We start from the raw sequence: 57,671 nt of genomic DNA on the forward strand, positions 1-57,671 counted from the left end.
CCTGCCCCCACCGCCAACGCCACCGCCCGCACCCCCTCCATCGCCGAGGCGCAGGCGGAGATCGGCGCACGCCTCGAACGCCTGCCGATCACCCGCAAGGTGTGGTGGGCGCGCAACATCGTCGGCGCCGCCACGTTCTTCGACGGCTACACGGTGATCGCCATCGCCTACGCGATGCCAGTGCTGACCAAGGAATGGCAGCTGTCGCCGGCGCAGATCGGCACGATCCTGTCGGCCGGCTACCTGGGCCAACTGCTGGGCTCGGTGTTCTTCGGCTGGCTGGCCGAGCGCATCGGCCGCCTGCACGTGCTGCTGTTCACCATCCTGCTGTTCGTGTCGATGGACGTGGCCTGCCTGTTCGCCGGCAGCGCCGCGGCGATGATCGCGTTCCGCTTCGTCCAGGGCATCGGCACCGGCGGCGAGGTGCCGGTGGCCAGCGCCTACATCAACGAACTGATCGGCTCGAAGAAGCGCGGCCGCTTCTTCCTGCTGTATGAGGTGATGTTCCTGCTCGGCCTGGTCGCCGCCGGCGGCATCGGCTACTTCCTGGTGCCGGCCTACGGCTGGAAGGCGATGTTCATGGTCGGGCTGATCCCGGCGGCGATCATGATTCCGCTGCGCTTCTTCATGTTCGAATCGCCGCGCTGGCTGGCCGCCAAGGGCCGCTACGCCCAGGCCGACACCATCGTCGCCGAACTTGAACGCAGCGCCGAGCGCCGCCATGGCCCGTTGCCGGCGCCGGTGTTCGACCGCAGCGCGCTGCCCAAGGCGCAGCGCTCGGACTGGCGCGAGCTGTTCGGCAGCGTCTATCGCAAGCGCACCCTGGTGATCTGGAGCCTGTGGTTCTGCTCCTACCTGGTGGCCAACGGCATCATCACCTGGCTGCCGACGCTGTACCGCACGCACTTCGGGCTGTCGCTGCAGCAGAGCATCGCCTATGGCTTCTTCACCTCGCTGGCCGGCGTCGCCGCCGCAGTGGCCTGCGCGCTGTCGATCGACAAGGTCGGGCGCAAGCGCTGGTACGGGCTGGCGTTCGCCGCCGGCGGGCTGCCGCTGCTGGCGCTGGCGGCGCTCGGCGGCACCTCGGCGCCGCAGGTGCTGGTGTTCGCGGCGCTCGGCTACGCCGCGGTGCAGACCATCACCTTCTCGCTGTACCTGTATTCGGCCGAGCTCTACCCCACCCGCATCCGCGCCATCGGCACCGGACTGGGCAGCGCCTGGCTGCGCCTGGGCTCGGCCTGCGGGCCGCTGCTGGTCGGCGCGGTGATCGCCGGACTCGGCATCCGCTACGTGTTCGCCGCCTTCGCCGCCGTGCTGCTGGCCGGCGCCGTCGTGACCTGGCGCTTCGCCCTGGAAACCAAGGGCAAATCGCTGGAGCAGCTGTCGCCCTGAACGCAGCGCCGGCACTGCCGCCGGCGCATCGCGCCACACCTCCGCACCACCCCCGTCGGACCCCGCGTTCGATTCCATCCCCCGTTGATCCAAAGAAGAGGAAATGAGCATGAGCACCATCGACCTGAAAGGCCTGGTCCCCGCCCCGGTCACCCCGTTCACCCGCGACGGCGCCGTCGACTATCCCGCGATCAAGCGCATCGGCGCGTGGCTCGGCGGCATCGACGGGGTCAAGGGCCTGACCGTACTCGGCCACGCCGGCGAAGGCACGTTCCTGGAGCGCGACGAACAGGCCAAGGTGATCACCGCCTTCCGCGACGCCGTCGACGGCCGCATCCCGATCATCGCCGGCATCACCCTGGAAGGCACCCGCGTCGCCGCCGACGAAGCCAAGCGCGCGGTCGCCGCCGGCGCCTCCGCCGGCCTGATCTATCCGTCGCACGGCTGGCTGCGCTTCGGCTACCAGAAGGGCGCGCCGCAGGACCGCTACAAGGCCATCCACGAGGCCAGCGGGCTGCCGATGATCCTGTTCCAGTACCCGGACGCGACCAAGGCCACCTACGACCTGGAAACGTTGCTGGAGATCGCCGCGCTGCCGGGCGTGGTCGCGATGAAGAACGGCGTGCGCAACATGAAGCGCTGGGACACCGAGATCCCGGTGTTCCGCAAGGAGCGCCCGCACGTGCCGGTGCTGACCTGCCACGACGAGTATCTGCTGCACACCATGTTCGACGTGGATGGCGCGCTGGTGGGCTACGGCTGCATCGCCCCGGAGCCGCTGCTGGAGATGATCGCCGCGGGCAAGGCCAAGGACTATGCCAAGGCGCGCGCACTGCACGACCGCCTGCTACCGGTGACCAAGAGCGTCTATCACCGCGGCTCGCACATGGAAGGCTCGGTGGCGCTGAAGTGGGCGCTGGTCGCGCGCGGCCTGCTCGATCACGCCACGGTGCGTTCGCCGCTGCTGCCGCTGGCCGAGGGCGCCGACAAGGAGATCGCTGCGGCGATGGCCGCCGCCGGCCTCGGCAAGGTGGGCTGACCCGCACGGGTTGTCTCCAGCTCGATGGGCCGCGCAGTTGCGCGGCCCATCCGCTGCGGCGATGGCGTGCGCCTCGGCGCCGCGCAACGCGTTCCGGTCTGCCCTCGCGTGTCTTTGCCGGTCCCCCCACAGGTCTGCACACAGGCGTGTCCGTCGCCGACGGACGCGACGCCGTGCTGCGGCTCCACGACCGGAAGGTGTCTTCCCTTCGCGCACTGCCGCGTCGCCGCGCACCCACCGCGCACGTCCGGCGAGTGCTTCGTCTCGTCCGTGGAGCGTCCCATGTCCCGTTCTCTCTCCTGCGTCTCGTTGCTGGCGGCGACCGCCGCCCTGCCGGCCACCGCCATTGCCGCCGACACCGCGCAATGGCTCGACGACCACGGCATCGCGCCGCGCCTGGTCTGGTCCAACGACTATGCGCGCAACGTCGACGGCGGCCTGTCGCGCGGCGATCGCAACGCCGGCGGCGTGGTCGCCGGCGCCGACCTGGATCTGCAACGCCTGTTCGGCATTTCCGGCGCCACGCTACACGCCACCGGCGCCCGGTACTACGGCGACAGCCTGTCGCAGCGGCAGATCGGCAACGGCGTCAAGGTGCAGGGCTATTGGTACCCGCAGCAGCAGGCGCAACTGGCGCAACTGACCTGGGAACAGACCTTCGCCGACGGGCGCTGGCAACTGGTCGCCGGGCGCATGAACACCACCTGGCAATTCGCGCGCAGCCGCTACGGCTGCCGCTTCGTCAGCGCCTCGGACTGCCCGTTCCAGCTGAGCCAGGCCGATGGCGGCTTCGTCGGCTTTCCCTACGTGAACTGGGGCGCGAAGCTGCGCTACAAGCCCGAGGCCACCTATGTCTCGGTGGGCGCATTCGAACTGAACCCGCAGCGCAAGAACAACCACGGCCTGGACTGGAGCACCGCCGACAGCACCGGCGTGCTGGGCACGCTCGAGGTCGGCTACGAACCCGATCCCGCACGGGGCAAGGGCGCACCGCGCTACCTCGCCGGCCTCTGGTACAACTCCGCCGACTACAGCGACCTGCGCTACAACCAGGCCGGGGGCTTGCGCGGGCTGGTCGGCGGCCCCGCGCGCCTGTACGACGGCGGGCGCTGGGGCGCCTACGCGCTCGGCGAACGCGCGCTGTACCGGCCGCAGGGCATGGCAAGCAAGCGCATGCTGGTCGCCTTCGGCAACATCGCCGCACCGTTCGACAAGCACCAGGTCTACGACCTGCAGGTCACCGCCGGCCTGTACTACAGCGGCCCGTTCGCGGCGCGGCCCGGCGACGGCATGGGCGCGATCGCGCACTACTACCGCTTCAGTGCGGACCAGCAGGGCTACATGAACGACCTGCTGCGCAAGCGCGGCGCAGCCGCGGACATCGCGCGCAACGAACTCATGTTCGAACTCAACTACAGCTACCGCATCGCGCAGACGCCACTGTTCCTGGTGCCGAACGTGCAGTACATCGTCCATCCCGACATCCTGGGCAATCCCGCGGCGCGCCGTGCGCCCGACGATGCGTTGGTGATCGGCTTGCGGGTGATGCTCAACATGGGTGGGCTGGGCACGCCGAAGTGAGGCCGCACTTGGCACCGGCCGGGGACAGATATCGCGGCAGCCGAGGCAGGCGCGCACGCACGCTTGCGCCGCTGGCGGGTAACCTTCCCTCCCCTTGCGTCATCCGGATCGCGCCTCAATGGCCAACCCCTACTACCGCGGCCCCGTCAGCGACCATTTCGACGGTGTGCGTTTCTTCAACCCCGGCCAGCCCACCATCGACAACGCGCTGGGCAAGGTCCTACGCTGGAAAGCCGCCATGGGCGCGGTGCGCTGGCCCGCGCAGGTCGCGGTGACGCCGGCCATGCCTGCACCGCGGCACGACGGCCTGCGCATCACCATGGTCGGCCACGCCACGCTGTTGATCCAGGCCGCCGGCCTCAACCTGCTCACCGACCCGGTGTGGTCGCAGCGCGCCAGCCCTTCGCAGATCGCAGGGCCCAAGCGGGTAACGGCACCGGGCATCCGCTTCGCGGACCTGCCGCCCATCGATGCGGTGCTGCTGAGCCACAACCACTACGACCACTTCGACCTGGCGACCTTGCGCACGCTGCACGACGCGCACCAGCCGCTGTTCGTGATGCCGCTGGGCAACGACGTCCTGCTGCGCAAGCGCGTGCCCGATGCGCGCATCGCCACCGGCGACTGGCACGACCGGCTGCCGATCGGCGACACCGCGACGGCGACGCTGACCCGCGCCAACCATTGGTCCAGCCGCGGCATCGCCGACCGCAGGATGGCGCTGTGGTCCGGCTTCTTCGTCGAGACCGCGCGGGGATCGGTCTGGTTCGCGGGAGACACCGGCTACGGCGATGGCGCCATCTTCCGCGAGATCCGCGACCGGCACGGCGCGCCCGACGTGGCGTTGATCCCGATCGGCGCCTACGCGCCGCGCTGGTTCATGGCGCCACAGCACATCGACCCCACCGAAGCGGTGCGGATCTTCCGCGACACCGGCGCGCGGCGCGCGCTCGGCATCCACTGGGGCACCTTCCAGCTCACCGACGAAGGGCGTGATGAGCCGCGCGAAGCGCTGGCCGCGGCACTGCACCTGGCCGGCATCGCCGCGGCGGACTTCGTCGCCGCCGAGCCGGGGCAGGCGTTCGACTTCGCCGATTTGGCGCCTTGACGTGCGCAGAAGTGAAGCGTGCGGGCGACGATGGACGGCGCTTCTCAAGGCCGGTTGCCTGAGATCCCCCCGCAGGAGCGCTCCGTCGTCACGACGCGGCGAACCGCCTCGGTCGCGCAATTCGCCCTCGCGACGCAGAGAGAGCGCAAGTGCAGACGGCTACACTCGCGCTCCCGCCCACTAGGACACCGTCATGCGCGACCTCAGCCCGCTGCCTTCCATCGCCCTCGGCCGCTACCGCCACTTCAAGGGCGGCGAATACGAGGTGCTGGGCGTGGTCCGCAGCAGCGAGACGCTGGAACCGCTGGTGCTGTACCGGCCGCTGTACGGCGAAGGCACGCTGTGGGTGCGGCCGTATCCGATGTTCGTCGAGCAGGTGGAGATCGACGGCGTACGCCGCCCGCGCTTCGCGCCGATCGACGCGGACGCCTGAGCACGGCGCGGGCGACCGCGCCGCGCCCGACGCGAGACGCTAGCGCTTGGCGGCGCTGTCCACGTCGCTCTTGGTCGCGGCGTGATCCTGTGCCGGGCGGTTGCGGTTCTTCTTGGCGCGCGTGACCAGATACAGCATCGCGGCGATGAGCAGGACGAACAGTCCGGCGACCCAGGGCATCAGCGTGGTGTCCATTCGACACTCCAATTCGGTTGCACAGCGGTCACCAGACCACACCCGCAGTGAAGGCCTTGGCTAGTGCGACGGTGCGTCGGCGTCATGCCGGTGCATCGCATGCGCACGATGGGCGGTTCCGTCGCGCAGTCCTGAGCCGCCGCGACGGCGCCCTTTACGACGGCCTTCGCGACAGGCACCAGCATCATTTGGGTTTGCGACCAGGCGCATCCCACACGCCGCCGCGATCGCGCTGTCGATGCCTGAGAGGCGCTGGCCGAGACGTTCGCAGGACGGGCAAGCCACTCGAATCTCAGGCCTTCGGAGCGCACCGGCTGCCGTGCCGGCCAAGCCGCCCAGCGCACGCCGAATCGACCGTGACACATTGACATACGCCCTGTACGCAAATAACGTACGCCACGTATGTGAATGAAGGCCCGCCCATGCGCCAGCGCCGCAGCCGCCGCGAGATGATCGAGACCACCCGCGCCAGCCTGCTGGCTGTGGCGCGGCAGGCGTTCGCCACGCACGGCTTCGCGCACACCTCGATGGACGTGTTGACCGCCGAGGCCGGTCTTACCCGCGGCGCGCTGTATCACCACTTCGGCAGCAAGGACGGCCTGCTGATCGCGGTCATCGAGCAGATCGAGGCCGAGGTGGGCCTGCGCCTGCAGGCGGTGTCCGACGCCGCGCCCACGCCGTGGGACGGTTTCCGCCGCCGCTGCCGCACCTACCTGGAACTGGCGCTGGAACCGGAGATCCGCCGGATCATCCTGCAGGACGCGCGCGCCGTGTTCGGCGACGTGCCGCCGGCGGCGCAGTCGGTGGGCATCGCCGCGCTACAGGCGGCGCTGGAAGCCCTGATCGCCGCCGGCACGGTGGCGCCGCTGCATGCCGGGGTGATGGCACGCATGCTCTACGGCGCGATCACCGAGGCGGCGTTCTGGATCGCCGAGCCGGACGCCGACCTGCACGCACGGCTGGCCGACGCGCTGGACGCCCTGGACCGGCTGCTCGACAGCCTGCGCACGCCCTGATTCCGCAGCACTCCCCGCCTCGCCACTCGACCAGGATCACGCACATGCACTGGCGCAATACCGAACAGCGCTTCGGCGCCCTCGCCAAGCTGTTCCACTGGACCACCGCCGCCGCCTTCATCGGCGCCTATGCGGTGGTGTACTACGTCATCTGGTTCATGGACGACACGTCGGACGCCTCGCTGCCGGTGCTCAACCTGCACTGGGTGCTGGGCCTGCTGGTCGGGTTCCTGGTGCTGCCGCGGCTGTTGTGGCGCTGGCTGGACGTGCAACCGGACGATCCGCCGGGCTCGGCGCTGGAACACCGGCTCGCGCAGCTGGCGCATTGGGGCCTGTACGCGCTGCTGATCGTGATGCCGCTGACCGGCTACATCGGCACCGGCGCGCCGACCGACCTCGGCCTGTTCCGCATTCCCGGCTTCAACGAGACCGCGCTGTTCGCCTGGATCAGCCGCACCTGGCACCTGAGCTGGGAGGCGTTCGAAGCGCCGATCGACGTGGTGCACCACTTCATCGGCAAATGGATCGCATGGGTCGTCGTACTGCTGCACGTGGCCGCCGCGCTGTTCCATCACTGGGTCCGGCGCGACGAGGTGCTGACCCGCATGCTGCCGGGGCGTACACCGCGCGGGCGCAGCGACGCGACCTCCGCCTGAGCCAACGCGCGTCTAGCGCGACGCCGGCACCTGCGCTGTGCGCGTCGCGGCCTCCGCTGGCGCCAGCGGCCAGCGCACCTCGAACCGCGTGCCGCTGCCGGCCGGCAGGCACAGCGCATCGCCGCCATGCGCCACAGCGATGGCCTTGACCACCGCCAGGCCCAGGCCGCTGCCGCCGCTCTTGCGCGAACGCGACGGATCGCCGCGGCGGAACGCATCGAACACCCGCGCGGCGATCTCGGGCGCGATGCCGGGGCCGGTGTCTTCCACGAACAGCACGCACTGGCCCGCGTCCGCCTGCACGCCCACCCGCAGCGGGCCCGGCTCGGCATAGTGCTGCGCGTTTTCGAGCAAGGCCATCAGCGCCTGGCGGATGCGCACCGCATCGCACAGCACCGGCGTGCGCAGCGCCAGCACGGGTTCCAGCACCAGCCCGCGCGCGTCCAGGCTGGCGCCGAAGGCATGCAGTACGGCCTCCACTTCCCGCGCCAGGTCGGCCGGCGCCGGCTGCAACTCCAGGTGCCCGCTGTCGGTGAGGCTGAGCACGCGCAGGTCCTCGATCAGCCGGTTCAGGCCTTCCACCTGCCGCAACAGGCTCTCGAACGCCGCCACGTCCGGCGCGAACACGCCCTCGGCCAGGCCCTGCAGGCGCCCGCGCAGGATCGTCACCGGCGTGCGCAGTTCGTGGGCGACGGCGGCATTCCAGAATGCGCGCTCGCGGGTCATCGCCTGCAGGCGGTCGGCCATGGCGTTGAAGTCGCGCACCAGCTGCGCGGTCTCGCCCAGCGCATGCGCATCCATGCTCGCGCGTGCGTGCAAGTTGCCCTGGGCGACTTCGCGCAGGCTGTGCGCCACCGAGTTCAACGGGGTGAGGATGCGCCGCGACAGCCGCACCGCCACCGCCACCGCGATCGCCACGGCCAGTGCGGCGGTGGCGCCGATCCACATCATCTCCACCCGCGACGGCACCCAGGTGTCGGAGATGCTGCTGGGCTGGTAGGCCGCCGCCAGCGCGTAGAACACGTAGGAGCCGACCACCGACAGCAGGATGATCCACAGCGCCAGCGCGCCCAGCGACAGGATGACCTGGCGGCGCAGCCCGGGGGCGCGGCTCATGCGCCGGATCCGAACCGGTAGCCGACGCCGCGCACGCTGGCCGGCGTGCCCTGCACGCCCAGCGCCTCCAGCTTCTTGCGCAGCTTGCTGATGTGGCTGTCGATGGTGCGCTCCTGGGTGTCGCCTTCCGGCAGGCAGGCGTCGAGCAGCTCGGCGCGGCTGAACACCCGCTTCGGCGCGCGCATCAGCCGCACCAGCAGCTTGAACTCGGTGAGCGTGAGGTCCAGCGTGTGCCGCTGCTCGCCCACCCGCACGCTGGCCTCGTGCTGGTCCAGATCGACATGGAAGGCGCCCACGCGCAGGCTGCGCGCCTCCTCGGCGCCGTTGCCGCGGATGCGCCGCAGCACCGCCTGCACCCGCGCCACCACCTCGGCCGGGTTGAACGGCTTGACCACGTAGTCGTCGGCGCCCAGGCGCAGGCCCATCAGCTTGTCGATGTCCTGGTCCAGCGCGGTGAGCATGATCACCGGGGTCTCGCCCCGGTGGCGCAGTTCGGCAAGCACCTTCCAGCCATCCGCCGCCGGCAGTTGCACATCCAGCAGGATCAGATCCGGATCCAGCGCCAGGTGCAGGTCCAGCGCGGCGCGGCCATCGGCGGCGTGGGCGCTGCGCAGCCCGCTGCGCGCCAGGTAGGCGCTGAGGATCTCGGCGATCTCGCTCTCGTCTTCGGCGATCAGGACCAGCGGCGCGGACGCGGGCACGGCGGCGCCCGGAGAGGAAACGGACATGGAGGCAGCGAAGGCGCATCGGCCCGGACGGGCGGATCTCCATCATATCTCCACATCGCATCGAACGCCGCGCAACCCGCGGCCGCGACCATGCGCGGCTTTGGCGTCCGCCGCATCCGCGGCGGCAGCGACGAGGCACGAGGCATGGGCATGCGGCAACAGGTACGGACTCTGGGACTCGGCGGCGCGCTGGCGTTGGCCCTGGCGGGCTGCGGCGGCGGCGCGCAGCCGCAAGCGGTGGCCGCGCCGGTACAGGTCACCGCGGTGACCCTGCACCCTGCGCCGATGACGGTGAGCGTGGACCTGCCCGGGCGCGTGGCCGCGCTGCGCAGCGCACAGATCCGCCCACAGGTCGGCGGCATCGTGCAGCGTCGCTTCTTCGAGCAGGGCGCCGATGTGCGGCGCGGCGACGCGCTGTTCCAGATCAACCCGGCACCGTTCAAGGCCGACATGGACACCGCCGCGGCCGCACTGCACCGTGCCGAGGCCGCGCAGGTGCTGGCCGACGTGCAGCATGCCCGGCTACAGCGGCTGGTCGAATCCGGCATGGTCAGCCGGCAGATGTACGACGACGCCGCCTCGCAGCGCAGCCAGGCCGCCGCGGCGGTCGCCGAGGCCAAGGCGACGCTGTCGCGGCGGCGCCTGGACCTGGCCTTCGCCACCGTCGACGCGCCGATCGACGGCCGCATCGACCAGGCACTGCTCACCGAGGGTGCGCTGGTCTCGCCCAGCGACAGCGCGCCGATGGCGGTGATCCAGCAGATCGACCAGGTCTACGTCGACGTGCGCCAGTCCGCCAGCGACCTGGATCCGCTGGATCCGGCCGCGCGCGCGCAGGCCACCGGCGACGACGGCCTGCCGGCGCAGATCCTCGACCGCAGCGGCACGCCCTCGGGACTGAGCGGGCGCGTGCTGTTCTCCGGCATCAACGTCGATGCCGGCACCGGCGATGTGCTGCTGCGCATCCTCGTCGACAACCCGCAGCGGCGCCTGTTGCCCGGCATGTACGTGCGGGCGCGGGTGCCGCGCGCCCACTACGCGCAGGCGCTGCGCGTGCCGCAGCAGGCGGTCACCCATGTCGGCAAGCGCGCGCAGGTGTGGGTGCTGGACGCCAATGCGCAGGTGCGCAGCGCGACGGTGCAGCTGGGCGAACTGGTGCAGGGGCACTACCGTGTCGTCGCCGGCCTGCAACCCGGGCAGCAGGTGGTGGTCGAAGGCATCGACCGGCTCAGCGCCGGCGCCCGGGTGAAGGCGCGTGCGTGGCAGCCGCCGGTGGTCGCCACCGCCGCCGCGGACTGAGCCGGGAACGCCGCCATGCCACAGTTCTTCATCGAACGCCCGGTCTTCGCCTGGGTGATCGCGCTGTTCATCGTGCTGTTCGGCACCCTGGCCATCGGCCAGCTGCCGGTGGCGCGCTATCCCTCGGTGGCGCCGCCCTCGGTGTCGCTGATCGCGTCCTACCCCGGCGCCACGCCGCAGACCCTCAACGACTCGGTGGTGAGCCTGGTCGAACGCGAGCTGTCGGGGGTCAAGAACCTGCTGTATTTCGAGTCCACGGTGGACACCTCGGGCAGCGCGCAGATCACCGCCACCTTCAAGCCCGGCACCAATGCGGAGCTGGCGCAGGTGGACGTGCAGAACCGCATCAAGGCGGTGGAGCCGCGCCTGCCGCAGGCGGTGCGGCAGAACGGCCTGCAGGTGGAATCGGCCGCGTCCGGCTTCCTGATGCTGGTCGGCCTGACCTCGCCGGACGGCCGCTACGACGAGGTGGCGCTCAACGACTACCTGGCCCGCAACATCGTGCAGGAACTGCGGCGCATCGACGGCGTCGGCCGCGTGCAGCTGTTCGGCGCCGAGCAGGCCATGCGCGTGTGGGTGGACCCGGACAAGCTCGTCGCCTACGGCATGACCATGACCGAACTGGCACAGGCGATCGAACAGCAGAACGCGCAGATCGCTCCCGGCCGCCTCGGCGACGAGCCGACCGTGCGCGGACAACGCCTGACCGTGCCGCTGACCGTGGCCGGGCAACTGACCACGCCCGCGCAGTTCGCCGCCATCGTGCTGCGTGCCGACAGCGGCGGCGCGCGGGTGACCCTGGGCGACGTGGCGCGGGTGGAGCTGGGCGCACAGTCCTATGGCTTCTCCAACCGCGAGGACGGCGCTCCCGCCACCAGCGCGGCGATCCAGCTCTCGCCCGGCGCCAATGCGGTGCGCACCGCGCAGGCGGTGAAGGCACGGCTGGCGGAACTGGCCGCGAGCATGCCGACCGGCATGCGCTATTCGATCCCGTTCGACACCGCGCCGTTCGTGAAGCTCTCGATCAAGCAGGTGGTCAAGACCCTGCTCGAAGCGATGGTGCTGGTGTTCCTGGTGATGTACCTGTTCCTGCAGAACGTGCGCTACACGCTGATCCCGGCCATCGTCGCGCCGATCGCACTGCTGGGCACCTTCGCGGTGATGCTGCTGGCCGGTTTCTCGATCAACGTGCTGACGATGTTCGGCATGGTGCTGGCGATCGGCATCATCGTCGACGACGCCATCGTGGTGGTGGAGAACGTCGAGCGGATCATGGCCAGCGAAGGCCTGCCGCCGCGGCAGGCCACGACCAAGGCGATGCGCGAGATCACCGGCGCGGTGGTCGGCATCACCCTGGTGTTGACCGCGGTGTTCATCCCCATGGCCTTCGCCAGCGGCTCGGTGGGCGTGATCTACCAGCAGTTCACCCTGGCGATGGCGGTGTCGATCCTGTTCTCGGCGTTCCTGGCGCTGACCCTGACCCCGGCGCTGTGCGCCACCCTGCTGCGCCCGATCGCGCCCGGCCATCATGCCAAGCGCGGATTCTTCGGCGCGTTCAACCGCGGCTTCGAGCGCCTGACCGGCCGCTATGCCGCACGCGTGGCGCGGCTGCTGCGGCGCAGCGCGCGGGTGCTGGCGGTGTTCGCGGTCCTGTGCGTGGCGCTGGTCTTCGCCATGCGCGTGCTGCCCTCGGCGTTCCTGCCGGAAGAGGACCAGGGCTACTTCATGACCTCGATCCAGTTGCCCACCGATGCCACCAGCGAGCGCACGCTGGCGGTGGTCAAGGCGTTCGAGCGGCACGTCGCCACGCGTCCCGCGCTGGCCTCCAACCTGGTGATCCTGGGTTTCAGCTTCTCCGGCTCGGGCACCAACGCGGCCATGGCCTTCACCATGCTCAAGGACTGGGACCAGCGCGACGGCGCCACCTCCAGCGACGAAGCCGACCGCGTGCAGCAGGCCATGGCCGACCTGCCCGAGGGCACGGTGATGAGCCTGCTGCCGCCGGCCATCGACGAGCTCGGCACCTCTTCCGGCTTCACCCTGTACCTGCAGGACCGCGGCAACCGCGGCGAGGCCGCGCTGATGGCGGCGCAGGCGAAGCTGCTGCAACTGGCCGCGGACAGCAAGGTGGTCAGCGGCGTGTATCAGGACGGCCTGCCGCCGGGCAAGAGCATCCGCCTGGAGATCGACCGCCAGCATGCCGAAGCGATGGGCCTGCCGTTCTCCGCGATCAGCAACACCCTGTCGGCAGCGATGGGCTCGCTCTACGTCAACGACTTCCCCAATGCCGGGCGCATGCAGCAGGTGATCCTGCAGGCCGACGCCGCGTCGCGCATGCAACTGGACGACGTGCTGGGCCTGCGCGTGCGCAGCACCGAGGGCGGCATGGTGCCCCTGCGCGAAGTGGTGACCGCCACCTGGACCGACGCGCCGCAGCAGCTGGCGCGCTTCCAGGGCTTCCCGGCCGTGCGCATCACCGGCGGCGCCGCGCCTGGCGTGTCCAGCGGCGCGGCCATGGCCGAGATGGAACGGCTGGCCGCGCAACTGCCGCCGGGCTTCGCCGTGGCCTGGACCGGGCAATCGCTGCAGGAGCGGCAGTCGGCCGCGCAGGCGCCGCTGCTGATGCTGCTGTCGGCGCTGGTGGTGTTCCTGGTGCTGGCGGCGCTGTACGAGAGCTGGACGATCCCGCTGTCGGTGATGCTGGTGGTGCCGCTGGGCCTGCTCGGTGCGGTGGCCGCGGTGATGCTGCGCGGCCTGCCCAACGACGTGTTCTTCAAGGTCGGCCTGATCACCATCATCGGCCTGTCGGCGAAGAACGCCATCCTGATCGTCGAGTTCGCCCGGCAACTGCACCGCGACGGCCAGGGCCTGCTCGAGGCGGCGACCAACGCCGCGCGCCTGCGCCTGCGCCCGATCCTGATGACCTCGCTGGCCTTCGCCCTGGGCGTGGTGCCGCTGATGCTGGCCAGCGGCGCCAGCGCCGAGACCCAGCACGCCATCGGCACCGGCGTGTTCGGCGGGATGGTCAGCGGCACCGTGCTGGCGATCTTCTTCGTGCCGGCATTCTTCGTCTGCGTGGTGGGGCTGCAGGAGCGGGTGGCGCGCTGGCGTGCGCGACGCGGCGGGGGTGCGTCTGCCGAGAACTAGATCGGCGCTGCCGCTGCCATTGTGGCCGTCGACTGTCGTGCAGCCGCGCCGCGCGACGTGATGTGCTTTTCCGATGGCGCAATGCGTCGGGACTGAAGTCCCTCCCACAGTGCACACGACTGGCTGGCCGCAAGCGCCTGCGGGAGCGGCTTCAGCCGCGACGAGGCATCACTGGGAATGCCTGTCGCGGCTGAAGCCGCTCCCACGAAAAAGAATCGCTGCCATCGATCGGCACTGAGCCGCACCTCTTCTCCTGGTCTCGCCCGATCTCAGGAGGTGAGACGCCGCTGCCGCATGCTTGCGCGCCCCCCGCTGCTGCCCTGGCGCCCCTTGCTGCAGGACAGCCAGGTGCGCACATGCGCTGACGTCGGCAGCACCTCGCCGGCCTTTCTGGGCCAGGCCGCGGACAGCACCACCGCACACGCGGCGCCTGTCAGTGCGGGCAAGCGACAGGCGCCACCACGGGGATCTCTCCATCGATGGATCGCACCATGTTCAAGGCACGAATCGGCGACCTGTTCGCCAGCCACGCCCACGTCCTCACGAATGCGATCAATTGCACCGGCATCATGGGCAAGGGCATCGCGCAGGCGTTCAAGCGGCGCTATCCGGCGATGTTCGAGGACTATGCCGTGCGCTGCCGGGAAGGCCGCGTGCACATCGGCGAGCCCTATCTGTACGACGACGCCAGCGGCCTCCGCATTCTCAACTTCCCGACCAAGCGCCATTGGCGCTCGCCGTCGCGGCTGGAGGACATCGCGGCAGGGCTGGACTATCTCGCCGCGCGTCTGCGCGAATGGGACGTGCGCAGTCTTGCCCTGCCGCCGCTCGGCTGCGGCAACGGCGGTCTGGCCTGGGAGGAGGTCGGCCCGTTGATCTACCGCACGCTGGCGCACTTGCCGGTCGACATCGAGGTCTATGCGCCGTACGGCACGCCGCTGGCGCAACTCGAAACCGCCTTCCTGACGCGGCCGGCAAACGCCTCGACCGAGGGCATCGGCAAACGTACGGTGCCCCAGCCGGGCTGGATCGCGATCATGGAAGTGCTGCGGCGGCTGCAGGCCCGGCCGGAGGCGCGGCCGATCGGGCGCACGCTGTTCCAGACGCTCTGCTGGGCCATGACCGAACTGGGCGTACCGACCGGGCTGACCTTCGGCACTGCCGGCCGCGGCCCGCGCCGGGGCGACGTCCGGCCGATCCTGACCGACCTGGCCAACCGCAACTGGCTGCAGGAGCAGCCGCAGGGGCGGACCATGGCACTGCGCGCCTCGCCGCAGTACGACAAGGAGCATGCGCGGTTCGCCGCGGCGTATGCGCCTTACGACACCGAGATCGCGAAAGCCGTGGACCTGTTCGCACAGATCAGGAACATCGACCAGGCCGAGGACATCATGACGGTGTTCCAGGCCGCGCGCCGGCTTCAGGTGGCGCATCCCGGGCAACGGCACGATGCACAGCAGCTCATTGCCCATCTGCGGGATGCAAACGCGATTGCGGCGCCGGAAGAACAGCGGCGTACTGCGACAACGACAATCGAGACGCTACTGGCGCTGGATTGGATTCGCTTGCACTGAGCGCGGCGCTGCCAGGCGCGCCGACACGCATTCAATCCAGCGCGAATCGCGGTAAGGTGGCACCGCATCGCGGCGACTATGGGTCGACAACCGGCACCCTCGATCGTCCTGACAGACACGGCCGAGTCCTTGGTGGCGCGCCACATCCACCGCCATGCGCACTCGCCATTCAAGCCAGCGGTGACCAGCGCACCTGCCCAGCCCCCGCACGGTGGCAATGGCAGCGCGGTAGACTCACGGCCTTTCTCGCGAAGCCATCACACCGTGCTGCTGTCCCTCTCCACCACCACCCAGCCCGCCACCGATCTCGGCTACCTGCTGGTCAAGCACCCCGAGCGTGCCCACGAGGTCGACCTGCCGTTCGGTACCGCCCGGGTGTTCTACCCACAGGCCGACCACACCCGTTGCACCGCAGTGCTGATGCTGGACATCGATCCGGTGGGGCTGGTGCGCGGTCGCGGCGAAGCCGAAGGCAGCCTGTCGCAGTACGTCAACGACCGGCCGTACGTTGCCAGTTCCTTCCTCTCGGTCGCGCTCAAGCGCGTGTTCGGCACCGCCATGGCCGGCACCAGCAAGAGTCGCCAGGCGCTGGCGGACACGCCCATTGCGCTGGAAGCGGAGATTCCGGTGCTGCGGTGTCGCGGCGGCGAGCAACTGCTGCAGGCCTGGTTCGAACCGCTTGGCTACACCGTAACGGTCGAGCGCCTGCCGCTGGATCCGCGCTTTCCCGAGTGGGGCGACAGTCCGTATGTGCGCCTGCAGCTCGCCGGGACCGTGCGCCTGCAGGATCTGCTGACCCACCTGTATGTGCTGCTGCCGGCCATCGACGGCGACAAGCACTACTACGTCGGCCACGACGAAATCGAGAAGCTGCTCGACAAGGGCGGCACCTGGCTGTCCGCGCACCCGCAACGTGAGGCGATCGTCGGCCGCTACCTACGCCGCCACAAGCCGTTGGTGCGTGCGGCGCTGGCGCGCCTGCTGGACGATGAAGAGGAGGCGATCGACGCCCAGGAAGAGCGCAAGGAAGCGGCCGAGGACGCGATCGAACGTCCGCTCAGCCTCAACGACCAACGCATGCAGACCGTGGTCGAGACGCTGCGCACCCTGGGCGCGCGGCGCGTGGTCGACCTAGGCTGCGGCGAAGGGCGCCTGCTTGGCCTGCTGCTCAAGGAGCCACAGATCGAGCACCTGCTCGGCATCGACGTGTCGCTGCGCTCGCTGGATCATGCTGCCGATCGGCTGCACCTCGAACGGCTGCCGCCGCTGCAGCGTCAACGCATCACCCTGGCCCACGGCGCGCTGACCTACCGCGATCGCCGTATCGAAGGCTTCGATGCGGCCTGCGCGATCGAGGTGATCGAACACATGGACGCGCCGCGCCTGCCGGCGTTCGAGCGCGCCCTGTTCGGTTTCGGCAGGCCGCCTGCAGTGGTGATCACCACGCCGAACAGCGAGTACAACGTGCGCTTCCCGACCCTGCCGGCCGGGCGTTTCCGCCACCCCGACCACCGCTTCGAGTGGACGCGCGCGGAATTCCGCGCCTGGGCCGATGGCGTGGCGCAGCGCAACGGCTACAGCGTGCGCCATGCCCCCATCGGCCCGGACGATCCGGAGGTCGGCCCGCCGACCCAGATGGCGGTGTTTACCCGCGACATGGCCTGACCTTTTCGGCATCCTCATGACGATACGCATTCCCAAGCTCAGCCTGGTCGCCCTGATCGGCCCGTCAGGCAGCGGCAAGTCCACCTTCGCCCGCACCCACTTCCTGCCGACCGAGGTGATCTCCTCCGATGCCTGCCGCGGCCTGGTCGCCGACGACGAGAACGACCAGACCGCCACCGGCGACGCCTTCGAGGTGCTCTACTTCATCGCGCGCAAGCGCCTGGCCGCCGGCCGCCTGACCGTCGTCGACGCGACCAACGTGCGCCCGGAAGACCGCAAGCGCCTGGTCGAACTGGCGCGCGAGTTCCATGTCCTGCCCTGCGCCATCGTGTTCGACCTGCCCGAGCGCGTATGCCAGGACCGCAACAGTGCGCGTGCGGACCGCAACTTCGGCCCGCACGTCATCCGCAACCAGCAACAGGCGCTGCGCAAGGGCCTGCGCGGCCTGGAACGCGAGGGCTTCCGCCACGTCAGCGTGCTGCGCTCGGTGGAGGACGTGGCGGCCGCCACGATCGAACGTATCAAGGTCTGGAACGACCGCCGCGAGGAGCACGGGCCGTTCGATCTGATCGGCGACGTGCACGGCTGCCGCGACGAACTGGTCGCCCTGCTCGGCCGCCTGGGCTACACCGTCGGCGGCACCCGCGAGGCACCCGAGGTCGCCGCGCCGGAAGGACGCAAGGCGGTCTTCGTCGGCGACCTGGTCGACCGCGGCCCGGATTCGCCCGGCGTGCTGCGCCTGGTCATGCACATGGTCGGCAACGGCACCGCATTGTGCGTGCCCGGCAACCACGACGTGAAGCTGCAGCGCAAGCTCGCCGGACGCGACGTGCGCATCAGCCACGGCCTGGCCGAGACGTTGGAACAACTGCAGGCCGAGCCGGAGGATTTCAGCCGCGAGGTCGCCGCCTTCATCGACAAGCTGGTCAGCCACTATGTGCTCGACGACGGCAAGCTGGTGGTCGCCCACGCCGGTCTCAAGCAGGAGCTGCAGGGCCGCACCTCGCAACGCGTGCGCGAGTTCGCGCTGTACGGCGAGACCACCGGCGAGATCGACGCATTCGGCCTGCCGGTCCGTTCCGACTGGGCCCGCGACTATCGTGGCCCGGCGATGGTGGTGTACGGCCATACGCCGACGCCGGAGCCGAAATGGGTCAACCGCACCATCTGTCTCGATACCGGCTGCGTGTTCGGCGGCAAGCTCACCGCGCTGCGCTATCCGGAGAAGGAACTGGTGTCGGTCGCGGCCGCGCGCGAGTACTACGCGCCGGTCAAGCCGCTGCTTCCGGCCGAGGACGCGAGCGCCGCGGCCACCACGCCGCGCGAGGCCTTGCTGCTCGACCTGGACGATGTCGCTGGCAAGCGCGTGATCGACACCCGCGCCTTCCGCAGCGTCACCATCCGCGAGGAGAACAGCATCGCCGCGCTTGAGGTGATGAGCCGCTTCGCCATCGATCCGCGCTGGCTGGTGTACCTGCCGCCGACCATGGCGCCGCCGGAGACCGCCAAGTCCGGCGACCTGCTCGAACGCCCGCAGGAAGCGCTCGACTTCTATCGCCAGGAAGGCATCGCCACGCTGGTGTGCGAAGAGAAGCACATGGGCTCGCGTGCGGTCGTCGTGCTGTGCCGCGATGCCGGTGTCGCGCAGCGACGTTTCGGCATCGGCGACGATGGCCGTGGCGTCGTCTACACCCGCACCGGTCGCCGCTTCTTCGGCGAGCGCGAACTGGAAAACGCCCTGCTCGACCGCCTCGACGCGGCACTGCAGCACGCGGGCCTATGGGAGGAACTGCATACCGACTGGATCGTGCTCGATGCGGAACTGCTGCCGTGGTCGGCCAAGGCCCAGGAACTGCTGCGCGAGCAGTACGCACCGACCGGCGCCGCCGCCACCGCGGCGCTTGCCACCGCCCGCACCTGGCTGGACGCGGCCGCCGCGCGTGGCATCGACGTGCAGTCCTGGCAGCAGCAGGCGCAGGCGCGCCACAGCGACGCCAGCCGCTTCGTCGACGCCTATCGCCGCTACTGCTGGGCAGTGAACGGCCTGGAGGACCTGAAGATCGCGCCGTTCCACGTGCTGGCCTGCGAAGGCGTGGTCGGCCTGGAGCGCGACCACCGTTGGCACCTGGACATCGCCCGCCGCCTGGCCGACGTCGAACCGCTGGTACGGCTGACCCGGCACATATTCGTCGACCTGGCCGACGAGGCCAGCGTGGCCGATGCCGTCGCCTGGTGGGAAGCGCTGACCGCACAGGGCGGCGAAGGCATGGTCATCAAGCCGGTCGAAGGCCTGGCACGCAGCAAGCGTGGGTTGGTACAACCGGCGATCAAGTGCCGCGGCCGCGAGTATCTGCGCATCATCTACGGACCCGAATACACCGAACCACAGAACCTCGATCGGCTACGCCAGCGTGGTCTGCGCACCAAGCAGTCGCTCGCCATCCGCGAGTTCGCACTGGGCCTGGAAGCGTTGCAGCGTTTCGTCGCGCAGGAACCGCTCTACCGCGTGCACGAATGCGTGTTCGGCGTACTGGCGCTGGAAAGCGAGCCGGTGGACGTACGGCTGTAACCTCCCATGTCCGTGCTGTTCCGCCATCCAGCCACGCGCCCGGGCGATCCACAGACCGCACCGCGCCCAGGCGGCATCGCGTACAGACGACGCCACCCACATACCGGTGGGCGGCGTCGTGCGACCGGTCAGAAGCGCACACGCCAGACGCTGTTGCCGACATCGTCGGCAATCAGCAACGCGCCGTCCTTGTCCTGCGCCAGGCCGACCGGAGCGCCGTATAGCTGCGACTCATCCTGCGAGTGGAAGCCGCTGACCACGGTCTGCGGTGGGCCGACCGGCCGGCCCTGCTGGAACGGCACGTAGACCACTTGATAGCCGCTAAGCGGCGAACGGTTCCAGCTGCCGTGCTCGGCCACGAACGCACCCTCGCGGTACTTCGCCGGCAGCGCATCGCCGCGGGAGAACCACAGGCCCAGCGCGGCCACATGCGAGCCCAGCGCGTAGTCCGGCTTGATCGCCTTGGCCACCAGGTCCGGGCGCTGGTCCTTGACCCGCACATCCACGTTCTGTCCATAGTAGCTGTACGGCCAGCCGTAGAAGCCGCCGTCCTGCACCGAGGTCAGGTAGTCGGGCACCAGATCGGCGCCGATCTCGTCGCGCTCGTTGGCGATCGCCCACAGCTTGCCGGTGCGCGGCTCCCACTGCAGTCCGGTCGGATTGCGGATGCCCGAGGCGAAGATGCGGCTGCTGGCCGAGGCCACGTCCACTTCCAGGACGGCCGCGCGGCGGTACTCCACGTCCAGCCCGTTCTCGCCGATGTTGCTGTTGGAACCCACGCCGACGTACAGCTTGCGTCCGTCGGGGCTGGCCAGCAGCGCCTTGGTCCAATGGTGCTCGATGGTGCCGGGGAGATCGGCGAACAGCGTGCCGGGCGCGGTGATCTCGGTCTTGCCGGGGACGTAGGGGAACTTCATGATGTTGTCGGTGTTGGCGACGTACAGCGCATCGCCGATCAGCTGCACCCCGAACGGCGAGTGCAGCCCCTTCAGGAACGCATGCTGTTCCCACCGGCCGTCCGCAGTCCTGCGCAGCAGGGTGATGCGGTTGCCGCCCTTGGCGCTCTTGCCGGAGCGGCTCTGGACCAGCCCCGCGATCAGTTGCTTGGGCGTGGTGACGGGTTCCATCCCTGGCGAATTGGCCTCCACCACCAGCACGTCGTCGTTGGGCAGCACGTACAGCTGGCGCGGATGCTTCAGGCCACCAGCGATCTTCTCGATCTTCAGGCCAGCCGCCACCGTGGGCGCTTGCCCCTCCTTCCAGCCCACTCCCTCGGGAACCTGCATCGGAGGCAGCAGGAAGTTGCGCGGCTGCGGCAGCGGCGGCGCGTTGCCCGCCTGCTGGGTGGGCTCGAGCGAGGCCTTGCCGCCGCAGGCGGCCAGGGCCACTGCGCCGCTCAGCGCGAAAACGGACAGGCACAGGCGCTTAGCCATGGACGTAACCCTCGCGTGGCGTGGTGCGGATGGCGATGAGCACATGCCCGATCGCCAACAACGCGACCGTGAGGATCGAGAGCCAGAGCCCGGCCGGGACCACCGCATACGCGTCGCGGCTGTGCACGAAGGAATTGAAGATGGCGGCGACGATGGCAAACAGGTTCAGCCAGAAGTCGAGCCGCTCCACCGGCAGCGTGGAGCGCCGCGCAGTGATCCAGACCTGCACCAGGTTGATCAGGCGCGGCACGATGGCGATGACCAGCCCGATCGCGATCAGCCAGGCCGCCGCCTTGGTCCACAGGATCACGCCGCTGCGGGCATAGACGATATCGAAGATCAGCGCGGCGACGAAGCAGCCGAACGGAATGGGATTGAGCAGGCCGTAGAAGGCGTTGGCCATCACGGAACGGCGCGGTGCAGTCTGCAGATGCATGAGACGGCTCTCGACGAAAGGAAGAAGGGGGCGAAGCGCTCGCTCAGCACGAACCCGCGGGACGCGCCGCTGTGAGGGTGCAACCCACTATCTGCCCGCCTCTGTCTAGAGGGCGTCGCGATGGCACTGCGCGCACCGAGTGCCATCGCGCATCGTCGCGGCGGCCGCCGCCGCGTTCGCCGCGCTAGGTGCGCTTGCGCGCGACCGGCGCGCCGCTGCTCTCGCGCACCGACAGGCTCACCGGCACGATCGTCCTGCGCGGCGGCGCGGCCGCATCCAGCCGCTCCAGCACCAGTTGCGCCGCCTGGCGGCCGCGGGCGCGCGGTTGCGCGGCGAGCGTGGTCAGCGCGGGCGTGCTCACCGCGGCCTCGGGGATGTCGTCGAAGCCGGTGATCGCGAAGTCCTGGCCCGGGCGGATGCCGCGCGCCAGCAGGCCCAGCATCAGGCCCAGCGCGACCGTGTCGTTGTAGCAGACCGCCGCGGTGGGCGGCGCGTCGTGGGCGAACAGGTCACCGTGGCGCGCGGCCGCTTCCAGGCGATTGGGCGCGGACTCGATCAGCCACGCCGGGTCGACTGGCAGCCTGGCTTGCCGCATCGCCTGCGCGTGGCCGGCGCGGCGCTGCCGGCAGGAACTGGAATCGGCATGGCCGCCGTAGAAGGCGATACGGCGGTGGCCGAGCGCGATCAGATGCTCGGTGGCCAGTTGCGCGCCGCGCTGGTTGTCCAGGCCGAGGAAACCCCAGTCGTCGGCGCCGGCAAGTTCGCGGTTGAACAGCAGCACGTTCGCGCGTGCGTCCAGCACCGTGTGCAGTTCGGCGGCGTCGCTGCCCTCGGCCGGCGACAGGATCACGCCGGCCGGCGTGTGTTCCATCAGCGAGGCCAGTACGGCCTGCTGCCGCGCGGGCGATTCGCCGGTGCTGCCGAGCAGGGTCACGTAGCCCTGCTCGCCCAGCGCCTCGTCCACGCCGGCGGCGAACTCGGCGAAGAACGGATTGGCCAGGTCGTTGATGACCAGGGCCACGCAGGTCGAAGTGCGCCGGCGCAGATTGGCGGCGCCGCGGTTGTAGACGTAGCGTTGCCGCTTCAGTTCCGCTTCCACGCGCGCACGCGTGTCGGCATGCACCAGCGGGCTGCCGCGCAGCACCAGCGACACGGTCGCGCGCGAGACGCCGACCGCATCGGCGATGTCGGTGACGGTCACCACCCGCTGGCGGTCGCGCGCGGCGGCGGCCGGTGCGGTCTTTGTGGCCTTTTTCGGCTTGTCCGCATGCTCCGCCGCAACCGGCGCCGCCTTGCGCGCGGCGGCCTTGGCCGCCTTGGAGCCTGCGGATCCGGTTCCGGGTGGACGCTTCTGGCTCATCGGATCGCTTCCCTTCGGACGAGATGCGCAGCGTAAACCATCGGCTGCGCGCGCCTGCCGCGCGACGGCACGGACTCAGCGCCAGCCCAGGCTGGCGGCGGACGGCGGCGCCGCGCACGGCGACACCGGCAGGTCCTGCGGCTGCGTGCCCCAGCCCTGCGGCTGTGGCGCGTCACGCAGGTCGAAACGCAGACGTCCGCCCTGGTGCAACTGCGCCCAATCCAGCCACACCGGCGCGTGCGCACGGCCATCCAGCGACACGCCACCGACGTAGCGCAGCTTGCCATCCCCGGCCTGCGGCGCGTCGATGCGCAGCGTGCGGCCCGGCCCCACGTCCAGTTCGATGCGCGAGAAGCGCGGCGCGTGCAGCAGAAACTGCCCGGTGCCGGGCACCGCCGGGTACAGGCCCATCACGCTGAAGAGGTACCACGCCGACATCGTGCCCAGGTCGTCGTTGCCGGTCACGCCGTTGGGCGCATTGGTGAACAACGTCTGCGCCGCATGCAGCACGGTGCTGGTCTTCCACGGCTGGCCGATCAGCGTGTACATCCACGGCGCATGCAGGTCCGGTTCGTTGTTGGGGTTGTAGCGGAACTGGCTGTAGTAGCTGTACGGCCCCATCACCCATTCCTTGCGCGCCGCGCCGGCCGGGTCGGCCAGCAGCGCGTCGTAGGCGAAGAACGTATCCAGGCGGCGCGCGGTCTGCTCCGGCCCGTGCATCGCCTCCACCAGGCCCGGCACGTCCTGCTGCACCAGCCACTGGTACTGCCAGGCCGTGCCCTCGTGGAAGCCGTGTTGCGAACGCGGATCGTAATGGCCATCCGCCGGCGTGTACCACGCCCCGTCTTCGGTGCGCGGCCGTGGGAAGCCGGTGAAGCCGGTCTGCGTATCGCGCACCGACGGATCCCAGATCGAACGCCAGTTGCGCCCACGGCGGTTCAGCACCGCCGCGTCCTCGGCATGCCCCAGCGCACCGGCCATGGTCGACAGCGCGCAATCGGCCAGCGCGTACTCCAGCGTCGCCGAGCCGCCGTGGTGCGGGTCGACATCCATGCCCTTGGACGGAAACGCGCGGTCGTACTGCACGAAGCCCTGCGCCAGGTAGTTGGCATTGCCGGAACGCCCGGCGTGGCGCGAATTCAACGGCGGCATCTCGAACGCATTGCGGCGCAGCGCGGTGTAGGCCTCGGCCTCGCGCCCCTGCAGCGCGCCGAAGCGCCACAGGTCGACCAGGAACGGCGTGACCGGATCGCCGGTCATCACGTTGGTCTCGAAGTTGGCATAGCCCCAGCGCGGCAGCCAGCCACCTTGTGCATTGATCGCCAGGATCGAGCGGCCGATGTCGGCGGCGCGCTGCGGCCGCAACAACGCCAGCAACTGGTTCTGCGCACGATAGGTGTCCCACAGCGAGAAGAACTCGTGATAGGTCCAGCCGTCGGCGTGGTGGATGCCGTCGTCGTAGCCGCGGTAACGGCCATCGGCGTCGCTGCCGGTCAGCGGCTGCAGCAGCGCGTGGTACAGCGCAGTGTAGAACACCACGCGGTCGTCGCCACTGGCGCCTTGCACGCGCACGCTGGCCAGTTCCTTGTCCCAGGCCTGCTGCGCGCGGGCGCGCATCGCATCGAAGCCGAGCAGGCGGCCGTTGGCCATGCCTTCGCTGCGTAGGTTGTTGCGCGCGCCCTCGGCGTCCACGTGCGAGATCGCCGAGATGGCGGTGACCGCGCGGCCCTTACTCAGGTCGAAGGTGAGCCACGCGCCGCTGGGCTTGCCCTCGCCCTCCATGCCATGCCGCGAGCCCGGCACGCCGCCGGCCTCGCCCCAGGTGCCGAAGGCCTTGAATGGGCGATCGAACTCCAGGCGGAACCAGGTGGTGTACTGGTGCCCGCCGCAGAAGCTCTGCGTCACCAGCTTGCCTTCCACGACGCGGTCGCCGACCACGTTCAGGGTGCTGCCGGTGACCGTGTGGCGGGCGTTGGCCTGGCCGATGTTGACCAGCACGTGGCCCTCGCCCGAGGTGGAAAAGGTGTAGCGCTCGGCCGCAGCGCGGGTCAGTGCGGTCGCTTCGGCGTCGATGCCGCCATAATCGGTCAGCCGCACCTTGTAGTAGCCGGCCTGACCGCGCTCGCCGTCGTGCTGGTAGCGCGCGCCATAGCGGGTGTGGTCGAACGCCTTCGGGTCGCCCGTATCGAACGCGCCGCCGGGGCCGATGCGCCCGGTCACCGGCAGCACCGAGACCTGCCCGCCCTGCTCCCAGCAGCCGGCGCCGGACAGGAAGGAATGGCCGAAGCCGCGGATCTGCGGATCGTCGTAGCGCCAGCCGGCGTAGTGCGCGCCGATCGGGCTGACCTGGATCATCCCGAACGGCGCCGAGGCACCGGGGAAGGTGTTGCCGTCGTCCTTGCTGCCGATGAAGGTGTTGACCTCGGCACTGAGCCGCGGCGCGGCGGCCAGTGCCGGCGTCACCAGCAGCAAGGACAGGGCCAACGTGCGCAGCAGGGAGGGCAGCGGGGAAGACGTCATGCGATGGATCCTGTAGTGGACGACCGCGGCAAGCGCGACGGCGCGGTCGTGGACGGCGAAAACGGCGGCCCGGCCGTCGCCGGACCGTCGCGCCCATGCCGACCGCCGCGCGGCGGACATGGGCACGACAGGCTGCAGCCTAGAACTTGTAGGTCAGCCCCAGGTACGCCAGCCGCCCGGCGTAACCGCCGGTGTAGAAGCGCGCCCGGGTGTCGTCGCCCAGGTGCTGGCGCGACTCCTGCTTGGTCAGGTTGAGCACCGACGCGGTGAGGCTGAGCGCCGGGGTGATGTTGTACGCCGCATTCAGATCGATCTGATAGTACGGCTCCTCGTACACGTTCAAGCCGTTGACCAGGCCCTGCACCAGTTCGCCGCGACGGTTGTACGAGGCGCGCAGCAGCAGGCGGTCGGTCTCGTAGAACACAGTGAGGTTGGTCTGGTTCTTGGCGCTGCCCGGCATCGACGTCTTGCCGACCTCGGTGCCGTCCTCCAGCCGCACCGCGGCCTTGCTGGCATCGTTGTAGGTGTAGTTGAACTGCACGCCGAGGCCGGAGGGCAGCGTGTGCTGCGCGTACAGCTCCACGCCCTGCGACACCGCGTCCTGGCCGCCGGCCTTGGTGCTGTAGTTCTGCACCGTGACCGTCTGGCCGTTGATCAGCATGTTGACGTCGCTGATCACATCGACCGAGAAGTTCTCCACGTTCTTGCGGAACAGCCCCACGCCCGCCACCGAGCCCGGCTGGAAGTACCACTCCAGCCCGAGGTCGAACTGGTTGGCCTTGTACGGTTCCAGCTTCTTGTTGCTGCCCGAGCCGTACCAGCCCTGCTCGCTGGCGCCGCCGGTCAGGCGTCGGTCGGCCACGTATTCCGGGCTGTAGTACTCCAGGCTGCCGGGCGCGGCGATGGCGTTGTAGCTTGGCCGCGCGATCACCTTCGACGCCGCCGCACGCAGCAGCAGGTTCTCGGTCAGGTCGTAGGCCAGGTTGAAGCTGGGCAGCACGTCGGTGTACTTGCGGTCCAGCGCACTGACCACGAACGACTCGGTGCGCTGCTCGGTGTCGGAAAGCCGCCAATAGCCTTCGGTGCCGCAGTAGGTATCGGCTGGCGCGCCCGCGGGCATGGCCGCGCCCTGCTGACAGGCCAGCGGATTGCCGTCGGCACCATCGAAAAAATAATCGTTGTAGGCGGTCACCTTGTCGGTGGAATCGGCATGCTGCCCGGTGCGCGCCACCCGCACGCCGACGTTGCCGCGCAGGCGCTCGGTGTGGAAGTTGAGCTGCAGGTAGGTCGAATAGATCTTCTCGTCGACGTTGTAGACGAAGTTGTCTTCGTTACGGGTCTGCATCGCGCCGTAGGTCTGGTTCAAGTAGCCGATGTAGCCGGGGAAGTTGATCGCCGGGAACGCGCTGGACTTTACCCCGCCGGCCAGGTTGTCCAGCGGGAACAGCAGGTCCGGCGAGAACTGCGTGGCCAGCGCGTTGCAGCGCCCGTTCCAGTAGCGGTTGTTGTAGTCGCTCGGGTCGGCACCCGGGCACACCCAGTAGTTGTTGCCGGTGTTGCGGTGGATGCCGCCGTCGCGGCGCTTGAGGCCGAACTGCAGCGAGTCGAAGAACTCGCCGTCCATGTGCCAGGTGGTATCGATCTGCGCGTACTGCTGCTGGTTGGTGTTGCGGGTCCAGGACGAACCGGTCGAACCCAGGTCGACCTGCAGGATGCCGTCGCGCAGGTTCTGCATCAGCTCCGGCGAGAAGGTCATGGTCGGCGTGCCGGTCAGGTCCCAGGCGCTGGCGAAGTTGCCGTTGGTCCAACTGCCGTCGGCGTTCTGCCGGCGCGGCTTGATCGGCAGCGAGAACTGCAGCTCCGGGCCGCCCTTGGCCCAGGTGCGGCCGGCCTTGAACGACACGTCCACCTTCTCGCCGCGCCACTCGCCGCCCAGGTCCACCGTTTGCGACAGCGACTTCTCGATGTTGTAGCTGCCGGTGATCTGCGGCGTCGGCACCGTGCAGTCGTCCGAGCCCCAGCCGCCCGGCGGCAGGCCGGCCGCGGCGGCCTGCGCTTCGCTACAGTAGTAGGCCTTGCCCGGATGCAGGCTGTAATTGGCGCCGGTGACGATGGTGCCGCTGGGATCGAACTGCAGCCCGTCGAGCAGGCGGCCGCCGCGCCAGTTGCCGTCGCCGTAGTAGCGGGCGATGTTCCACTCGGGGATCTTGACCGTGTTGGTCTGCGAGTTCTGCGATAGATCGAAGCGGAAGTAGTTCGCGGTCAGGGTCAGGTCGTCGGTGGGCTTGAACTGGAAGGTCAGCTGGCCGCCCTTGCGCTCGCGTTCCTCCTGCTTGACGTCCAGGCTGACCGCGGTCGGCATCATGAAGCGGGTGTAGTACTTGCCGTTCTGGTCCCAGAAGCCGGTGCCGCCCCACCAGTCGCCTTTGAAGTCGGACGGTCTGCCGTTGACGTCGACCGCCGGGCCGACCTCGTTAGCGCCGTACCACTGCCAATTCTCGGTACTGGCGTTGAGCGTGCGCGCGGTGCGCTTCTGCTGCGTGTAGCCGACGAACACGCCGAAGCGGTTGTCCTGGTCGTGCCACGAGTACGAGCCGGAGAACTGGCCATCTGTCTTCTTGCTGCTGTCCGACCACACGCCCTCGGCAGACAGGAAACCGGAATTGGGCTCCAGCTCCAGCGGGCGCCGCGTCTGCAGAATCACCGTGCCGCCGATGCCGCCTTCGTCGATGCGCGCTTCCGGTGTCTTGTACAGCTCGGCGCTGCCGAGCAGGTTCGATGGCAGCAGCGTGTAGTTGAACGAGCGCGTCGGGTCGCCGTTGGACTCGGCGGTGGCGATGTAGTTGCCGTTCAACTCGGTCAGCACCAGCTCCGAGGACAGGCCGCGCACGCTGACGTTCTTGCCTTCGCCGCCGTCGCGGGTGATGACCACGCCGGGCACGCGCTGCAGCGCATCGGCCACGTTCTTGTCGGGGAACTTGCCGACGTCCTCCGCCGTGATCACATCGACCACGGCGTTGGCGTTGCGCTTCTGCTCCAGGCTCTTCTCGATCGCGTAGCGGTAGCCGGTGACCGTCACCGCGTCCAGGTCGGTGGCCTTGACCTCGGCCTGCCCCGTGGGGGCCGGCGTGCCGTCGGCCTGCTGGGCGAAGGCGGTGGTGGAGGCGGCCGTCGCGAACAAGGCGATGGCGATGCCGGCAGACAGCGTGCTGCGGTTGCGTGCGGATGGCATGCAGTTCATTTCAATCATCCTCTCCCAAAGATTGATCGGCTGCGGCGGGTTTCTATCGATCCAAGGATCGGGCGAGAACCCCGCGCGGTGTGACACGAAAACTCTCCGGCGCCCTTGCGGCAAGCCGGCTTCCCTACGTCTCCCTCCCCCTTCTGCGCAGATGCGATTGGATCGTTCTAATACAGTGGAAAACTAAGTATCACAGCCCATGCAGCAGCGCATGCTGCCGCGCAACAGGCCTAGTACGGCGTACTACGTCCGCCAGGCGCGTCAGGCAGGCCGCGCTCACCGCGTTCGCACGCGGTCACGGCATGGCCTGCCGCGTCACCGGCTGCAGCAATTCGATCTCGGCCAGCGCCACGTCCTTGCCCGCATCCAGGCGCAGGCGGTAGGCGCTGTACACGCCGGGCTTGGCGATGCGGAACGGCCGCAATTGCCGCGCCCAGGCGAATGTCTGCGCGCGTCGCTGGTCCAGCGTGGTCCAAGCGCCGTCTCCGTTGCGGCCTTCCAGCGTCCATGCCAGGCCGGACACCGCGGCATCGCCGCTGGTCAGCGTGTAGTGCGTGGCGCGCTGCGGCGCTGCGAAACGCAAGTCGACGCTGGCACCGGCCGGCAGCGGCAGCGCCGTGGTCGCATCGTCGTCGATCAGGGCCGCGGCCTTGGGCTGTCCTTCCAGCGACACCGCCACGGCCTGCGACGCCACATCCTCCAGCCCACGCGGCGCGCTGCCCGGCGGCGTCAGCGACGGCGGCAATGCGTCCGCGCCGCTGCCCCAGCGCGACGGCGTCGCCCCCATCACGAACTCCAGCGTGGCGCCGTCGGCGATGTCCTGGTGGCGCAGCCAGGCGGTGTTCCACGGCTTGCCGTTGAGCGTGAGGGACTGCACGTACACGTTGCGCGCACTGTTGTTGCGCGCGATCACCACCAGCTTGCGGCCGTTGCCGAGCTCGACCTCGGCGCGCGGGAACGCCGGCGAGCCGATCACGTACTCCGGCGCGCCCATCCGCAACGGATACAGACCGAGCATCGCGAACAGGTACCATGCCGACATCTCGCCGTTGTCCTCGTCGCCCGGATAGCCCTGGCCGATCTCGCTGCCCAAGTACAGGCGGCGCAGCACCTCGCGGGTGAGGCGCTGGGTCTTCCACGGCTGCCCCGCGGCCACGTACATCCACGGCAGATGATGCGAGGGCTGGTTGCTGTGCGCGTACATGCCCATGCGCACGTCGCGCGCCTCGGTCATCTCGTGGATGACGCCGCGGTAGCTGCCGGCGAAGCGCCTGTCTGCGGTCTCCGGCGTGGCGAAGAGTTCGTCCAGGCGGGCCGCCATGGCGTCCTCGCCGCCCAGCAACCCGGCCAGGCCGGCCGCGTCGTGCGGCGTGGTGAAGGCGAAGGTCCAGGCATTGGCCTCGGTGTAGTCGCCGCCCCATACGCGCGGATCGAAGGTCGACGCAGGCATGCTCCACTGGCCGGCCGGCGTGCGCCCGCGGAAGAAGCGCGTGACCGGGTCGAACAGATACACATAATCGGTGGCACGCGCCCGGAAGTACTCGGCTTCCTCGCGGTAACGCTGTGCCTGCTGCGGCTCCTGTTCTTGTTCCGCCAACGCCTGCGCCATCTGCGCCAGGCCGAAATCATTGAGCGCACCCTCCAGCGTCCACGACAGCCCTTCGTGCACGTCGTTGGCCGCGTAGCCGCGGTACATCGAGCGGGCCAGGCCCTTGCGGCCGACGTTCGACACCGGCGGCACCACCGTCGCGTTGCGCAGCGCCGCCGCATAGGCCTCGTGCGGATCGAACCCACGCACGCCCTTCAGCCAGGCATCGGCAAAGGCCACATCGGAACTGGTGCCGACCATCAGGTCCGCATAGCCCGGCGAGGACCAGCGCGCCACCCAGCCGCCGTCGCGGTACTGCTGCAGGAAACCATCGATCATCGCCCCGGCCTGCTCCGGCGCGAACAACGCATACGCCGGCCAACTGGTGCGGAAGGTGTCCCAGAAGCCGTTGTTGACGTAGACCTTGCCCGGCACGATCGGCGCCGCGGTGCGCTCGGCATCTCCGCCGGTGTTGTCCTTGGACCAACTGTTCTGGTCGGCATGACGCCAATCCGGATGCGCCGCGTCGCCGAGGTTCTCGTGGGCGATGTTGGGATACAGGAACAGCCGGTACAAATTGGAGTACACCGTGACCCGCTGGTCGTGGCTGGCGCCTTGCACCCGTACCCGCCCCAGCACCGCGTCCCACGCGTCCTGCGCACGCGACTGCACCACCTCGAACCCGGCGTCGCCGATCTCCTGCTGCAGATTGCGCTGCGCCTGCTCCACCGAGATCAGCGAGGTGGCAATGCGCATCACCACCGTGCGGTCCGCGCCCGGCGCGAACTTGACGTAGCCGGTCGGACGGCCGGTGGCGATCTTGCCGCTTGAAGCCCAAGGACGGTCGAAGCGCGCATACACGAACAGGCGCGTGGCACCGTTGGACAGGCCGCTGCGCGTGTCGGAATAGCCACGCAGCGTCTGCGTCGCCGCGTCCAGGGTCAGCCCGCCACGCGCGTCGACGTTGTCGAACAGCAGGTTGGCATCGCCACCCTCGGGAAAGCGGAAGCGGAAGACCGCGGCCCGCTCGCTCGGCGTCAGCTCCGCGCGGATACCGTTGTCGAAGTCCACCCGGTACAGATGCGGGCGCGCCTCCTCGTGGTCGTGGCTGAAGGACAACGCGCGCTTCGCGCGGTCCGCCTCCGGCACCCCGCGCGTGGACGAGGGCATCACCTGGAAGGTCTGGCGATCGCCCATCCACGGGCTGGGTTCATGGCTGATCGACAGCGCCTGCAACCGCGGCCGGTTGTCGTCGCCGTTCTGCTCGTTCCAGCGGTACAGCCAGCTCAGCGTCCCCGCATCGGTCGCCGGCACCCAGAATTTGAAGCCATGCGGCATGGCCGTGGCCGGGATGTTGTTGCCGCGCGAAAACGTGCCATTGGACTGCGTGCCGCGCGTAGTCACCACCTCGTCGCTGGGCCGCCGCGCCGCCTGCAGCGCCGCTTCACGGCTCACCGCGACATCGTCGATCCAGCCCGACGCCACCTTGCCGGCGCCGGGCTGCACCTGCAGCTCGATCGCACGGATGCGCCTGCCGCGCAAGGCCGCCACCTCACCCAGCCGCACCTGCTTGAACGCCCACTGCTGCGGATACAGCGTCTTCGACGCCGCCTGCCCTGCTGCACTGACCGGCGCTCCGTGCTGGTCTTCCGCGCCCAACTCGGACAGGCGGCGCCCATCGTCGAACAGCAGATCCACCGCCACGCCGGTCGACGCCACCGTCTCGCCATCGACGATCTCCGGCAGCACCATCCACGACAGCACCGTGTCCGGCTCCACCGGCAGATCGACCGCGAACAGTTGTGCACGACCGGGCGCATTGGCGCGATAGTGCAGCGAATGCAGCCCGGTGTAGCCCATGCCGGCCTTGGCCGCGTAGGGCTGCTCGGGGCCGTTGCCGATGGCGACCTGGAGACCTGTGCTGTTGGACTGCGTGGACGACGCAGGCACATGTTCGCCGCGCTCGAACGAAGACGCGAAGCCGGGATCGGCCGCACATGCCGCGCCGCTGCCCGCGCACAACAGCGCCGACACCGCGACGGACGCCCACCACCGGCGCGAAGACTCAAGCGGGTGCGCAAAGCACGAGCGGATTGGCATGACAGACTCCCCAAACTCTCTCGGTCGGTTGTGCCGCGACGTGTGGCGTCAAGCACTTCCGGTGGCAACGGCGCACAGTGAAGGCACGCAACGTGGACCGGATCGACCCGATGAATCGCAGCTCAAGTCGGCATCCGGCACCGTTTCACGACCGCAGCTGCATGCGGGCAGAAGAGCAGGCCTCAGCAAACGCGTCGCACACGATCCCTACCCGCCGTCCCCCCAAGGATGCGCTGCATCAACGGCTTTGGATCGATCCAACCGTGCTAGAAGTAACACGCCTGTCGCAGAGTTGCATGCTGCTGCGCAACAGTTCGCCTGCGGATCGACACGCGATCCAGCATCGATCGCGTGACGTCGATACGAAGAAGGATGATGCTGAATCGTCCCGCGACGAGGAGCGATCGAGGGGGATAGAGCGCCCTGCCTGACCGACGATCAACGGCTACACTGGCAAGCGCAGGATCGCTCCACACACACAGGGGGTTTCAAATGAAAATGGCCACACTCGCAATTTTGGCTGGACTGCTGGCGACGTCGAGCGCACTTGCCGACACAACACGCTGCTCGACGGACTCGTACGGCAACACCACGTGTCGCGGCGACGACGGAAGCGTGACGCGCACCAGCAAAGACTCCTACGGCAATACCACAACCCGTGACGACCAGGGCAACGTGATTCGCTGCTCCTCGGACTCGTACGGCAACAAGACCTGCCGGGGCGACGACGGAAGCGTGATGCGTAGCAGCACGGACTCCTACGGCAATACCACCACCCGTGACGACCGGGGCAACACGATTCGCTGCTCCACGGACTCCTACGGCAACAAGACCTGCCGCGGCGACGACGGAAGCGTGACGCGCAGCAGCACGGACTCCTACGGCAATACCACGACCCGTAGCGACTAGGGCAACGTGGTTCGCAGCGCGCCGGACTTCTTCGGCAACACGACGTGTCGCGACGACAAGGGCAGCGCAACGCGCTGCAGCACCGTCAGCTTTGGCATTGCCACTTGCCGACAAACAGCCTGACGCTGCATTCAAGCCGACGCCGCGCTGCCGCGCGGCTTGATCCAGCAACGTCCTTCCGCGCGATGACCAGTTGAAGATTCTTGCTGGCGCGGTGTGAGATTCCGTGCGCTGGCGCGAATCATGGTGTCGAGGGGCGCGAAGGCCGCGCCGGTGAACCAATGGATACCATCGCAACCGCCATGACCGCGAACGACGCCCGAGATGCCTTCAGCGCGCTGCTGCAGCGCCATTCCGGCATCGTGTTCAAGGTCGCCGGCAGCTATGCGCGCGGTGCCGAGGACCGCGCCGATCTGGCCCAGGAAATCGCGGCACAGCTCTGGCACGCCTGGCCGACGTACGACCCCGCGCGCAGCGTCAGCACCTGGATGTACCGGATCGCGCTGAACGTGGCGATCAGCCACCTGCGCAACCGCGAACTACGGCAGCGGCACGACGCGATGCCGCTGGACGAAACCCTGCACGACCTGGCCGACGGCAACGCCGCGGACCCGGAGAACGAACAGCGGCTTCGCCTGCTGCAGGACGTCATCGCCCGCCAGCCGCCGCTGGACCGCGCACTGTTGCTGCTCTACCTCGAAGACCGCCCGCAACGCGAGATCGCCCAGATCCTCGGCATCACCGAAAGCAATGTCTCCACCAAGATCGGACGCCTGAAACAGCGCATCCGCGACGAATTTCGCTAGACCACGCCATGGAGACCATGATGGAACTCGACGACTTCAAATCGGCCTGGCAATCGCTGGACCGCCGGCTGCAACTGGACAACACGTTGAAGCTGCACGCATTGCGCGAGCGCAAACTGGACAGGACGCGCGGCAGCCTGCGCCCGCTCTACTGGGGCCAGGTGCTGCAGATCCTGTTCGGCATTGCGTTCGTCCTGCTCGCGTCGCTGCTGTGGATGAGCCAGCCAGCACATACCGCGCCCATCGTCGCCGGCGTGCTGGTGCAGGCGTATGGCGTGCTGACGATCGTCGCGGCCGGCGTGGTGCTGGGGCAACTCGGCAACATCGACTATGCGCAGCCGGTCGTCGGCATCCAGAAGCAATTGCTGCGCGCACGCACGCTGTACATCCGCAGCGGCATGGTCGCCGGTCTACCGTGGTGGCTCCTGTGGATCGCGGTCTTGCAGACCTTGGCTGGCCTGGGCGATGTCGATCTGCTGGCCAAGGCCCCCGCGCTGGTATGGAGCGGCTACGGCATCGGCATCGCCGGCCTGCTCGGCACCTGGTGGTTCCACCGCTGGGCACGCCGCCCGCACCGCGCCGAGTTCGGCCGGAAGATGGACGATTCCTTGAGCGGCGGCAGCCTGCGCAAGGCGCTGGCGCAACTGGACGAACTGCAGCGCTTCGAGCGCGACTGAGTGCGCTTTCCCACGGCCGTCACCATCCACAAATGTCGCTTGGTCCAACTACCGGCTTACCCCTGCCGCCTGTGAGCAGCGCTCCCAGTCCGCGTCGTAGTGCAGTTCCATCTCCCCGCGCGCAGGCAGCGTACATCGCGCCACGCGAACGCCATTGGTCCAGATGGAGAGGCTGCGACTGTGCGATCGACGCCCCATCTCACCACTCCACTTGCTTGGCGGCGGCGGTGGAGTCGTCGCGGGTGCCGATGGTCAACTCCAACCCCAGCGCCGCGCACCAGGCCAGGAGTTGTTCGACGCTCAACGCATGAGCATTCAACTCCAGATGAGAAACCCGCGACTGGCTCAGGCCGAGACGGCCGGCCAGTGCAGCCTGAGTCAGCCCCTTGGCCTTGCGTGCGGCCTGCAGCGTCGCGCCTAGTTGCGTTGCGGTGACCAGAACGTGGCGTGTCGACATTGCAGTAATACCCGTTATCCCGCTAATCGCAAGATACCCGCAAAACGAATAAAGCTCACATAGCTGATATCCAGGTAGAGCCGTTCGCTGCCGGCTAGTCCTAGCGCTGGTGAATACGGCTTTTTCGCACCGCATGAAGCGGTGCCGATTGCCCAATTCGCCGAGGCACAATCGCGGGCACCTTCTGCGGTGATTAGGGCAGCCAATCGCCACATAACATCCGCATTGCCCGCAGGGGACGGCGATGTACGCCGTACGAGGAGGCTACTCCGTCAAAGGGGACGGCGTGTAGTGACGACGCGGCCAGCACCGCGCCGCCGCCCCTCGAGCGATTCGGCAAGAGCCGGCCACCCCAGCAATGCCACTGCCAGAACCGAGCGGCTACGGTGCCACCCTGGACCTGCGTCGCGCCTTCGCCGCAGGCGGCGGCGCCACCGGCACAGCCGTGATCAGCAGGGCGCCATTGGCCATCGTGATGCGCACCTTGCCGCCCACCGCGAAGCCCAGGCCTTCCAGCCACAGGCCATGCAAGCGCAGGCTGGGCACCTGCCGCCCGACCCGCATGCCATTGCGGTCCACATCGTAGTAGCGATAGCCGATAGTGCATTGCGTGGGCCGGCGCGGGACCGAGCGCCTGGGCACTGGGTCCTTGTCAGCATCGGAACACAACGGCGGCGCCGACGCGCCAGGCAGCGGTTCGGCGGCAATCGCATCCAAGGGGTCGGGGGATTCGAGCTTGAGCCAGCAGGGTGGTGCCTTGGCGGCGCGGCGAGTGGATGCGGTCTTCGAGCGAACGGAAGGGTTACGGGGCATGACGTTCTCCTTTTGAGTAGGAGTCCGCCATCGCGAGACCAATCGGGGTGGCGGACGGTGCGGGTTGGTCTACCGGTCAAAAGGCAACCCGGCGGGCCCGAAGGCCCCCACGCACCGCCCGCCATTGAAGAGCGAGCAGGCCCGACGCGATGTCGAGGCAACAAAAAAGCGCCTGATATCGACGAAGGGCGCTGGTGCGCCATTTGATTTCGGGAGACCAATCCCGGCTGCGGAATTTGCCGCAACGAATAGATAATTGCTATATCACAGAGAGGTTGTCAACGCTTAAAGCGTGATGCTTGTAGACACATGCTTGAGATACCCCTGGTGCAGATAGAGTCAACCTGGACCCAATAGCGAGCTGTACCCGACACGCGCGGTAATATCAGCAATGCCGAACTCGCTGCCAGGTGCTTCACCGGGTCAGTTTCGTATACACCCCAGTCTTCGGCCAGCAGCGGATCCAACGAGCTGCGGTCGCGGCATTGCAGCACACCACCTGCGCAAGTTGTGAGGGGGGCAGTTGCATGCTGGACTCAAATCGAAAGAGCCGGTGTCCCCCGGGCTTTGAAAGCGGACCACGACCGGGTATCCCGGTCAGACGGCGGAAACAAAAAAGCCCCAGCTTCCGCCGGGGGCTTCTATGTCACAGTGCCATTAAAGAACCGGAGAGGTGTGCACCTGTCAATCGCTGGACGGGCGGCGTATTAGCGCGTAGGGACCATCCGAACGCAGGAACGGCCTTAGATCGTAGAAGGAGACCAGAACTGACCAGGTGCCACATACGTATGGGGCCACCTGATATGGTGGGAAAAGAAAAGTTAGCCCATATTCAGACATGCTAAACGACCCGAAATTCTCTGAGGAGGCACCAGCACCCCGTTGGAGCCATTCGATGTTTTCAGGACTCGGGTCCCGCCCAAACCTGAGCCAATACTCTTTTCGCAGTTCTGTTATGCATACCGCACTTATTACCTCCAAAGCGGGTTCCAGCTCAACAAACAGATCGCCAAGCTCAAATTGCACCAAAAATGGATCCAGAACGAAATTGTAAGTCTCAAAGTGAGAATTAGGGTGAGCGGCACCCGCTCCATACCAACCAACGTTATAAACGACACTAAGAACGCGATCTGAAGCATAGGCAATCTGGTAGTCGTCCCAGCGCCCGTTCGACGCGGCATCGCGATAGTTCCCCTCAAACAACTCAGGGCTCTGCTCCCATGTCTTTTGCCTCGCGTCCACTGTCACCTTAGCCGCACGCCCCTCGAAGAACCGGCTTAGCTCCTCAGCAAGTGGAATAGCCGACTGCGACGTAAATCTGGGGTAGGCGATTGCGATGTCGTGCCCCGGCAAAGCCTCCCATTTCTCAGAAGTAGCGCGAGGAAGCACGCGAAATATTCCGAATTCAGACCCTTCCTCTACCTTGATCGATTGTTGCTCAGCTGCTAAAGCAAGAGATGCTGAAATACTGCTCTTTGCGAATGGAGTGTCCCATGCAATATGCTGCAACCGTGCAGAGATGTGCGACGGAACCTCGCACGCCTCCAGGAGGATCGGAATTGCATAGACATCGGTCGGCAGTTTATAAACCAACTTCTGTAAAGCCTCATTTGCCTCTCGCTGGACGAAACCTCTTTTTGAAACACTCCTGGGACTCAGCAAGAGAAGAATGACGTTAGCATCGTTAAATGCCTTCTCAATCTCCGCCTCCCAGTTTTGCCCCGGAAGTATGCGCCTTTGATCCATCCAAGGCTCAACGCCGATGGATCCAAGCCAATCGAAAATCTCTAGTGCTGTTGCTTCGTCTTCTCGCGCGTAGCTCACAAATACTTTAAACATAAAAAAAGCCCACTCCCCCAAGTTGGGTGAAGCATACTCGGATTACGCAGCTTCAGACACCCGCGCTTCCATGCGAGCACGCACACACTGAAAACTCAGCTCCACCAAGCTCGAGAACGAGGTCAGGCTCACTTCTAGCACTCTCTTCTTTTCAAGAGCAGACAACATTCAATTGCCGTCGCTTATAGCCGTTAGGCAATCATCACAACGGCTCCCACGCATTGACGATGGGAACTCCTGTGGGTTCAAAATCAGAGACATTGCGCGTAACTACCGCCATGCCATGCACAAGCGCCGTCGCCGCGATGAGCGCGTCGCGCTCGCCGCGCTTGTCGGGCACATGCAGCCGGGCGCAGCGTTGCGCCACAGTGGTATCGATCGGCAATGTGCGTCCGGAGAATTCTGGCAATACGTGTTGCTCCAGCCACGCGCGCAGCATGGCACCCTGGGTGGCGTCCTTGCGTTCGATCGACAGAACGCCCAGCTCCAGCTCCATGACGGTGATGGCCGAGATGAAGAGATCGGCGGCATCGACGCTTTCCGCCCACGCCGCCACATTCGCATCCGCTTTGCCGAGCCGCACCTTGCGCAACTCCGACAGCACGTTGGTGTCGAGCACGTACATCACGAAAGATCAGCCGGCCGGGCTCCAATCGTCACGCGCGGCGGCTCAAACTCGACGTCTGCAATGCCCGGCATCGCCAGCGCATCGGCGATGTTGCGCCGCTGCCTGGTCAGCCGTTGGTAGTCCTCGAAGCTCAACAGTACGTGCGCAGGCTTGCCGCGGTCAGTGATGAACACCGGGCCGCTCTTGGTGGCCTTCTTTGCCCGCGTCACGTCCTGATTCAGTTCCCGACTTGATAGCGTTGTGACGGTCATAGGGCACCTCCTAGATCCGCTGAATGTAGTTACGTTACTACAAAGACGTTTGAGGGTCAAATGACGGATCAACACGGCGACAAGCGCCTCAGCCAGGCAGCCGCTCCTGTCGAGAACGGGCCGGGTTCTCTCCTAACATGCGCTATTTTCAAGAGCGGACAACATGCAGTCGCCGTTGCATGCTGCTGGTAGACCACTAGCAATCGCTACTGCCCGCATCACATCGCCCCACAAAGCTATCGCTGCCAGGACTAGCCCCCCACACTTCTGCTAGTTAACCTGGTGACACGCGAGAGGAGCTATATGGCACGAGGCACAGACTGGTCGCATGAAGAAGTGGAGGCCTGCGTCGCCGACTACTTGCACATGCTCACGCTCGAACTGAACGGCCAGCGGTATAGCAAGACCGTCCATGCACGTGCGCTGGCCGAGCGGCTCGACGGGCGCAACAGGGCCGCCATCGAGTTCAAACACTGCAACATCAGCGCAGTCCTTCTCGCACTCGGCTACCCGTACATTGATGGCTACAAGCCGCGTGGCAATTACCAGACCCTGTTGTTCGACGTGGTGGGAAGTCAAGCGCAGTCGAACGATGCACTACAGGCCGCTGCTCAATCCGCCGTGCTGCGACCTGCCGTAATGATTGCCCCAGAGGATACGGAAGCCATATGGGTTCCTGCACCGACAGCGGCGCGGGTAAGAGAGACACCACCTATCTACCTGCCCCGATTCTCGCCTGTCCAACGCGACTACCTGGCACAAGAAGCGCGGAATCAATCGCTGGGGCGGGCCGGCGAATTATTCGTAATAGAGTTGGAAACCCGACGCCTTCATGCAGCCGGCCAAAAACGCCTGGCCAATCGGGTCGAGCACATAGCCGCTTCTCAAGGCGATGGCCTAGGCTACGACGTACTCTCCTACGAGACCGATGGCCGAGAACGACTCATCGAGGTAAAGACCACCGCGTTCGGCATCCTGACTCCATTCCATGTCAGCCGCAACGAACTGGCGCGCTCGGAAGTCGATGCTGACAAATATCGCCTTTATCGTCTCTTCGACTTCCGTGCAAAACCACGCCTATTCGATCTACCCGGCGCTATAGCTTCGCATTGCCATTTCGAGGCAACCATGTACATCGCGCGCTTCTAAGACGACGGCCTCAATAACACTACAAGAATGGGGTCGGGCTCACTTCCAACGTCCGCTCATCTTGAAAAGCAGACAGCATGCAATTGCCTTTGCATGCTGATGGTGGGCCCACCAGGATTCGAACCTGGAACCAAAGGATTATGAGTCCTCTGCTCTAACCGTTGAGCTATAGGCCCGGATGCGTCCGGAGCGGGCGGGCGATGCGTCGGCCGCCGGCTTGGCGCCTCTGGCGTACTCGCTGGGGAGGCGCCGAAGCAGCGTGAGTTTACAGTTCGACGTGGCGCGCTGTCTTCCCGGGACGGGAGCGTCGGGGCTCCCACGCAGCTTACCCCTACGCGTGAAAACGGTAGCGGGCCGTGCTGCCACCCATCAGCAGGGGCCGCAACCTTCCGCCAGCCACAAACAGCGAGCGCCGCTACTCGCCCCCAATGCCAGAGAACATGCTCGCGACGCAAGCAGCGACCTGCTGCGCCTGCCCCTCCGGCACAATGATCTTCACGACTTTACTGCCGGTCCAGTGGAACACGTGGTCATCCAGCAGTTCGATGGCGAGTACGTTCCCGTTGAACGCGTATCTCGCCCGCCTGGTCGCGAATCCATGGATCTGGTCGTCCGCCTCGATGTAGAGGCACCCGGGATCCTCGATCTCGTCCCGGCAGAGCCCGATGTTGTACGGCAGGCCGGCACGCTCTTGTTCGATCAGGAAGCCCAGCGAAAAGTAGCCGTCGTCGCTTTCCTGGTTGTCGACGTCCACCCGCAGCGACTTCAGGATGTCATCCATGCGCCCTCCCATGCGTCCCCTGCCCCGCCGAGCGGTGCGAGCTGGCACCAGGATAGCGCGTGCCCGCGACACCATGGCCGCGCACACGTCCACGCCCTGCCGCACACCATCAACTGCGACCCCTAATCCTCCAAACCCAGCACCAACACCGCCAACGGCGGCACGGTCAGCGCCAGCGACGCCGGATGCCCATGCGCCCCGACGTTCTCGGCCCGCACGCTGCCGCCGTTGCCGGTGTTGCTGCCGCCGTAGATCTCGGCGTCGGAGTTCAGCAGTTCGCGCCAGCGGCCGGCGCGGGGCACGCCGATGCGGTAGCCGTGGTGCACCTGCGGGGTGAGGTTGGCCACCACCAGCAGCGGGGTGTCGCCGCTGCGGGCCTTGCGCAGGTAGGCGAACAGGCTGTTGCCGGCGTCGTCGCCGATGACCCAGGCGAAACCTTCCGGTTCGTCGTCGCGGGCGTGCAGTGCGGGGTGCTCGGCGTAGAGGCGGTTGAGGTCGCGGACCAGGCGCTGGATGCCGCGGTGGTTCGGCTGGTCGAGCAGGTGCCAGGGCAGCGCGGCGTCGTGGTTCCACTCGGTGGGCTGGGCGATCTCGCAGCCCATGAACAGCAGTTTGCGCCCGGGGTGGGTGTACATGTAGCCGAGGTAGGCGCGCAGGTTGGCGAAGCGCTGCCAGTCGTCGCCGGGCATGCGGCCAAGCAGGGAGCGCTTGCCGTGCACCACTTCGTCGTGGGAGATGGGCAGCATGAAGCGCTCGGAATACGCGTAGACCATGCTGAAGGTCATTTCGCCGTGGTGGTAGCGGCGGTAGATCGGGTCCAGCTCGATGTAGTGCAGGCTGTCGTGCATCCAGCCCATGTTCCACTTGTAGTCGAAGCCCAGGCCGCCGTGGGCGAGGTCGGCGGTGACGCCGGGCCAGGCGGTGGATTCTTCGGCGATGGTCATGGCGCCCGGCGCCTGCTCGGCCACCACCTGGTTGAGCCGGCGCAGGAAGGCGATGCTCTCGTAGTTCTCGCGGCCACCGTGGATATTGGGCACCCACTCGCCGGCGTTGCGGCTGTAGTCGCGGTAGAGCATGGAGGCGACCGCGTCCACGCGCAGGCCGTCGACGTGGTAGCGCTGCAGGAACTCCAGCGCGCTGGCGATCAGGAAGCCGGAAACTTCGCGACGGCCGTGGTTGTAAATGAGGGTGTTCCAGTCGCGGTGGAAGCCTTCGCGCGGGTCGGCGTGTTCGTATAGGGCGGTGCCGTCGAAGTGGGCCAGGCCGTGCGCGTCGGTGGGGAAATGCGCCGGCACCCAGTCGACGATGACGCCGATGTCCTCGCGGTGGCAGCGGTCGACGAAGCGGGCGAAGCCGTCCGGGCTACCGAAGCGCGCGGTGGGCGCGAACAGGCCCAGCGGCTGGTAGCCCCAGGAACCGCCGAACGGATGCTCGGTGACCGGCAGCAGTTCGATGTGGGTGAAGCCCATGTCGGCCACGTAGGGAATCAGCCGCTCGGCCAGCGCGTCCCAGTCGAGCATGCTGCCATCGACGGCGTGCATCCACGAGCCGGCGTGCACTTCGTACACGCTGATCGGCGCCTGCGGGGCGTGGCGGCGCGCGCGCGTGGCCATCCAGGCGTCGTCGCGCCACTGGAACGGCGTGGGGTCGGCGACGATGGAGGCGGTGCCAGGCGCCAGTTCGGCCTGGCGCGCGACCGGGTCGGCCTTGGCCGGCAGTTCTTCGCCGCGCGGGCCGCGCAGCGCGTACTTGTAGCGCGCGCCGTGGCCGACGCCGGGCACGAACAGTTCCCACACGCCCGCCTGGTGGCGCAGGCGCATCGGGTGGCGGCGCGCATCCCAGCTGTTGAAGTCGCCGATCACCGCCACGCGCGAGGCGTTGGGCGCCCACACCGCGAAACGGGTGCCGCGCTCGCCGTCGACCTCGACCACGTTGGCGCCCAGCGCGTCGGCCAGGTGCAGGTGATGGCCCTCGGCGATCAGGTGCAGGTCGAAGTCGCTGAGCTGCGGGCCGAACGCGTAGGCGTCGGCGGTGTCCTGCTCGCCGCCGGGCCAGCGGATGCGCAGGCGGTAGCGGCCCTCGCTCGGCAGTTCGGCATGGAAGAAGCCCTCCGGCCCCTGCTGCAGCGGCACCTCGCTGCCGTCCTCCAGCACCGCCAGCACCGCATCGGCGCCCGGCTGGTAGCTGCGCAGCACCCGCGCCTCGCCGAGACGATGCGCGCCCAGCACGGCGAACGGGTCGCCGTGGCGGGCGGTGGCAAAGGCGCGTTGCGTCGCGTCGTCCCAGACGTGGACGGCATCACTCATCGAATCGACTCCTGCGGCGCGGGAAAGCGGTCGAGTATGCGCAACAGTCCCTGTATGGGCACCATGATCCATGCCGGGCGGTTGGCGGCCTCGTAGCGAATTTCGTAGCAGGCCTTCTCGATCAGGAACAGCAAGGTGGTGGCCTCGAACGCGGCCGGCGCCACCCACGGATGCGGGCTAGCATCGAGCACGGCGCGGTAGGCGGCCAGGAAGGCGGCGCTGGCGCGGCTGCGGAACGCGGCCAGGAACGCCTCCTGCGCGGTGTCCAGGCCGGCGCCGACGCGTGCGGCGGTGCCTTCCTCGCCGCGCGCGGACACTTCGCTGGCGTAGTCCAGCGAGCGCAGGAAGCCGGCCACGTCGTGCAGCGGGCTGGCCTTGGCGCGGCGTTCGTCCAGCGACTTGGCCGGCTCGCCCTCGAAGTCGATCAGCACCACGTCGTCGAACGCGACCAGGATCTGGCCGAGGTGGAAATCGCCATGCACGCGGGTCAGCAGCGCACCGGACAACAGCGACGGTGCCTGTTGCAGCCAGGCATCCAGGCGCGCGCGCTCGGCCAGCAGGCTGTCCACTGCGGCGTGCTCGGCCGGGTCGTCGTTGGCCCCGCGGTGCGCGATGAGCGTGTCCCACATGGCCTGCACTTCGTGCACCACGCCGTCCACCACATGCTGCGCCGCGGCCGCGTCCACTGGCTGCGGCGCGAAGGCGGGCGCGTCGGTGGGTTGCGCCAGCACCGCGTGCAGCTCGGCCAGGCGCCGGCCGACCAGCGCGGCGAAGGCGTCGTAGCCGGCCACGCTCTCCAGCCGCGCCGCATCGTCCTGGGCGGCATCGTATTCCTCGGCACCGCGTGCAAGGTGATCAAGGGTCCAGCGCCAGGCGTCGCCCTGGTTGCGCACGAAGCCCTGCAGCAGCGCCAGCGTGGTCTCGCTGCCGTCGGCCTCGACGCGCGCGACATGGCCCAGCAGCGGCGCGGCGTTGGCATAGCCCAGCGCAGTGAGGCGCTCGCCGATCTCGATCTCCGGATTGATGCCGGCCGACACGCGCCGCAGCAGCTTGAACACCGCCGCGTCGCCGACGATCAGCGAGCTGTTGCTCTGCTCTGCCGACAGCCATCGGATCTCCGGATCGGCGGGGATGTCCACGCGCTGCAGCGCCGGTGTCGGGCAGAAGCGGATGCGCTCCGCGGTCGCTTCGGTGCCGGCCTCGCCGTCCACGCGCAGCTCCGCCTTGTCGCGCAATGCGGCGAGCATGCTCAAGGTGAAGGGCTTCAGTGCGAACGCATCGGTCAGGTAGCCGACCTCGCGGCCGTGGCGCACGCGCGCCAGCGCCAGTTGTTCGGCCAGTACGCTCGGCTGCTCGCGCTCCCAGACGATGCCCAGCGGCAGGATGTAGCGCTCGTGCGCGCCGTCGTCCAGCTGTGCCTCAATTTCCAGCAGGGTCAGGCCGTCGCCGCCGGACAGCGGCGTGCGCCGTGCGATGCGCACGCTGCGCAGCGCGCGGTCCTTGGCCGCGAACCAGCGCCGCGTGGACAGCCACGCCGGCAGGATGTCGCGCTCCAGCGTCGGCAGGTGCGGTTGCAGGCCGGCGCTGTCGACCGTGCTACGCAGCACCAGGGTCTGGTAATCCGGCAGCGGCACCGGCGCCGGCACGTGCCAGTCCGGCAGCGTGGCGTTGCCGACCAGTTGGAAGGCGTAGAAGCCGAACGCCGGCACGGTGAGCAGATAGGTCAGGCGCCCGATCGGCGGGAAGCTGCCGCCGCCGAGGATGTCCACCGGCACCCGGCCCTCGAACTCGGACAGGTCCAGTTCCACCGCCTGCAGCGTATGCGAGAGGTTGGCCACGCACAGCACGGTCTCGTCCTCGTGGCAGCGCAGGTAGGCGAGCAGGCGGCGATTGCCCGGATACAGGAAGCGCAGCGCGCCGCGGCCGAAGGCGCGGTAGCGCTTGCGCACCGACAGCACGCGGCGGGTCCAGGTCAGCAGCGAATACTGGTCGCGCTGCTGTGCCTCCACGTTAACCGCCTGGAAGCCGTACAGCGGGTCCATGATCGGCGGCAGCACCAGTGCGGCGGGATCGGCGCGCGAGAAACCGCCGTTGCGGTCGATCGACCACTGCATCGGCGTGCGCACGCCGTCGCGATCGCCGAGATGGATGTTGTCGCCCATGCCAATCTCGTCGCCGTAGTACAGCACCGGCGTGCCGGGCATGGTCAGCAGCAGCGAGGTCATCAGTTCGATGCGGCGGCGGTCGCGCTCCAGCAGCGGCGCCAGGCGCCGGCGGATACCCAGGTTGATGCGCGCGCGGCGGTCGGCGGCATAGGTCTGCCACAGGTAGTCGCGCTCGGAGTCGGTGACCATCTCCAGGGTCAGCTCGTCGTGGTTGCGCAGGAAGATCGCCCACTGGCAGCTCTCCGGGATCTCCGGGGTCTGGCGCATGATGTCGGTGATCGGGAAGCGGTCCTCGCGCGCGATCGCCATGTACATGCGCGGCATCAGCGGGAAGTGGAACGCCATGTGGCATTCGTCGGCGTTCTCGCCGAAGTACTGCTGGGTGTCTTCGGGCCACATATTGGCCTCGGCCAGCAGCATGCGGTCGGGGTATTCGGCATCGAGCGTGGCGCGGATGCGACGCAGGATGGCGTGGGTCTCGGGCAGGTTCTCATTGGAGGTGCCCTCGCGCTCGATCAGGTACGGCACCGCGTCCAGGCGCAGGCCGTCCACGCCCAGGTCCAGCCAGAAGCGCATCACTTCCAGCACGGCTTCCATGACCGCCGGGTTGTCGAAGTTCAGGTCCGGCTGGTGCGAGTAGAAGCGGTGCCAGAAGTATTGGCCGGCTTCCGGGTCCCAGGTCCAGTTGGACTTCTCGGTGTCGCAGAAGATGATGCGGGTGCCGGCGTAGTCCTGGTCGCTGTCCGACCACACGTAGAACGCGCGCTCCGGCGAGGCGGCCGGGGCCATGCGCGCACGCTGGAACCAGGGATGCTGGTCGGAAGTGTGGTTGATCACCAGCTCGGTGACGATGCGGATGCCGCGCGCGTGCGCCTGCTCCACGAAGCGCTGGAAGTCGGCGATGCTGCCGTAGTCCGGGTGCACCGCCATGTACTCGGCGATGTCGTAGCCGTCGTCGCGGCGCGGGCTGGGGTAGAACGGCAGCAGCCAGATCGTGTCCACGCCCAGGTCGGCGATGTAGTCGAGCTTGGAGATCAGCCCGGGGAAGTCGCCGATGCCGTCGTCGTTGGAATCGAAGAACGACTTGACGTGCACTTGGTAGATGATCGCGTCCTTGTACCAGCGCGCATCGCCGGCCGGGGCGCGCGGCTCGAGTTGGGGGGACGACGGCGCGGCGACATTCATGCAGGAACTCCGGCGCGGATGCGCCACAGGGAGAACGGCCGCGACGGATCGAGGCGGATGTGTTGGGTCTTGCCGTACCAGGTGAAGTCGTGGCCGTCCCACACGTCGCGCACGGCGACGCTGGCGTGGTCGGGCAGGCCCAGTTCCCACAGCGGCACTTCGATCTGCGCGTTCTGCGCCGCATGCGGATCCAGGCTCACCGCCACCAGCACCAGGCTGCGCCCGCGCGCCAGGTGCGCTTCATCGAGGAACTTGCCGAAGTACAGCACTTGGTCGTTGTGCGCGACGTAGAAGCGCGTGCCCAGGTGCGACTGCAGTTCCGGGTGCTGGCGGCGCAGCAGGTTGAGGCGGGTGATCTCCTCGACGATGTCGCCCGGCGTGCGCTCGGGCCACACGCGCAACTGGTACTTCTCCGAGTCGAGGTATTCCTCCTTGCCCGGCAGCGGCGTGGCCTCGCACAGTTCGAAGCCCTGGTACATGCCCCACAGCCCGGACAGCGTGGTCGCCAGCGCGGCGCGGATCAGGTGCCCGCTGCGCCCGCTGTGCTGCAGGAACAGCGGATTGATGTCCGGCGTGTTGACGAAGAAGTGCGGGCGGAAGCACTCGCTGGGCGCACCGCTGTTGAGTTCCTCGATGTAGGCCTGCAGTTCGGCCTTGTGCTGGCGCCAGGTGAAATAGGTGTAGGACTGCGAGAAGCCGACCTTGGCCAGCCGGTACATCGGCTTGGGCCGGGTGAAGGCCTCGGACAGGAACACCACCTGCGGATGGCGCCCGCGTACTTCGGCGATCAGCCATTCCCAGAACGGGAACGGCTTGGTGTGCGGGTTGTCGACGCGGAACAGGGTGACGCCCTCGTTGACCCAGAACAGCACCGCATCGCGCAGCGCGTTCCACAGCGCCGGCACTGCGCCGCTGGCGTAGAAGTCGACGTTGACGATGTCCTGGTATTTCTTCGGCGGGTTCTCCGCGTACGGGATGGAGCCGTCGGCGCGCCAGGTGAACCAGTCCGGATGGTCGCGCAGCCACGGATGATCCGGCGCGCACTGGATGGCGAAATCCAGGGCCAGTTCCAGGCCGTGCTCGGCCGCAGCGGCACGTAGGCGGCGAAAACCGTCGAGCCCGCCCAGCTCGGGATGCACCTCGGTATGCCCACCTTCGGCCGATCCGATCGCATACGGGCTGCCGGGTTCGCCCGGCTCGGCGGTCACCGCGTTGTTGCGGCCCTTGCGGTTCTTCTCGCCGATGGGATGGATCGGCGGCATGTACAGCACGTCGAAGCCCATCGCCTGAATGTGCGGCAGCCGCGCGATCACGTCGTCGAAGGTGCCGTGGCGCTGCAGATCGCCGCTCTGCGAGCGCGGGAACAACTCGTACCAGCTGGCGAAGTGCGCGGCGCGGCGTTCGGCCTCGACCCGGAAGGTCATCGGGTACTCGGTGCGGAACGGCTTGGCGTCGGCGCGCGCCATCGCCTCGGCGGTGTCGGGTTCGAGCAGCAACTGCGCCTTCTCGGCCAGGTCGTCGGTGCGGGCGATGCGGGTGGCGATGGCCTTCAGCCGCGTCGCCAGCGCGCCACGGCTGCGCCCGCGCGCCGCCTCGACCTGGGCCAGCGCTTCCTGCACGTCCACCGGCAGCAGGGTGCCGGCGGCGCGCTTCTTTTCCAAATCGGCGTGGGTGGTGGCGTAGACGTCGCGCCAGGCCTCGATGCGGAATTCGTAGCGACCAAGGCGCTGCAAGGGGAACTCACCGCGCCAGCGGTCGTTGCCGAGCGCGCGCATCGGTGTGCTGGACCAGGTACGCGCATCGGCGGCACGCCACAGCAGCGCCACGGCGATGCGGTCGTGGCCATCGCAGAACGCATCGGCTTCCACGCACACGCGGTCGCCGACCGTGCGTTTGACCGGGAAGCGTCCGTCGTCCACCGACGGCGTCACCGCCTCGATGCACACCCGCGCCTCGCCGGCGGCGATCTCGGCCGGTGTGCGTGCGCGCGCGGCGGTCAGTACCGGGCGCGCCGGCAGACTGCGATAGATGCGCACCTCGCCGGCTTCCAGGGTGCCGCCTTGCTCGCCCTGGATCGGCTCGCCATGGTCGCTGAGCAGGCCCTCGCTGTCGCCGAGCAGGCGCAGCAGCGCCGGCCCCGGTACCGGCAGCAGGTGGTCGCGGTCGCTGTTGAGCAGCACCAGCCATGCCGCGGCATCCAGCGGTTCCACCGCCACCGCGGTGAGCGCGCCGTCGCGCAGCAGCGGGCGCAGGCGCAGCGACGCGGTGGCGTCGGGCAACGACGCAGCCGGCGTGGACGCGTCGCTCTCGGAGGAGCCGTGCTGCGCAGGCGCGGGCTGCCCGTATTCTGTCGATGTGTCCTGCGCGGCGATCGCCCAGGCCCCACCGAACGCGGCGGCCAGGCGCTGCCGCTGCGCGCGTGGCAAGGGCAGCGGCGTATCCGAGGCCGTCTCGGCATCGACGGTGGCGACCACGCAACGCGCCAGCGCACGCAGGGCGCTGTCCTCATCGAAGAACCAGTCGCCGCGACCGTCCCACCAGGCCAGCGAGGAGAACGCGGCATCGAAGCCGGCGCCCGCCAGGCTGCGCAAGACGTCCAGGCCCAAGCCGGGCGTCCACGCCAGCAGCCGCGCCTGCGGCGCCTGTGCGTGGACCCCGTCGATCAGCGTGCGCCACAATGGCGCCGGAATGCGCTCTGGCTGCAGCACACGGAAGCCGGCTACGCCGCTGCGCAGCCAGTCGACCAGGCGCGCACTCCACCACTGCGCCAGGCCCGTCCCTTCTTCCGCAGAGGCGAAGCGGCCCACCGCAATATCCGGCGCGGCGCGTTCGGCGCGCGGATCCGGTAGCGCCGAGCTGCGTGCGCGGAACCAGTGCGGATGCTCCTGCAGCAGGCGGCTGCCGCCGCCGATCTCGTCGATGCGCAGGTCCAGCAGCACGCGCAGGCCGTGCTGTTCGGCGCGCTGCAGCCAGTGCCGCAGTCGCGCCTGCCCAGCCGGATCCTCGCTTGCCGGATCCTGCAGGCGGCCATCCGCGTCCTGAACGAAAGGATTGGACATCACTACGTGATCGCAGCCATTGGCCTTGGCGGCGCCCATGGCCACCTCAAGCGTGGCCTCATCGTGGTGGCTAAGAGGGGCCAACAGACAAGCATGCATTCGTATATCCCGTTCGGCGTGATGAGGAGTACGCGATCCAGACCGCAGCGGCGACATCGGCAACCCGGATCAGCCATGTCACTAGGCGCAAACGGGTGCGACTGCGATACGCCGCGTCGCGATCGAATCAGGCGCCGAAGCGCCCATGACCCTCGGTGGCACGCGGCAAGGTCACAAGACCACAGGGGATGCCAATGAAACGTGTTCATGGCATTAAGCAAGCGCATACGCTGGCGAGCACGCGCATGGGATGGACCGGCGCCAACGCATCGCCGCCCCTGGCGTTTCAGAGGGCAATGAGACGTATCGCCACGGCAGTGCGTCTTAACTTCATCGCAAATTCACACTCCTATTACACGCCGTACTGCAGGTCGCAGGGATGCCGTGGCGGCTCGAACGGTAAAGAGGCAGCCCTGGTACCGTCGCAAGGCTCCCGCCGTCACTAAGCAATTGGCATCGACTACAATCCGCAAGGACTCGGAGCTCATCGGGCATGGAGAGCGCAATGCGATTTTCGAAACTCATTTGTTTTTCGGCGTTCGGCGCCTTGCTGGCGTGTCATGCGCCAATGGCCAGTGCAGCCTCCTGCGAAGAGAACTTCAGCATGAGTTCCTCGTCGCAGGTCTTGATGTTCAGCGCATGGAGAACGTCGGAAAAACTGGACCCACTCGAAGCCATCGCGCAAATCCATCAAGTCGCCAAGCAAGAAGGATTCACCATCGGCGAACAGAAGAGCGAAGGCGGGAAAACGGAACTCACGTTTTCCCAGGACGCCACGAGCAACTCCCGCAGCTTTGATGTCGTTGCCACGGCGGACCGAAACCTTAATACATTGACGCTCATTGCCGTATTGCCGCCCGGCATGCAAGCCAAGCCGGAGGACATGCGCAGCGCCATGTGCGGGATGTTGGCGAAGGTAAGACTAGACACCGGCGACGGCAGGAACGAAGGGACCGCGAAGTCCACGGCATCGGCATCCGGCAAGCTCAACGTGCTGGAACCCCGATCGGTCTTCGACCTTGGCGCTGCTCAGGCCGCGCTCGAGCCGGGCACCTCCACCATCAAGGGCACGGCCTGCGCGGTGCATCACGTGGAGAATGGCGGAGGCACTTACCTGGCGCGCAACCAATCCATCTCCCTATTCCCGGTTACGCCCTACCTCAAGGAAGCAATTGCGCTTTCGTCGAATATGAAGCAGGGGCGCGACACCCTTAAGGTCTCGCCAATGGCCCTGCAGGTCCGCGTCGATGGCATGACCGACGACAAGGGACAATTTCAATTCTCCAACCTCAAGCCGGGAAACTACTACCTCCTGGCGACGATGGCGCTGGATGTCCAGGGAAGCACCACCAGGAATCTGGGCACCAGCCTGGAAGGCGTCGAAGGCAGGCCTACGGTGACCACCTATTATCAGACCGAGAATTTCACATCCAGATTCAATGATGTCCTCGAGAAATTCGTCGAGATCAAGACCCCTGGCCAGACCGTGAAAGTCACGCTTTCGCCTAAAGGCTTCTTTAAAGGGCGGGCCGGGCTGCTCGGTTGCATCTAGCGATCTCCGACAGCGTTCCATGCGCATTGGAGCAACTGCCGACGTCTTCTCTAACGCGCACGGAGACTTAGGTTTCGGCCTGAACGAGGCCCGAAATCGAACGAATGGCGTTCCAGCGGCACGCGTAATAGCATCAAAGATTCGGAGGAATCTCGCGGGACGGGCCGTCTCCATTGAAAAGCACTGGACATCATGCTGTCACATGCCGCGACAAGGCATGCGCCTGATCCAGGTTGGCCGCGGGCCAGGCGCTCGACGCCGGTCTAGACGCACCTCATGCAGCGCTCCTCGTACCGCTACAAGGCGGTGGCGGTAGTCGCGCTACCGGCTCGTCGCTGCCACGTTCTCAGTACCTCCCCACGGGAAGGCCGTGCTATTGGCCCCCTGGCGCATCCGCCCCGCCTGGGCTCATCGAAAACGCGCGCTCGGTAGCCGCGCCCGCGGCCCAGGCGGTGTTGGGCGTGGCCTGCAGGGTGAAGCGCAGTTCGCCGCCGGCCATGAGTTCCTCGTGGCGCAGGAACGCGCGGTTCAATGGACGGCCGTTGAGGGTGACGCTGCCGACATAGGGATGCGCGTCGTCCAGGCCGTCGGCGATCACGGTGAAGCGCTTGCCGTTGGGCAGCGCCAGGGTGGCGCGCGGCAGGAACGGGCGGCCGAGGATGTACTGGTTGCTGGCCGGCGCCACCGGGTAGAAGCCCAGCGCGGTGAACACGTACCAGGCCGACATCTGCCCCATGTCGTCGTTGCCGGCCAGGCCGTCCGGGCGCGCGGCGTACTGGCTGCGCATGATCTGCTGCAGCCGCGCCTGGGTGCGCCACGGCTGCCCGGCGTAGGCATACAGATAAGCGACGTGATGGCTGGGTTCGTTGCCGTGCGCATACCAGCCGATCAGCCCGGTGATGTCCTCCATGTGCGCGAACACCTTGGGATCGACCTTGGCGTCGAACACCTGGTCCAGCCGCGCCAGCAGCTTGTCGTCGCCACCGTGCGCACGCGCCAGGCCGGCCACGTCCTGCGGCACGTACCAGGAGTACTGCCAGGCGTTGCCTTCGGTGTAGTCGGTGCCGTAGCCGCTGGCGTCCGGATCGAACGGGGTGCGGAAGCTGCCGTCGCGCTTGCGCGCGCGCATGAAGCCGGTGTCCGGGTCGAAGGCGTTGCGCCAGTTGCCGGCACGCTTGGCGAAGGCGGCGGCGATCTCGCTGCGGCCCATCTCCTTGGCCATGCGCGCGATGGTCCAGTCGTCGAAGGCGTATTCCAGGGTCTTGGAGGCGGCCTCGCCTTCCTCGTCGATCGGCACGTAGCCCAGTTCGCGGTACTGGGCGATGCCGTCGTAGGGGCCGTAGTTGGCGCTGGCCACCATGGCCTTGAGCGCGGCGTCGGTGTCGTAGCCGCGGATACCCTTCATGTACGCGTCGGCGATCACCGGCACCGCGTGGTAGCCGATCATGCACCAGGTCTCCAGACCATGGAACGCCCACACCGGCAGCACGCCGTAGGGGCTTTTGCGCTGGTGCGCGAGCAGCGAGTTGACGATGTCGTTGGTGCGTTGAGGCGGCTGCACGATGGTCAGCAGCGGGTGCAGCGCGCGGTAGGTATCCCACAGCGAGAACGTCGAATAGTGGGTGTAGCCCTGCGCCTGGTGCACGGCGTTGTCCGGCCCGCGATAGCGGCCGTCGCTGTCCATGAACAGGGTCGGGCCGAGCAGGCTGTGGTACAGCGCGGTGTAGAACTGGGTGCGCTGCGCGGGCGGCGCGTCCACCTCCACCGCGCCCAGCGCCTGCGCCCATTGCGCACGCGCCGCGCGGCGCACGCCGTCGAAATCCCAGCCCGGCACTTCGGCGTCGAGATTGGCGATGGCGCTGTCCTCGCTGACCGGCGAGATCGCCACCTTGACCAGCAGCGGCGCGCGCAGGGCGTCGCCGAAGTCGAACGATCCCACCAGTTGCCGGCCTTCGATCTGCGCGCGCTGGGTGGGGTCGTTGTCGCCCGGCGGCGGAAAGCCCTTGTAGGGAATGTCCTGCTCGGTGTTGTGGAAGGCGTGGCCGCGCAGCGGCTGCGAGAAGCGCAGGGCGAAGTACAGCTGCCGCCCCGGCGCCCAGCCGCGGGTCTCGCGAAAGCCGGTGACGGTGCCGTCGGCACGCAGGCGCAGCCGCGACCAACTGATCTTGCCCGGGTAGTCGTACAGGCTGGTGCGCAGGTCCAGCAGCACGTGCGCCGGCTGTCTGGCCGGGTAGGTGTAGCGGTGCACGCCGACGCGGGCGCTGGCGGTGAGTTCGGCGCGCACTTTGTCGTCGTCCAGGGTCACCGCGTAGTAGCCCGGCTCGGCGCGCTCGTCGTCGTGGCGGAAGCGCGCGCTGTAGCCGCTGCCGGGCGTGTCCGGGTCGCCACGCTCCAGCCGCACCGCGCCGCTGATCGGCATCAACAGCACGTCGCCCAGGTCGGAGTGGCCGGTGCCGGAGAAATGCGTGTGCGAGAAGCCGACCAGGCTGCGGTCGTCGTAGCGGTAGCCAGCAGCCCAGCCGTAGGCGTCCTTGCGCGGCTGGATGCGCGTGTCCGGGCTCAACTGGACCATGCCGAACGGCACCGTGGCGCCAGGATAGGTGTGGCCCTCGCCGCCGGTGCCGATGAAGGGGTCCACCGCGGCCACCGCACGTTCGCCGGCATCACCGCCCGCCGCTGCGACGGCGGATGCGATCGGCCACAGCGCGGCCAGCAGCAGCGCGGCAGCGCCGCCCAGCGTCCTCGAGCTGCGCAAGGCAGGCTCCCCGTATCGAATCGATCCAAACGGATAGCACAAAGCCACTGCAATGCCTTGCTGCACTGCAAAATGCGGATCGGATCACGACGGCGCAGGATGAGCGACCTTTTGAACCGGTCTAATCCGCCGTGGCGCCGTCTTCCGCCGACAAACGCGTCACCGTGTCCGACATCGCCGCCGCCTGCGGCGTGTCGCGGGCGACCGTGTCGCTGGTGCTGCGCAACAGCCCGCTGGTGCATGCGGACACGCGCGCGCGGGTGGCGGCGGAGATCGCCCGCCAGGGCTACGTCTACCACCGCGGCGCGGCCAGCCTGCGCGGCCGCGCGTCCAATGCGGTGGCGCTGGTGGTCAACGACCTGGCCAATCCGTTCTTCGCCGAGTTCGCCGGCGGCGTGGACGCGGCGCTGGCCGAGGCCGGCTACGTGATGCTGATGGGCAGCACCGGCGAATCGCCGGAGCGCCAGCAGACCGTGCTGGCCTCGCTGATCGAGCATCACCCGGCGGCGATGATCCTCTCGCCCACCGAGAACACCGACGCGGCGCGGTTGCGCCAGTTGCTGGGGCCGCGCCTGCCGGTGCTGCTGTTCAACCGCGCGCTGGACGGCGACTGGCCGCTGCTGGCGCTGGACAACCGCCGCGGCGCGCGCCTGGCCACCGAACACCTGCTGGCGCAAGGCCACCGCGCCATCGCCTTCTTCGGCGGCCACCGCCAGTCCAGTTCCTGCGCCGAGCGCCGTGCCGGCTATCGCGAGGCGCTGGCCGCCGGCGGCATCGCGGTCGACCCGGCGTGGCTGATCGAATGCGCGCCGACCCGGCTGGAAGCCGCGCGCCAGGCCGGCGCGCTGTGCGCGCGCGACCCGCTGCCGACCGCGCTGGTCTGCTACAACGACGTGGTCGCGCTGGGCCTGGCCAGCGGCCTGGCCGAACGTGGCCGCATCGCCGGCCGCGACTACGCACTGATCGGCTTCGACGACATTCCCGAGGCCGCCGTCGCCACCCCGCCGCTGTCCACCGTCGCCGTCGCCCCGCGCGAGCGCGGCATGCAGGCCGCACGCCTGGTGCTGGACGCACTGCGCCACCGCCAGGCCCTGCCTGCGCTTACCATCGCCCCCGCCCGGCTGTGCCTGCGCGCCAGCAGCCGGGTCGCCCTCTCGCCCGTTCCCGGAGTCGCTGCATGAGCCGTCGCCCGCTGTCCAACACCGCCGCCATCGCGGTGGTCAGCATGATCTTCTTCACCTGGGGCGGCCTGACCAGCCTCAACGACGTGTTGATCCCGCATCTGAAAGCCGTGTTCCAGATGAACTACGCGCAGTCGATGCTGATCCAGTTCACCTTCTTCGGCGCCTACTTCCTGATGTCGGTGCCGGCCGGCGCGGTGGTGTCGCGGGTCGGCTACAAGGCCAGCATCGTCATCGGACTGGTGGTGGCGGCGATCGGCGCAGCGATGTTCTACCCGGCCGCGCGCCTGCCCTCCTACCCACTGTTCCTGACCGCGCTGTTCGTGCTGGCCAGCGGCATCACCCTGCTGCAGGTGGCGGCCAACCCGTACATCAGCCTGATCGGCGCGCCGGAGAAGGCACCGAGCCGGCTCAACTTCGCCCAGGCGCTGAACTCGCTGGGCACCACCGTATTCCCGTGGCTGATCGGCCCGCTGATCCTGGCCGGCGCGGTGCTCGGCGCCGACCAGATCGCGGCGATGAATCCCGCGCAGCTGTCCGCCTACCGCATCGAACAGGCGCGTACGGTGGAGATCCCCTACCTGATGCTGGCCGGCGGCCTGCTGCTGCTGGCGGTGTTCATGCTGGTCATGCGGGTGCCGTCGCTGCGGGAGGACAAGGATAGCGGCGCCGAGTCGCATCACCGCTTCGCCGACGCGCTGCGCCACCCGCATCTGTTGTGGGGCGTGGTGGCGATCTTCATGTACGTGGGCGCGGAAGTGGCGATCGGCAGCTTCCTGATCAACTACATTTCCGGCCCCACCACCGGCGGCCTCAACGAAGCCGACGCCACGCACCATCTGTCGTACTACTGGTTCGGCGCGATGGTCGGCCGCTTCGCTGGCGCCGCGCTACTGCAGTTCATCCCCGCGCGCAAGCTGCTGGCGGTGTTCGCCGGCATCGCCGCACTGTTGCTGGTCGTGACCATGGTCAGCACCGGCCACGTGGCGATGTGGAGCGTGATCGCGATCGGCCTGTTCAATTCGGTCATGTTCCCGACCATCTTCACCGTGGCCATCGAACGCCTGGGCGTGCTCACCAGCAAGGCATCGAGCCTGCTGATCATGGCGATCGTTGGCGGCGCCATCGTGCCGCTGGTGCAGGGCCTGCTGGCCGATGCGATCGGCATCCAGCATGCCTTCGTGGTCCCGCTGCTGTGCTACGTCTACATCGTCTGGTACGGCCTGCGCGGTTCGCGCTTGTCGCCGGAGTTGACGGCGGCCGCGGCCACCGCTGCGCCGACCGCGCGTGTGATGCACTGATCCGCTGATCCGTTCCCGGTGCGGCGGCGGCGCACACGCCGCCGCGCACCACTGCCTTCCCCTCCCTCACCCAGCTCGCCAGCCAACCGCATGAACCTGCCCGCCACGCCCCTGCCCGACTTCGCCGACGCCGCCGTCCTGCGCGCACACATCGCCGACACCATGGCCTTCTACCACCCGCGCGCGCTCGACCCGGCGGGCGGCTTCTTCCACTACTTCCGCGACGACGGCAGCGTGTACGACGCCGGCCATCGCCACCTGGTCAGCAGCACCCGCTTCGTCTTCAACTACGCGATGGCCGCGATCGAGTTCGCCGACTCGGCGCTGGCCGCCGAGTACCTGGACGCGGCGCGCCACGGCCTGCGCTACCTGCGCGAGGTGCACCGCGATACCGCCAGCGGCGGCTACGTGTGGACCCTGCGCGACGGCGTGGCCGAGGACCGCACCCAGCACGCCTACGGCGCCGCCTTCGTGCTGCTGGCCTACGCCACCGCGAAGAAGGCCGGCCTGGACACCGACGCGTGGATGGACGAGACCTGGCAGCTGCTGGAAACCCGCTACTGGGATGCCGCCGCCGGTCTGTACCGCGACGAGGCCACCCCAGAGTGGACGTTCTCCAGCTACCGCGGCCAGAACGCCAACATGCACCTGTGCGAAGCGCTGATCGCCGCCTACGAGGCCAGCGCCGAGCCACGTTACCTGCAGCGCGCGCTGCTGCTTGCCGACCACATCACCCGCCGCCAGGCGGCGCTGGCTGGCGGCCTGGTGTGGGAGCACTACGACGCCGACTGGCAGGTGGACTGGGACTACAACCGCGACAACCCCAAGCACCTGTTCCGGCCGTGGGGCTTCCAGCCCGGCCACCAGGTCGAGTGGTCCAAGCTGCTGGTGCTGCTGCACGGGCACCTGCAGGCGTCCACCGGCACCGCACCGGCGTGGCTGCTGCCGACCGCGCGGCACCTGTTCGACACCGCCCTGGCGCACGGCTGGGACGCGCAGCATGGCGGCATCGTCTACGGCTTCGCCTCCGGCACCGAAGAGACGCCGGTGGTCGGCGTGCCCGACGTGGCCGCGGCGCCGACCTACTTCTGCGACGACGACAAGTACTTCTGGGTGCAGGCCGAAGCCATCGCCGCCGCGGCGCGGCTGCTGGCCGCCACCGGGGATGCCGCGTATCGCGCCGCCTACGACAAGCTGTGGGCATATTCCTGGGAGCACCTGGTCGACCACCGCTACGGCGCCTGGTTCCGCATCCTCAGCCGCGACAACCGCAGCTACAGCGACGAGAAGAGTCCGGCCGGCAAGACCGACTACCACACCATGGGCGCCTGCCACGACGTGCTGGCGGTGATGCGCGGCAGCAAGGCGTTCGCGTAGGCGAATAGCGCGGAGATGCACTGTGGGAGCGACTTCAGTCGCGACGAGGCTTCACTAGGAATGCCCGTCGCGAGTGAAGTCGCTCCCCCAAGGCTTGGCTGGCTGCTGACATGACAGCGCATGGCTGCTGCATGGACTGCAACCCTGCGCAACGCCACCGACTCCTCACCCACGAAAAAGCCCCG

The 57,671-nt window shown here is 68.1% G+C and carries 40 protein-coding genes and 1 tRNA gene; 21 read left to right on the forward strand and 20 right to left on the reverse strand.

All coding sequences use genetic code 11. The features are described 5' to 3' along the window. From CEK65_RS10260 to CEK65_RS10280, 5 genes are all read left to right on the forward strand, one after another. The coding region (locus CEK65_RS10260; protein WP_226980539.1) for an MFS transporter at positions 1-1,392 on the forward strand (1,392 nt) is incomplete at its 5' end. A 109-nt stretch (positions 1,393-1,501) separates the two neighbouring features. Further along, the gene (locus tag CEK65_RS10265) at positions 1,502-2,431 is read left to right on the forward strand and encodes a dihydrodipicolinate synthase family protein (RefSeq protein ID WP_026144587.1); all 930 of its coding nucleotides are present in this window, start codon (positions 1,502-1,504) and stop codon (positions 2,429-2,431) included. Between the two features lie 282 nt (positions 2,432-2,713). Further along, complete coding sequence (locus CEK65_RS10270) at positions 2,714-4,012, forward strand: carbohydrate porin (RefSeq protein ID WP_193314750.1); 1,299 nt, start codon at positions 2,714-2,716, stop codon at positions 4,010-4,012. A gap of 118 nt (positions 4,013-4,130) precedes the next feature. Further along, positions 4,131-5,120: an MBL fold metallo-hydrolase gene (locus CEK65_RS10275; protein ID WP_152181648.1), complete on the forward strand. Its 990-nt coding sequence runs from the start codon at positions 4,131-4,133 to the stop codon at positions 5,118-5,120. Between the two features lie 193 nt (positions 5,121-5,313). Continuing rightward, positions 5,314-5,553: a DUF1653 domain-containing protein gene (locus tag CEK65_RS10280; RefSeq protein ID WP_017915702.1), complete on the forward strand. Its 240-nt coding sequence runs from the start codon at positions 5,314-5,316 to the stop codon at positions 5,551-5,553. Positions 5,554-5,592: 39 nt separating this feature from the next. On the opposite strand, the gene CEK65_RS20975 is transcribed toward CEK65_RS10280, so the two are convergent. Further along, the gene (locus tag CEK65_RS20975) at positions 5,593-5,748 is read right to left on the reverse strand and encodes a hypothetical protein (RefSeq protein WP_017910105.1); all 156 of its coding nucleotides are present in this window, start codon (positions 5,746-5,748) and stop codon (positions 5,593-5,595) included. Positions 5,749-6,170: 422 nt separating this feature from the next. On the opposite strand from CEK65_RS20975, the gene CEK65_RS10285 reads away from it, so the two are divergent. Then, positions 6,171-6,764: a TetR/AcrR family transcriptional regulator gene (locus tag CEK65_RS10285; RefSeq protein ID WP_148829739.1), complete on the forward strand. Its 594-nt coding sequence runs from the start codon at positions 6,171-6,173 to the stop codon at positions 6,762-6,764. 44 nt (positions 6,765-6,808) lie between these two features. Next, positions 6,809-7,420, forward strand: coding sequence for a cytochrome b (locus tag CEK65_RS10290; protein WP_152181649.1), 612 nt, complete (start codon positions 6,809-6,811; stop codon positions 7,418-7,420). 12 nt (positions 7,421-7,432) lie between these two features. Here CEK65_RS10290 and CEK65_RS10295 read toward each other — a convergent pair whose 3' ends face one another. Both CEK65_RS10295 and CEK65_RS10300 read right to left on the reverse strand, forming a co-directional pair. After that, positions 7,433-8,536 carry an ATP-binding protein gene (locus CEK65_RS10295; protein WP_152181650.1) on the reverse strand — a complete coding sequence of 368 codons (1,104 nt, stop codon included), beginning with the start codon at positions 8,534-8,536 and terminating at the stop codon, positions 7,433-7,435. Continuing rightward, entirely contained in the window at positions 8,533-9,264 is a 732-nt protein-coding gene (locus CEK65_RS10300; protein ID WP_051067644.1) for a response regulator, read from the reverse strand. Before CEK65_RS10300 ends, CEK65_RS10295 begins: the two co-directional genes overlap by 4 nt. A gap of 90 nt (positions 9,265-9,354) precedes the next feature. Here CEK65_RS10300 and CEK65_RS10305 point away from each other — a divergent pair, with 90 nt between their 5' ends. From CEK65_RS10305 to CEK65_RS10325, 5 genes are all read left to right on the forward strand, one after another. Next, positions 9,355-10,563, forward strand: coding sequence for an efflux RND transporter periplasmic adaptor subunit (locus tag CEK65_RS10305; RefSeq protein WP_226980540.1), 1,209 nt, complete (start codon positions 9,355-9,357; stop codon positions 10,561-10,563). Positions 10,564-10,578: 15 nt separating this feature from the next. After that, a complete protein-coding gene (locus CEK65_RS10310) occupies positions 10,579-13,710 on the forward strand; it encodes an efflux RND transporter permease subunit (protein ID WP_152181651.1) in 3,132 nt (1,043 codons plus the stop codon). Between the two features lie 491 nt (positions 13,711-14,201). Further along, entirely contained in the window at positions 14,202-15,284 is a 1,083-nt protein-coding gene (locus tag CEK65_RS10315; RefSeq protein WP_226980541.1) for a macro domain-containing protein, read from the forward strand. A 264-nt stretch (positions 15,285-15,548) separates the two neighbouring features. Continuing rightward, the gene (locus CEK65_RS10320; RefSeq protein ID WP_152181653.1) at positions 15,549-16,949 is read left to right on the forward strand and encodes a 3' terminal RNA ribose 2'-O-methyltransferase Hen1; all 1,401 of its coding nucleotides are present in this window, start codon (positions 15,549-15,551) and stop codon (positions 16,947-16,949) included. Between the two features lie 16 nt (positions 16,950-16,965). After that, positions 16,966-19,518 carry a polynucleotide kinase-phosphatase gene (locus tag CEK65_RS10325; RefSeq protein ID WP_152181654.1) on the forward strand — a complete coding sequence of 851 codons (2,553 nt, stop codon included), beginning with the start codon at positions 16,966-16,968 and terminating at the stop codon, positions 19,516-19,518. Between the two features lie 128 nt (positions 19,519-19,646). On the opposite strand, the gene CEK65_RS10330 is transcribed toward CEK65_RS10325, so the two are convergent. The 6 genes from CEK65_RS10330 to CEK65_RS10355 form a co-directional block, all read right to left on the reverse strand. Then, the gene (locus tag CEK65_RS10330) at positions 19,647-20,951 is read right to left on the reverse strand and encodes a sorbosone dehydrogenase family protein (protein ID WP_193314751.1); all 1,305 of its coding nucleotides are present in this window, start codon (positions 20,949-20,951) and stop codon (positions 19,647-19,649) included. Next, the gene (locus CEK65_RS10335) at positions 20,944-21,387 is read right to left on the reverse strand and encodes a DUF2231 domain-containing protein (protein ID WP_152181655.1); all 444 of its coding nucleotides are present in this window, start codon (positions 21,385-21,387) and stop codon (positions 20,944-20,946) included. The genes CEK65_RS10330 and CEK65_RS10335 overlap by 8 nt, the downstream gene beginning before the upstream one ends. A gap of 184 nt (positions 21,388-21,571) precedes the next feature. Continuing rightward, positions 21,572-22,747, reverse strand: coding sequence for a LacI family DNA-binding transcriptional regulator (locus tag CEK65_RS10340; RefSeq protein WP_152181656.1), 1,176 nt, complete (start codon positions 22,745-22,747; stop codon positions 21,572-21,574). A 75-nt stretch (positions 22,748-22,822) separates the two neighbouring features. Further along, positions 22,823-25,267, reverse strand: a complete 2,445-nt coding sequence (locus CEK65_RS10345; RefSeq protein WP_152181657.1) for a GH92 family glycosyl hydrolase — start codon at positions 25,265-25,267, stop codon at positions 22,823-22,825. A gap of 139 nt (positions 25,268-25,406) precedes the next feature. Beyond that, positions 25,407-28,508: a TonB-dependent receptor gene (locus CEK65_RS10350; protein WP_193314752.1), complete on the reverse strand. Its 3,102-nt coding sequence runs from the start codon at positions 28,506-28,508 to the stop codon at positions 25,407-25,409. A gap of 295 nt (positions 28,509-28,803) precedes the next feature. Further along, entirely contained in the window at positions 28,804-32,196 is a 3,393-nt protein-coding gene (locus CEK65_RS10355) for a GH92 family glycosyl hydrolase (RefSeq protein ID WP_152181658.1), read from the reverse strand. A gap of 92 nt (positions 32,197-32,288) precedes the next feature. Here CEK65_RS10355 and CEK65_RS10360 point away from each other — a divergent pair, with 92 nt between their 5' ends. The 4 genes from CEK65_RS10360 (at position 32,289) to CEK65_RS10375 (ending at position 34,588) form a co-directional block, all read left to right on the forward strand. Next, complete coding sequence (locus CEK65_RS10360) at positions 32,289-32,627, forward strand: hypothetical protein (protein ID WP_152181659.1); 339 nt, start codon at positions 32,289-32,291, stop codon at positions 32,625-32,627. A 61-nt stretch (positions 32,628-32,688) separates the two neighbouring features. Then, positions 32,689-33,105, forward strand: coding sequence for a hypothetical protein (locus tag CEK65_RS10365; protein WP_152181660.1), 417 nt, complete (start codon positions 32,689-32,691; stop codon positions 33,103-33,105). A gap of 302 nt (positions 33,106-33,407) precedes the next feature. Further along, the gene (locus CEK65_RS10370; RefSeq protein WP_193314753.1) at positions 33,408-33,911 is read left to right on the forward strand and encodes a sigma-70 family RNA polymerase sigma factor; all 504 of its coding nucleotides are present in this window, start codon (positions 33,408-33,410) and stop codon (positions 33,909-33,911) included. Between the two features lie 20 nt (positions 33,912-33,931). Further along, positions 33,932-34,588 (forward strand): serine/threonine protein kinase, encoded by a 657-nt coding sequence (locus tag CEK65_RS10375; protein WP_152181662.1) that lies wholly within the window; start codon positions 33,932-33,934, stop codon positions 34,586-34,588. Between the two features lie 199 nt (positions 34,589-34,787). On the opposite strand, the gene CEK65_RS10380 is transcribed toward CEK65_RS10375, so the two are convergent. From CEK65_RS10380 to CEK65_RS10400, 5 genes are all read right to left on the reverse strand, one after another. Continuing rightward, complete coding sequence (locus CEK65_RS10380; protein WP_152181663.1) at positions 34,788-35,045, reverse strand: helix-turn-helix transcriptional regulator; 258 nt, start codon at positions 35,043-35,045, stop codon at positions 34,788-34,790. A gap of 381 nt (positions 35,046-35,426) precedes the next feature. Continuing rightward, a complete protein-coding gene (locus CEK65_RS10385) occupies positions 35,427-35,858 on the reverse strand; it encodes a SymE family type I addiction module toxin (protein ID WP_152181664.1) in 432 nt (143 codons plus the stop codon). Between the two features lie 684 nt (positions 35,859-36,542). Beyond that, positions 36,543-37,718: a TIR domain-containing protein gene (locus CEK65_RS10390; RefSeq protein ID WP_226980542.1), complete on the reverse strand. Its 1,176-nt coding sequence runs from the start codon at positions 37,716-37,718 to the stop codon at positions 36,543-36,545. 181 nt (positions 37,719-37,899) lie between these two features. Then, on the reverse strand, positions 37,900-38,322 hold the full coding sequence (locus CEK65_RS10395; RefSeq protein WP_043094583.1) for a type II toxin-antitoxin system VapC family toxin: 423 nt from the start codon (positions 38,320-38,322) through the stop codon (positions 37,900-37,902). Beyond that, complete coding sequence (locus tag CEK65_RS10400) at positions 38,322-38,576, reverse strand: type II toxin-antitoxin system Phd/YefM family antitoxin (protein WP_152181665.1); 255 nt, start codon at positions 38,574-38,576, stop codon at positions 38,322-38,324. Before CEK65_RS10400 ends, CEK65_RS10395 begins: the two co-directional genes overlap by 1 nt. 366 nt (positions 38,577-38,942) lie before the next feature. On the opposite strand from CEK65_RS10400, the gene CEK65_RS10405 reads away from it, so the two are divergent. Beyond that, positions 38,943-39,725 (forward strand): DUF3883 domain-containing protein, encoded by a 783-nt coding sequence (locus CEK65_RS10405; RefSeq protein WP_226980543.1) that lies wholly within the window; start codon positions 38,943-38,945, stop codon positions 39,723-39,725. A 100-nt stretch (positions 39,726-39,825) separates the two neighbouring features. Here CEK65_RS10405 and CEK65_RS10410 read toward each other — a convergent pair. The 5 genes from CEK65_RS10410 to CEK65_RS10430 form a co-directional block, all read right to left on the reverse strand. Continuing rightward, positions 39,826-39,901 (reverse strand) — tRNA-Ile (locus CEK65_RS10410). Positions 39,902-40,140: 239 nt separating this feature from the next. After that, on the reverse strand, positions 40,141-40,506 hold the full coding sequence (locus CEK65_RS10415; RefSeq protein WP_226980544.1) for a hypothetical protein: 366 nt from the start codon (positions 40,504-40,506) through the stop codon (positions 40,141-40,143). 122 nt (positions 40,507-40,628) lie between these two features. Further along, positions 40,629-42,812: a 1,4-alpha-glucan branching protein GlgB gene (gene glgB / locus CEK65_RS10420; protein ID WP_152181668.1), complete on the reverse strand. Its 2,184-nt coding sequence runs from the start codon at positions 42,810-42,812 to the stop codon at positions 40,629-40,631. Continuing rightward, positions 42,809-46,162, reverse strand: a complete 3,354-nt coding sequence (gene treS / locus CEK65_RS10425; protein WP_152181669.1) for a maltose alpha-D-glucosyltransferase — start codon at positions 46,160-46,162, stop codon at positions 42,809-42,811. Before treS ends, glgB begins: the two co-directional genes overlap by 4 nt. Beyond that, on the reverse strand, positions 46,159-49,260 hold the full coding sequence (locus tag CEK65_RS10430; protein ID WP_226980545.1) for an alpha-1,4-glucan--maltose-1-phosphate maltosyltransferase: 3,102 nt from the start codon (positions 49,258-49,260) through the stop codon (positions 46,159-46,161). The genes treS and CEK65_RS10430 overlap by 4 nt, the downstream gene beginning before the upstream one ends. A gap of 565 nt (positions 49,261-49,825) precedes the next feature. Between CEK65_RS10430 and CEK65_RS10435 the strand changes: the two genes are divergently transcribed. Next, the gene (locus CEK65_RS10435) at positions 49,826-50,872 is read left to right on the forward strand and encodes a prealbumin-like fold domain-containing protein (protein ID WP_152181671.1); all 1,047 of its coding nucleotides are present in this window, start codon (positions 49,826-49,828) and stop codon (positions 50,870-50,872) included. Between the two features lie 373 nt (positions 50,873-51,245). Here CEK65_RS10435 and CEK65_RS10440 read toward each other — a convergent pair whose 3' ends face one another. Then, on the reverse strand, positions 51,246-53,588 hold the full coding sequence (locus tag CEK65_RS10440) for a GH92 family glycosyl hydrolase (protein WP_226980546.1): 2,343 nt from the start codon (positions 53,586-53,588) through the stop codon (positions 51,246-51,248). A gap of 170 nt (positions 53,589-53,758) precedes the next feature. Here CEK65_RS10440 and CEK65_RS10445 point away from each other — a divergent pair, with 170 nt between their 5' ends. The 3 genes from CEK65_RS10445 to CEK65_RS10455 all read left to right on the forward strand — a co-directional run bounded on the left by CEK65_RS10445 (position 53,759) and on the right by CEK65_RS10455 (position 57,486). Further along, the gene (locus tag CEK65_RS10445) at positions 53,759-54,808 is read left to right on the forward strand and encodes a LacI family DNA-binding transcriptional regulator (protein ID WP_152181673.1); all 1,050 of its coding nucleotides are present in this window, start codon (positions 53,759-53,761) and stop codon (positions 54,806-54,808) included. Next, on the forward strand, positions 54,805-56,109 hold the full coding sequence (locus CEK65_RS10450; protein ID WP_152181674.1) for a sugar MFS transporter: 1,305 nt from the start codon (positions 54,805-54,807) through the stop codon (positions 56,107-56,109). Before CEK65_RS10445 ends, CEK65_RS10450 begins: the two co-directional genes overlap by 4 nt. 90 nt (positions 56,110-56,199) lie before the next feature. Then, positions 56,200-57,486, forward strand: coding sequence for an AGE family epimerase/isomerase (locus tag CEK65_RS10455; RefSeq protein WP_152181675.1), 1,287 nt, complete (start codon positions 56,200-56,202; stop codon positions 57,484-57,486). Positions 57,487-57,671 lie beyond the last annotated feature (185 nt).

It is taken from the genome of Xanthomonas sp. LMG 12459, assembly GCF_009192905.1.
Taxonomy (GTDB): domain Bacteria; phylum Pseudomonadota; class Gammaproteobacteria; order Xanthomonadales; family Xanthomonadaceae; genus Xanthomonas_A; species Xanthomonas_A sontii.

Excerpts from the sequence above, each read along its gene's own strand:
- CEK65_RS10265 (WP_026144587.1), top strand. The coding sequence starts at position 1,502 with ATGAGCACCATCGACCTGAAAGGCCTGGTCCCCGCCCCGGTCACCCCG.
- CEK65_RS10270 (WP_193314750.1), top strand. The coding sequence starts at position 2,714 with ATGTCCCGTTCTCTCTCCTGCGTCTCGTTGCTGGCGGCGACCGCCGCC.
- CEK65_RS10275 (WP_152181648.1), top strand. The coding sequence starts at position 4,131 with ATGGCCAACCCCTACTACCGCGGCCCCGTCAGCGACCATTTCGACGGT.
- CEK65_RS10280 (WP_017915702.1), top strand. The coding sequence starts at position 5,314 with ATGCGCGACCTCAGCCCGCTGCCTTCCATCGCCCTCGGCCGCTACCGC.
- CEK65_RS20975 (WP_017910105.1), bottom strand. The coding sequence starts at position 5,748 with ATGGACACCACGCTGATGCCCTGGGTCGCCGGACTGTTCGTCCTGCTC.
- CEK65_RS10285 (WP_148829739.1), top strand. The coding sequence starts at position 6,171 with ATGCGCCAGCGCCGCAGCCGCCGCGAGATGATCGAGACCACCCGCGCC.
- CEK65_RS10290 (WP_152181649.1), top strand. The coding sequence starts at position 6,809 with ATGCACTGGCGCAATACCGAACAGCGCTTCGGCGCCCTCGCCAAGCTG.
- CEK65_RS10295 (WP_152181650.1), bottom strand. The coding sequence starts at position 8,536 with ATGAGCCGCGCCCCCGGGCTGCGCCGCCAGGTCATCCTGTCGCTGGGC.
- CEK65_RS10300 (WP_051067644.1), bottom strand. The coding sequence starts at position 9,264 with ATGTCCGTTTCCTCTCCGGGCGCCGCCGTGCCCGCGTCCGCGCCGCTG.
- CEK65_RS10305 (WP_226980540.1), top strand. The coding sequence starts at position 9,355 with ATGCGCGGCTTTGGCGTCCGCCGCATCCGCGGCGGCAGCGACGAGGCA.
- CEK65_RS10310 (WP_152181651.1), top strand. The coding sequence starts at position 10,579 with ATGCCACAGTTCTTCATCGAACGCCCGGTCTTCGCCTGGGTGATCGCG.
- CEK65_RS10315 (WP_226980541.1), top strand. The coding sequence starts at position 14,202 with ATGTTCAAGGCACGAATCGGCGACCTGTTCGCCAGCCACGCCCACGTC.
- CEK65_RS10325 (WP_152181654.1), top strand. The coding sequence starts at position 16,966 with ATGACGATACGCATTCCCAAGCTCAGCCTGGTCGCCCTGATCGGCCCG.
- CEK65_RS10330 (WP_193314751.1), bottom strand. The coding sequence starts at position 20,951 with ATGGCTAAGCGCCTGTGCCTGTCCGTTTTCGCGCTGAGCGGCGCAGTG.
- CEK65_RS10335 (WP_152181655.1), bottom strand. The coding sequence starts at position 21,387 with ATGCATCTGCAGACTGCACCGCGCCGTTCCGTGATGGCCAACGCCTTC.
- CEK65_RS10340 (WP_152181656.1), bottom strand. The coding sequence starts at position 22,747 with ATGAGCCAGAAGCGTCCACCCGGAACCGGATCCGCAGGCTCCAAGGCG.
- CEK65_RS10345 (WP_152181657.1), bottom strand. The coding sequence starts at position 25,267 with ATGACGTCTTCCCCGCTGCCCTCCCTGCTGCGCACGTTGGCCCTGTCC.
- CEK65_RS10350 (WP_193314752.1), bottom strand. The coding sequence starts at position 28,508 with ATGAACTGCATGCCATCCGCACGCAACCGCAGCACGCTGTCTGCCGGC.
- CEK65_RS10355 (WP_152181658.1), bottom strand. The coding sequence starts at position 32,196 with ATGCCAATCCGCTCGTGCTTTGCGCACCCGCTTGAGTCTTCGCGCCGG.
- CEK65_RS10365 (WP_152181660.1), top strand. The coding sequence starts at position 32,689 with ATGAAAATGGCCACACTCGCAATTTTGGCTGGACTGCTGGCGACGTCG.
- CEK65_RS10370 (WP_193314753.1), top strand. The coding sequence starts at position 33,408 with ATGACCGCGAACGACGCCCGAGATGCCTTCAGCGCGCTGCTGCAGCGC.
- CEK65_RS10375 (WP_152181662.1), top strand. The coding sequence starts at position 33,932 with ATGGAACTCGACGACTTCAAATCGGCCTGGCAATCGCTGGACCGCCGG.
- CEK65_RS10380 (WP_152181663.1), bottom strand. The coding sequence starts at position 35,045 with ATGTCGACACGCCACGTTCTGGTCACCGCAACGCAACTAGGCGCGACG.
- CEK65_RS10385 (WP_152181664.1), bottom strand. The coding sequence starts at position 35,858 with ATGCCCCGTAACCCTTCCGTTCGCTCGAAGACCGCATCCACTCGCCGC.
- CEK65_RS10395 (WP_043094583.1), bottom strand. The coding sequence starts at position 38,322 with ATGTACGTGCTCGACACCAACGTGCTGTCGGAGTTGCGCAAGGTGCGG.
- CEK65_RS10400 (WP_152181665.1), bottom strand. The coding sequence starts at position 38,576 with ATGACCGTCACAACGCTATCAAGTCGGGAACTGAATCAGGACGTGACG.
- CEK65_RS10405 (WP_226980543.1), top strand. The coding sequence starts at position 38,943 with ATGCTCACGCTCGAACTGAACGGCCAGCGGTATAGCAAGACCGTCCAT.
- CEK65_RS10415 (WP_226980544.1), bottom strand. The coding sequence starts at position 40,506 with ATGGATGACATCCTGAAGTCGCTGCGGGTGGACGTCGACAACCAGGAA.
- glgB (WP_152181668.1), bottom strand. The coding sequence starts at position 42,812 with ATGAGTGATGCCGTCCACGTCTGGGACGACGCGACGCAACGCGCCTTT.
- treS (WP_152181669.1), bottom strand. The coding sequence starts at position 46,162 with ATGAATGTCGCCGCGCCGTCGTCCCCCCAACTCGAGCCGCGCGCCCCG.
- CEK65_RS10430 (WP_226980545.1), bottom strand. The coding sequence starts at position 49,260 with ATGGGCGCCGCCAAGGCCAATGGCTGCGATCACGTAGTGATGTCCAAT.
- CEK65_RS10435 (WP_152181671.1), top strand. The coding sequence starts at position 49,826 with ATGCGATTTTCGAAACTCATTTGTTTTTCGGCGTTCGGCGCCTTGCTG.
- CEK65_RS10450 (WP_152181674.1), top strand. The coding sequence starts at position 54,805 with ATGAGCCGTCGCCCGCTGTCCAACACCGCCGCCATCGCGGTGGTCAGC.
- CEK65_RS10455 (WP_152181675.1), top strand. The coding sequence starts at position 56,200 with ATGAACCTGCCCGCCACGCCCCTGCCCGACTTCGCCGACGCCGCCGTC.